The following is a 57671-nucleotide window of genomic DNA, read 5'->3' as shown; positions in this document are numbered from 1 at the left end:
TCTGCCTGCATTACCAGTAGTTCCATTACGTGCAGCACTCGCACCATCAGAACCAACTATTACCCATGAACAAGTATATGCGCCAACTGCGATCGCAGATACTCCTGCTAATACCTTAGAAGGGTTGCTAGAGTTAGGCAACAAATCTGCTGCTTTGTTTAAAATTGATGGCGTGACTCGCCGCATCAACATGGGTGAAAGTATCGGCTCAAGCGGTTGGACACTAGTAGATGTTAGTAATGGTGAAGCTGTCATCCGGCGTAACGGCGAAGTGCGATCAATTTACGCAGGGCAGAAATTGTAAAAGTTCTTCTCTTTGCAACTCTTCTACGCACCAAAATATTGTAATGATAAACGGCTTTGTTGCACATTGCGTCATATCCTGCCTAATTAATACCGTTTAACGCAATAGCTGATACAGATAGATAGGTAGAAGTGTACACCTGTCATTGGTGTCAACTTAAGGTAAAAGCCATTCTATAACTAGCTTTTAAAGATTGTTTCGTCAAGAGTCTGTAACTGGGAATGTATAATGGGGGGTTGCCGCCTCAAGACTTGCGACACCGCTTTTGATTTGCATTTCCAGCTAGAGGCTGGAAACGAGGTTTTAAAAGGGTTTGGGCTTAAGTTGACACCAAGTACACCTGTACTGCAAAGATTTGTGAAAATTTATCTGGGTAACTTTTGCGGTTTCAATACCAACTTGGGTAAAGATTATTGCTAAATCTTTATGAAGATAATAGTCTAGTAATAACATATTTTTTTCCAATAAGTCTTTGAATACTAATTTAAACGAACTAGTAATACGAAAATGGACAGGCTCAGATTCCCAACTCCAATACTTTTCGGGTTTTGGGGGAAAGGGGAATGGGATTGCAGTTTGAATTCACCTTTCCCCCTTGCCCTTTAACATGCACCCAGACCAAAAGGGAGTAGTTTACGCTTATCCGAAAATTATTGTTCCCGACTCCTCTAAAAAATCGAAAATCTTTTTGTTTACAAATGATTTAAATAGAAGTGGAGAATCAATGAGCGATCGGACTTCATGAGGTAAGGTCTACTTACAGGAGGTTTCAAGTTGCCAAAAAGTTCTCAATATGATGATAAATATTGAAAATCATAGTTAAATAAGAAAAATTATTCTTTTAGCTCACCCCAATGGGTAATTGCTTCGTGACAAGGAAAAACCAAATTGATGCTGAAAAATTGGAAGGCAGTCATGAATTTCCCTATCTAAAGAGGGTTCACAAAAATAAATTTCAATGTTAAAAGTAGGATTTACATTGATTCTAGTTGCACGACGGTCACTATCTGGAAACCTACATCTTGCACCTATCTTGACTTTAGCTAAAAAAGCTAGTACAGCGCGGCGGAAATAAACAACCCATTCCAAATCAACGAAACGCTTACGCTGTATTCATTTTGACTTTTGACTTTTGACTTTTGATTTCCGCCTTGCGGTACTAGTTTGCTAATTTATGTAATCGCCAAACCTTACCAATATGAAACTACCTAACTATTTTCAAAATAATTCCAAAAACTCTTTAATAGAAAAATATCACCTTTACAAAGGCGAAAAATTGAACTGGCTTCAAGTAACTCTTCGGCTTGAAAGGTCAATTATTTCTATTATTCTTCCTTGGGTACTTTTTTGTACTGCATATGGTATTTTAATATCATTTCTCTATTATTTAAAATTACCAATAGCATTTTCAAATTCAAACAGTATTCTTACTAATGCTGTTTTAAGTTTTAATATTGGTTTTACATTACTATTAGTTTTTCGGACGAATACAGCCCATGAGAGATTTTGGGAAGGTCGTCAATTATGGGGAGGTTTAGTTAATACATCTCGTAACTTAACTCGGGGAATTTGGATAATAGTTAAACATAAGACACCGCAAGACAGAGTAGAAAAAAAGGCAATACTTCGGTTAGTAACTGCTTTTGCAGTTGCAATGAAGTTACATCTAAGATCAGTACCTTTAGACACTCAGTTAGCATCCTTAATATCTGAAAAACAATATTTACAACTCCAAGATACTAATCATCCTCCACTACAAATTGCTTACTGGATAGGAGATTACTTGCAGTATCAGCATGACCGGAATTGTCTAAATGTCTATCAACTGACTACTCTACATAACTGCGTAGATGATTTAGTAGATATTTTAGGTGGTTGCGAACGCATTTTAAAAACGCCACTGCCTTTGATATATACTATTAAACTCAGACAACTGTTATTTATTTTTTGTCTAATATTACCTTTAGAAATTGTTAGCTTTTTATATTGGTGGACTGGTATAGTAATGGCTTTTGTAAGTTTTACATTATTAAGTATTGAACAAATTGGATCAGAAATCGAAGAACCTTTCGGATTTGATCCCAATGACTTACCTTTAAATACGATTTGCAATACAATCTCAAACAATGTTGAGGAATTAATTAGGCTTGCTTCTAAGAGTGTTCGCTCTTTCTAAATCTATAAACAACTTTCAGCAGATAAATTCCTGATGAGATGTGATAAATTTTTTCTTTCTTAATATATAGATAATACTTGGGTTAAAAATCCCCAAGAAGTAGCCCGTCCTTAGACATTGCTTAATAAATCTTTCGCCAAGATTTCACCGTCTCTTTGCCAATCTCGCTATCAATAGTTTGACTTCCTTCTAATAGTAGTCTGATGTCTAAGTTCTCATCTGGAGCATTTTTCAAAGCAGTCGCTAATTCTTGACTGACAGCAAACGTGCCGATTGAACTGTCTAATCGAAAAACTTTTCCCCTAACCTTAAGCAAAAGTTTATCGACTTTCTTGGTAGTAACAAACCTCTGATAGTCATATCTGGGATACACACGACCTGCGGTGTAGAAAGAAGAACTTGCTTGATCCGAATTTACTGTTACCAGAACTCGAATGCTCGAAGGAGTCCACAAACTAATAACTTGGTTTGAACCCTCACGGTACAAATAGCTACCTAAAGAGTTGCGATCAAAAACCCCAACTAATTCCCCTTCAAAAGGATCAACGATTTTCACAGGTTTTGACCAAGGCACATCCATATCGGGGGACAGTCCTGCTGATTTGACCACTGGCAAATCGCTTGATGCTTTAGCAAGGCTAGCTATCTCTTGAACAGTGAAAGCAGTACAAAATTGAGGGGAAAGCACAGCCAAGCATGTCCCTAAAAGAAGAACTGGAATTGTCTGCGGTAAGTTAATCATAAGTGAGGGAAACAATCTTCAAAAACAATAATCGGACAACCTTTATTAGTCATCCCCTGCAAGACTTTTGTTTAAGAGAAGCTTTGGCAATTGGGCAAATCCCAGTGTCTTGAGACAATGTCTGTTGACTCGCCGCATTCTCTACGAGACGCTTTGCGTAGCTTTTCAATAATACGTTAGTACTAATATGTCCGGTTACTCAAGTAATATTATTTAATATAGCTAAAGAGTTTGAGGTTTTTGTGCAAAAATTCATGAATGCGATTTTATTTTTGGTATACAGATAAAAGCAGACATTCCCAAACCAGCCGAGGTTGAGCGTAAGCAAGTAAGTATTTACGAGCTTGTTCTAGCTGGTGAATGATGGTGGGTTGATGCCACTGCTGCCAGTAGAATTGCTGAAGATAATCAACTAACCACAGTTGTGCTTCTGTATCTAAATCTTTATCAATTTTTTTGGCTAACTCCAAGGCTTTGCGGTAGGAAGCAGGGGCTTTTTTCAGGTCTTCGAGTAACTCATCGGGAATAGCTTGTAATTGCTCGTAAGATGCGATCGCACTTCCGGCACTGCCAGCTGCTATACTCAATACTTCCTGATTTGGCAAAATTTCCTGATGACCTGTTTGTGTGAGTACAACAGCCAAAGACTGGGCATCTAAGCGATAAAAAGGAATGCGTTGACAGCGTGACACCAAAGTTGGCAACACAGACTCAGGTGTAGGTGCAATTAAAATTAACGTCGCCTGTCCCGGTTCTTCCAAGGTTTTAAGTAAAGCATTGGCTGCGGCTTCTGCCATTGTTTGGGCTTCTTCCAATATCACCACATTCCTCGGCGCTTCCAAAGGCGGACGACTCAGAAACTCGGTAATTTCCCGAATTTGCTCTAGCCGAATTACAGGTGGTGCCTTACGCTTAAGTCCTTTCTCAGCCGCTTCTGCTGGTGTTAATCGTTGTCCCTGGTATTGGTAGGTTGGTTGCACCCACAATAAAGCTGGATGGTTGCCTTGACGCAAACGGTTTTGTAAAGCCGCAGTGACTCCCATCTCACTAAAAAATAGCAATTCCACAAAGCACTTTGCTGCTAAACTTCTTCCTACACCATCTGGCCCCACAAATAGATAGGCTGGAGCAACCCGGTTTTGTCTGACAGCCTGAGTGAGTAATTCTATAGCTTGCTGTTGTCCTACAAGTGGTGCAAATGCGTTAATAGTTCAGTACCTTCGCCAAAACAAGAATATGAAAATAGAGGGCTGATGCAGTAGACTTATGTCTTCCAGAAGGACAACTTAGAAGCTACAAAATGCCCATGTTCGATATACTAGCACTGTAGCCTCTGGCAATGTGATGAAGGAGAGACGCGCAATGGACAAGTCGGGAAACCGCAAGGGCGCACTGCTCCTTTTATGCTAGGAAACCCGTTTACCGCAGTGGCTCCCCATGAGCGACTGCCGTCGCAGAGTGTTTTTGCAGAGAATTTGTTACAACAAATTTCTGAAATGTTGTACTTAGGAAGTCTCAGATGTCGCACAAACAATTTATTTATTGCTGGCAAAAATGGTTCCCTCCCATCTTGGTACGTGCTGCTGTGCAAGTAGTGGTAATGATTTGTCTAACTGTAGGGGTGTTGGGCATCTTGGCAAGTGCTGCTCCGATGAGTCACGCTCAAGCTGTTTTTCCTAGTTCTGTTGCAGGCGCACTAAATGCCACTGTATATCACAGTCCCGATTGTAACTGTTGTGGCGGATGGATTGATCACTTAAAGGCACAGGGTTTTAAAATCACAAACTTTCCCACGCCTGACATCGAAACAGTTAAACAAAAGTACAACGTGCCGCATAACTTGTCATCTTGCCACACAGCAATTGTTAATGGATATGTGATCGAAGGACACGTCCCAGCAGATGACATCAAACGTCTGCTTCAAGAAAAGCCAAATATTGTTGGTTTATCTGTTCCCCAAATGCCTATAGGTACTCCTGGGATGGAGATGGGGAATCGAAAAGACCCGTTTTCTGTATTATCTTTTGATCACAAGGACTCAGTTGCAGTATTCCATAAGTATCCATCATTTTGATGTAATCTAACTGCATTCAGAAGATGTTTTAAAAGTGGATTTTCATCTATTTGGCAATGATAAATCACCAAAAGCTTTTAAAACATCCTCACATTACCTGAATCAGTGGTGGGAGATAATTACTAGTTAGAATCAGCTTTGAGCAACTGCGAAAAATGACTTAACCATCTCCCAAAATCGAAGTGAGATACTACGATTGCAACATTTTGAGAAAGAAGCTCAATCGCATGGTTACAATCTTGCAGACTTGCATCAAGTCCCATTGCGTGATAAATTTCGCGGGCATTACAAAAGGCATCCATCGCTTCTGATTCTCGATTGATTTTTTCTAACACCAAACCCAAATTAAACCAGGCGTTTGCTTCCCCATTTCGGTCATCAAGATCCCTTGTGATCTCTAACGAATAGTGATGAAACTCAACCGCTCTTTGGTACTTTCCCACAGCCTTATAAGCATTACCTAACCCACTCAAGGCAATTGCTTCCCCATTGCGATCGCAGATGAATCTTGCCATATCTAACCATTGGTGGTAAAACTCAATTGCCAGTCGGTAATCCCCCAATGATTCATAACTATTGCCCAAACTTCCCAAGCAAATGCATTCCCCAGTCCAATCGCCTATTTTCTTCGTTATACTCAACCACTGCTGATAGAATTCAATCGCTTGCTCATACTTGCCCAGGTATTCATAAGTATTGCCCAAACTTCCTAAACAAATGCCTTCCCCAGTGCGATCGCCTATTATCCTGGTGATACTCAACCACTGCTGATAAAATTCAATCGCTCGCTGATATTTGCCCAGTGATTGGTAAGCGTTACCCAACCCAGATAAAGACTTGGCTTCTGCGAAGCGATCGCCTATTTCTCTAGCTATATCCAACCACTGCTGATAAAATTCAATTGCCAGGTGGTACTCTCCAATTGACTGGTAAGCATTCCCCAAACTTCCTAAACAAATGACTTCGGCGTTGCGATCGCCTGTTTCTCTGGCTTTGTGCAAGCACTGTTCCTCAAACTCAATGGACTCAATGTTATTTAGGCTCCCGGATCTAATTACTTCTGTCATTCTCTATAGAAAACGAAATTTTTGGTTGATGGCTGTTGATTATACAATTTTCTGTGGCCTCAACACACTAGTACCGCAAGGCGGAAGTCAAAAGTCACTTGTACTGAGTTTAGCCTGAGTTTAGCCTGAGCGTAGCCGAAGGGCGGCGTCGTTGGCGCAGCCTCTCGTAGAGAAGGGCGTAGCCGAAGTAAAAGTCAAAACTCAAAAGTATTATGGAATAAGCTCTTTAGGGATTTTAAATGGTTGCTCTATTTACGCAGTGGCGTACTAGAAGTACAACTTATAGGCACAACTTCTTTCAAAATCTAAAAATTGTTCTTTAATATCAATCTTTATTTTATACATAGTGATTGCTGTGTATAAAAGGCTTTTATTTATATTAGTAACAAGCGCACGAATATAGTATAATATTGAGAAATTTAGCTTTCTAAAAAGAGACAAGAAAAACCAAATCAATCAGCAGCGGCATAATCAGGCAATGCTTTGAGTTGTAAATTAACAGCACTTAGATAATTTTGGTCGTTTAAAACTTGTGATGGTAATTTATTTGCATTAACAGCAGCCTTAACCAAATCTTTTGCAATAATATTTCTGTTCTGAGTTTTTAATACTAGGGCTTCTCCACTAGGAATCCCGTGTTGCTTCAGACCTCCCTGATAAGCAAAATTAACTAGATTAAAAGGCTGGAGGTAACTAACAGAAGTAGAGTTCCTGGATAAATTGTTAGAGTTAATAGCTATTTCGCTGCTACCGATAGTAGCTGTTTGAGCGCTAGCGATTCCAGGTACAAGAGTAATAGAAGCAAAAATCAGTGCAGAATTTATCAAGGTAACAAGTTTCATCAGGTTATTCTTGGGTAAAATGCGATCGGTGTTCTTTAGTAATAGAATCCTCTTTATTATTAATCTCAACTTCCTTCAGTCAGGTCACCTGATCGGTTGATATATGACTCACCCAAAAGGGTGAGCTAATTGAGGGGCATAAAGAGCAATGGATACTCCCGAAAGTCCACACACAGAAGATATGGGTTGAAATTTTCAAGTACTTAACTGAGGGAGTTGAACATTTATGCAATTTTTAATTCGCCTCTTGAGTTTCCCTAATCAGCAACAAAAACAAGATTGGAAATCTAGTTACAAAGCAGAAATTGCTGCGATCGCACAAATTTCTGCATTAGGCGATCGCAGCAATTATCGAGTCTCCCAAGATTAGCTAAATTACGATTCCTCAAACAGGCGATCGCCTTTATGCAACCGATCAGCAATTTGATAGGTTTGCCCTTGCGATCGCATCGTGGGCGCGTGTGCTGCTAAATAACGAGCAGCAGCAACTAGTACATGAATACCAGCAGTTTCACCCAGCAGCGAGTATTGTCTAAAGGCTGCTTCCATTTCCTGAATCACATGAAACTCCCGATTTTCGCGCAGCATCAACTTACCCAACATTGCCATCAGTCGCTCAACAGAGCCGCCATTGTACAAATAATCAGCAACCAATTTACCTGTTTGATTTACTTGTTGTTGGCGATTTAATAAATCTGGTAGTTCCTTGAGCAATTCTTCAGGATTTTGAGCAGAGTCTTTTGGTTCTGGAAGTCTTGCTGGTGGCACATTCAAAAAACGATTTAGATATACACTCATGGCAGCATCAAACACACCTCGTAGTAATTTCAGCGAAGGCACTCGTCGTAATCCTTGATGCACTGCATTGGCAAAAGTAAACGGATGGTGCGCTGAATTCCAGTCGCCAAAGTCGTTGTTAGTGTGAAAGCGGGCTACCCGAAGTGCTGCTGTGTAAGTAACTACACTTGCCAATTGTTCTTCAATACAACCAGCTTCCAGGGCAGTCAGAAGAGAGTTAACAATTTTCTGTGGGTCTTCCCCTAACAAAATCGGCACCAATTCCTCCTCACCTGACCAAGTTCCTTGTCGAGGCCGTCCTGTTGCCAAAGCCGTAGGTAACTGCTCAAAGGCAGATTCTAGAATTTCTACCAAATCCACAGGGTAGCGCCAAGAATTGGATTCTTCCATGCGGGAAGCAGTTGCTAAACCAGAAACTAGACTCGCCAAAACTGACTCTGCCCCTTGCCAAGCAATAGCATCCAGGGCTTCTAGTGCCTTGTTAATGAAGTCGAGTGCATGACCGCTATCGATATAACGGTGGTCTGTGGCAGATGTGAACAGTATATCTGCAAGTTGCTCAGAATTAGCTCCCGCCAGAATTGCAGATACCAAACATCTCTCTGCTGCTTCACTATCCCGCACCTCAACAAACTGGCAAAACCAGCTTTTGAGGGTATCTAGGTCAACAGTAGAATTGGGCAATGGATGAACTACAAAGTGAGGTGGCGCACCTGCACTATCATTAGCTACTGCTGAAAGTCCTTGGAAAAGAGCGCGGGGTTTGTCTTCTGCATCTAGATAAGGCAGCAAATTCATCATGCAGGTGTGGATAGTTAAGCCTGTACCCCAGCCTGCTTTGTTGTAACGGGTGCCAAATTCCAGTCCCACTTGAAATGGTTCGGTAAAATCTGCCCCCATGTCCAGTAAAGCGATCGCTGATTTGGCAATAACTAACGAAATACTCTGTTCTAAGCCATCCTGAAGACGTTGGCTGTGGTGGGTATGAAGGTCAACTAGGGGATCTAGATTTACCCAAACTTCTCCATCGCGGATTTCTACACTAAAGGAGGGAACATCATCTGCCCAAGAGTCAAATGTTCCGCCACTGGCGAGGTCGAAGCGGGCATAGTGCCAAGGGCAAGTTACAATGCCATCTTTGCAAGTGCTTCCGTGGAGGGGAAAGCCCATATGCGGACACCGGTTATCAATTGCATAGACTTTATTGTCTGAGTAAAACAGAGCAATAGTGTGTTTTTCGCTGCGAACCAACAAACTACCTGCTGCTTGAACATCTGCAAATTTAGCAACACGGATGTATTTATCTCTTTGGGTTGGGGCTGCAAATTTTTGAATCATTTCAGTTTTCCACAAAAGTGATGTAAAAACTCCTACTACCACTCTGGCGAACTTTCAACGATTTGAGCAACGATGCAATTCTAATTTTTGTTAATTGTAGGCATTTGCCAAGAAAAGTCAGCCACCACCTTATCGTTTGATTGATGACGAGGTTACAAGGCACAACGCCACTGCATTACACCAATTTTCAAAGTAGTTTTCATATATTTGAACCACATCTGTCGTAGGGGCACAGCAATGCTGTGCCCGCAGAGCGTGGTCTATTTGACTAGAAACAGCTTTTAAAGATTGTCTCGTTGTCTCGTTCCCAGTCTCTGACTGGGAATGCCTAATGGGAGGCTCCGCCTCAAAACTTGCGGCTCTGCCGCAATTGAAGAGCATTTCCAGCCAGAGGCTGGAAACGAGGTTTTAAAGGGGTTTGCGCTTAAGTTGACACCTATGAGTATTGCTGTGCCCGTAGAGCGTGGTTTATTTACCTGAAAATAGCTGTAAGTAGATAAAAAGACCTAACCCCTGCCCCCTTCCCTACGAGGGAAGGGGGAAATTCAAAGCTTCTCTCCTTGAAAGCTACCGTAGTGTACACAAGTCTTTTAGAGTTGCTGCGTAGCGTTAATTTTTACAGGTCGATGCATTGCCATTGTAGGTCGATGCATTGTCATTGTAGGTCGATGCATTGTCATTGTAGGTCGATGCATTGCCATTGTAGGTTGATGCATTGCCATTGTAGGTTGATGCATTGCCATTGTAGGTTGATACATTGCCATTGCAGATCGATGCATTGTCATTGTAAGTCGATGCATTGGCATTGCAGAGCAAGATTTGGGGCAGCTTTAAAACAATACAGTTCAGTAAGTATTTCCTCCTTTTCTTTGCGTCCTTTGCGTCCTTGGCGGTTCGTTAAAAAAATTGACTTTGGTCTATTCATTTGAAAACTGCATTAAGACAATTGGCAAAATCCACACCTGAAAGTATCCGGTTTTGCTCACCACCTCTGAAGTTAGCTTGTTAGCTTAGAGAAGTACTCAATTGCAAGCTCAATCTTTACTCACAACAATAATCATCAACAACAGTTGTAAAAACTGTAGCCTTTAGGCTTTGCAGAAAAGTTTAATGCCAAAAAAAAAGTGGTTTTTAACAACGGGACTTGCTCTCCTAATTTTTATCATGGTTGTAGCGGCAAAATTTATGGATAAAACTCATCCCATTACAGAACTCTACGTCTTTGGAGACAGTCTTTCAGATACAGGGATGGTATTCCGGGCGACAGGAGGAATGTATCCACCTAATCCAACTTACTATCAGGGGCGTTACTCGAATGGTCGCGTTTGGATTGAGTATCTTGCCGAATCTCTCCATCTTTCCTCCAAGCAAACTAACAATTTTGCTTACGCAGGAGCAACTACTGGCAGCGTTGGCAACAGCTATGTACCTAGCTTGCTAAATCAAGTGCAGTCGTTTACTCAGACACATCAAAAGACGAATTCAGATGCTTTGTATGTGCTGTGGGCTGGGGCAAATGATTATTTGCAAGGGGTAAGCAGTGCAACTGTTCCTGTTAAAAATCTGACGATCGCCATCAGCTCTCTAACTGATGTGGGTGCTAAAAAGATTTTGGTAGGAAATTTACCAGATTTAGGACAGTTACCTGCCACTAGAACCAGTACGAATTCTGTGAATCTTAGTGCATTAACACAAGCACATAATCAAGGCTTGAGGCGATCGCTCAAAATCCTAAGTCAACAGCATTCCGATTTGGAGATTGTGGTATTAGATGCCAACACCTTGTATCGAAATGCAATTGCAAATCCGGCAGCCTTTAACTTTACCAATGTCACCAGTCCATGTCTGTCTGGCTCTAGCATCTGTAGTAACCCAGACCAGTTTTTGTTCTGGGATGGCATTCACCCAACGGCTGCGGCTCATCGCATCATCGGGGAAACTGCTTTTTCAACAATTCAAGAGGCAGGGATGATTAATCCGCGTTTAATAATGGTTCCATGAAAGGGGAAGGGGAAGGAATTAAAGCTTTTTCCTTTCGCCTTCTTCGGTAATATTGATTTTTGCAGGGTAATAGATTTTTTGTGTCAAAAATATTTTAGATTAAAATACGGTAAGTCTAACAAATTACCGTTGATTAATCTCACAGAACGCTCAATTATTATATTCTTTGCTTATATAATAATTGGAAACTAAAATAACTGCTTATGTCTGAACAATATCGTTTTGAAACCCTGCAAGTTCATGCTGGACAAGAGCCGGCTCCGGGAACTAATGCTCGTGCTGTCCCAATTTACCAAACGACTTCCTACGTTTTTGACGACGCCGATCACGGAGCGCGGTTGTTTGCTCTCCAAGAATTTGGTAACATTTACACTCGGATCATGAACCCGACGACGGATGTATTTGAAAAGCGGATTGCTGCCTTAGAAGGGGGTGTAGCAGCATTAGCAACCGCTAGTGGTCAGGCGGCGCAATTCTTGGCAATCAGTACCATTGCTCAGGCTGGAGATAATATTGTTTCCACTAGTTTTCTGTATGGGGGAACATATAATCAGTTTAAAGTAGCCCTACCACGACTAGGTATTAACGTCAAGTTTGTGGAAGGAGATGATCCAGAAAGTTTCCGTCAGGCGATCGACGATCGCACCAAAGCGTTATACGTTGAAACCATTGGCAATCCTCAATTCAATATTCCTGACTTTGCCGCTTTAGCTCACATTGCTCACGAAAACGGCATTCCTTTAATTGTGGATAATACCTTCGGTGCTGGTGGGTATTTAGCTCGACCCTGGCTCTCCTACGAAAATAAAGTCAGAAATCATTAGTTATTTCTCTCCCCCTGCTCCCCCATCTTCACTGCCTCTTGAACACAATCCTAGATATGATTTACTCAGACTTCATCTCACTGCAAACCCAGTTTTATCAGCTGACGGTGCCATTTCAACTGGAAGGAGGCGAAACATTAACTGGGGTTCAGGTTGCTTATCGGACTTGGGGACAGTTAAATACTCAAGGCGATAATGGGGTACTAATTTGTCATGCCTTAACTGGTTCGGCTGACGCTGATGATTGGTGGGAACTTTTGTTTGGTTCAGGGAAAGCTTTCAATCCAGAACGCGATTTTATTGTGTGCAGCAACATCTTGGGAAGTTGTTACGGTACAACTGGGCCAACTACTATCAACCCCATAATGGGAAAGCCTTATGGCGTATCCTTCCCTAAGATAACAATCCGAGATATGGTTCACCTGCAAGCTGCACTACTAGAATACCTGGGTGTTCAATCTCTGCGGTTAGTAATTGGCGGTTCACTCGGTGGGATGCAAGTATTGGAGTGGGCGTTATTATATCCAGAATTGGTGAAAGCGATCGCACCCATCGCTGTTTCTGGAAGACATTCTGCTTGGTGTATTGGATTAAGTGAAGCCCAAAGACAGGCAATTTATGCTGATCCAAACTGGCAAGGAGGGAACTACACTCTGGATGCGCCCCCAAATCAAGGATTAGCAGTGGCGCGGATGATGGCGATGTCTACTTACCGTTCTTGGGATAGTTTTACAACCCGCTTTGGGCGGCAATATGATGCATCTGAGCAGTTTGCTATAGCCAGTTACTTACAGCATCAAGGTCAAAAGCTGACAGAACGATTTGATGCCAACACTTACATCACCCTCACCCACGCAATGGATCGCCACGATGTTGCACGCGATCGCACAGCTCCTAATTTATCAGATTATGAATCTGTTCTACAAAGCATCCAGCAACCGACTTTAGTTGTCGCCATTGATTCTGACATCCTCTATCCTCCTGTAGAACAACAAGAATTAGCAAATTTAATCCCTAATGCTCAACTGGCGTGGCTAAAGTCAACCCACGGACATGATGCATTTTTAATTGACATGGCTGCAATAAATGAAATAGTGATCTCTTTTCGGCAAAGTTTAGATTTCCCAGCCTCCTAGCTAGCTCGGCGTTTCGAGTTCTGAGCACGAACTTCCGAGCTAAAAGATCGGCCTTTCGAGTTCTGAGCTTGAACTTCCGATATCCGCTATGAAGGTGCGGAACCAGATTCAGAATTGGTGTATATCGAGACAATTTCTGGAGTGGCGACAGTCGCGGGAGTTGAGATTTTGCGACAGCGCCAACTGAAAGATAGTGTAGCAGATTTGCAGTGGATATCTGAGCGAGTTGAGGGACACGTATTTTTGTTAACCCAACTGGCGGCTATTGGTAAGGGTAAGCCTGGGTATCTGTGGAAGCATCCAGAATTAGTGACGAAAAAGGCTGAACCCATTCTCAGAGAACAACTGGCAAGGCAAAGTGAAGCAGCGCGAGATGTACTCCGCCGAATGTGTGTGTTGCGAGTAGGGATAGATATTCGAGGTTTAACTTTCTTGCGGTTATTTACAGATGATCAAGAGCAAGATGACCGCTTTGAAATGGCAGCAAGATTAGAAAGACCTGCTGAATTGACAGAGGAAGAAATTAGTGAAACGCAAACAATTTTAGAGCGATTAGTCGATAGCAGTTTGGTGCAGAGTCGCTATGATGAACAGCAATGTGAGGTATTTTATGACTTGCATCGGGTGATTGTGGAGTTTGTACAAGCGGTATATAAAGACGAACTGCCCAATCTGCTCAAGAGTATCTATAAATTTTACTGCTCTGGTAAAAATGTTGAAAATCCTAAAACTTTAGAAGATTTGCGCCCAGTGCTGGAGGCTGAATATTTTGCTTTTCAGTTGGGCAATTACAGCGAAGCATATCATTTAGTACTGGTAACTCTGAGAGAATATCTGAGATGGTGGGGACACTGGAGTTTATTAAAAGACTTATGTGAACAAATTTTGCCGCACATTGACGAAGAGGAACGCTGCATCTGCTTGCAATCGATTGGAATAATTCATCGTGATTTAGGCAATTGGGATGAAGCAGCAAGATGTTTTCAGAATGCTTTAGCTATTGCACAAAAGCAAGAAAGTAAAAGTAATATTGCATATTGCAATGGAATGTTGGGAGATATAGAGAAAAAACGCGGCAACTGGGATGCAGCCGAAACCCTCTATCAGCAATGTTTAGAAGTGATGACAGAATTAGGCGATCGCTCTGGTATGGCTTCTATTTGGGGAGTGTTGGGAGATATAGAGCGCAATCGCGGCAACTGGGATGCAGCCGAAACCCTCTATCAGCAATCTTTAGAAGTTGAGACAGAATTAGGCGATCGCTTTGGCGTGGCTACTAGTTGGGGAGTGTTGGGAGATATAGAGCGCAATCGCGGCAACTGGGATGCAGCCGAAACCCTCTATCAGCAATCTTTGACACTGAGAACAGAATTAGGCGATCGCTCTGGTATGGCTACTAGTTGGGGACAGTGGGGAGATATAGAGCGCAATCGCGGCAACTGGGATGCAGCCGAAACCCTCTATCAGCAATCTTTAACACTGAGAACAGAATTAGGCGATCGCTCTGGTATGGCTTCTATTTGGGGACAGTGGGGAGATATAGAGCGCAATCGCGGCAACTGGGATGCAGCCGAAACCCTCTATCAGCAATCTTTAGAAGTTGAGACAGAATTAGGCGATCGCTTTGGCGTGGCTACTAGTTGGGGAGTGTTGGGAGATATAGAACGCAATCGCGGCAGGTGGGATGCAGCCGAAACCCTATATCGGCAAGCTTTGGAAGTGAGAACAGAATTAGGCGATCGCTCTGGTATGGCGAATAATTGGCGACAGTTAGGATATATTGAGCAATTACGCAGCAAGTGGGATGAAGCCAAAATCCTCTATCAGCAATCTTTAGAAGTGATGACAGAATTAGGCGATCGCTCTGGTATAGCGAATAGTTGGGGATTGTTGGGAGATATAGAGCGCAATCACGGCAGGTGGGATGCAGCTGAAATCCTGTATCGGCAATCTTTAACAGTGAGAACAGAATTAGGCGATCGCTCTGGTATGGCTTCTTCTTATAGTTGTTTAGGAGAAAATGAATGCGATCGCGGTAATCTGAGAGAAGCAGAACAGTTTTCTAAACAAGCTTTGTTAATAGCAGAAGAGTTGGGGATGACTCACCTAGTAGCAGAGGTTAACTACGATTTAGCACAGCTTGAGCGTAAGCGCAGCAATACAGAACTTGCCCAACATCATTACAACACAGCGCATCAAATCTTTCAGCAATTGGGTGCAGCGAAGGATTTGGAGAGAATCGAGCGAGAGTGGGAGCAAGATTAATCCCAATGATGCCAAGTTCATTACTTCCGGGTAAGGGTGCTGTTGGTTCTTATGGTGAATTACTCCGTATTTTTGTTAATCCAACTAGCGGCTATTGGTAAGAGTAAGCCTGGATATCTGAGGAAGCATTCAGAATTGGTAACGAAAAAAGCTGAACCCATTCTCAGATAGATAACAACTGGCAAAGCAAAGTGAAGCAGCGAAATCGTGGTGGTGGGATGCTGGCGAAACCCTAATTTTCAGGTAGGGGCAATTCATGAATTGCCTCTACGTGTGTAGTTTTGCGTAAATCCTAAATGTTTAAAATTACCGATGATAAAATACAATATACTACAAGCGTAAACAGCGTGTAGAAAGATGTTTGTAATTGGAGATTTGAATATGACTAAGAAAGTACACAGCATTCTTGCAACTCTGCCCATCGTTGCAACTGTTATTAGTGGATGTCTTTTTTTCAAACCTGTATCGGCGTATGTAAGTATTCCAGGTAACGCAAATAAGAATACCCGTGAAACAACTGCCTTAAAAACAGGAAAAATTACACCAATGCCCCAAGTTATAGCAATGCCTCCTTGTAACCTTCCAGATCCGCCCCCGATCTGTGATCCTGAGCCACGACCACGACCATCACCATCACCATCACCATCACCTGTCATTAATATTACAGGTAAATGGCAAGCTAATGATGGCGGAACTTACTATATACGCCAGATAGGAAATCAGGTGTGGTGGTATGGTGAATATAGTCCTACCAATCCAGCTTTTAGTAATGTCTTTAATGGCACAATTAATAACAACCAAATCAATGGTAATTGGGCTGATGTACCGAAGGGCAGCACTCTAAGCAATGGAAGTCTGCAACTCAAAATCGATTCATACAATAGAATAGAAGCCGTAAGCCAAACTGGTGGTTTCGGTGGTAGTGTGTGGTTTCGTTAGATTTTTCAAAGCCTCTAAGAAGTCATTTATGAAGTGGCTAGTACCGCAAGGCGGAAGTCAAAAGTCAAAAGTCAAAAGTCAAAAGTATTGTGGAATGGGCTTTTTAGGGATTTTAAATGGTTGCTCTATTTACGCCGTGGCGTACTAGGTTAAAATAGTGCATTAGGTGTAGGTTGGGTTTCCCGTTGCTCAACCCAATGTTTATCAATCAAAATTTGGGGTTTTCTTAAGTCAACCTAACCTACAACTTTTTTGCAACAATACTCCTTTCTTATTTAATTTCGTTCTTGCTGCGCCAAGTTTGTACCGTTTGCTGCAAACCCTCTTTGTAAGTTAAATAACGCGGTTTCCAACCAAGCTGTTGACGAATTGAGTCGCTTTTAACTGTGGTTGCCAATTTAAGTAACTCTACCTGCTGAGGTGTAATTACCACCAAAAGTGCTACAGGAGTAAACCACATAGGAATGTGTGCAGGTTGTTTTCTGCCTAATGCGAAGGCAAAGTAATCAATAAAATCTGTAAACGATACCGGAGTTCCATCGACGATGTTAAACACTGCGCCTGCTGTTTGCTGCTCTCCTGCTTGAACTAGAGCTTGAGCAGCATCTTCAAAGTGCAACCAGTTGCCTAAGTTATTTGCAGGTCCTGCATAATAAGGGCGTCTGAGGTTGAATGATTTTATATATAGTTTAAGGTCTTCAGATTGGGGGCCATACAGGTATCCCATCCGTAAAAGGCTAGAGGGAATCTTGCTGTTGCTCACCTGGTTTTCTGTGGCGATCGCGGCGGCAAAAATTGGATCGTCGCCAGGTGCAACTAGAGGCGCAGTTTCTGTGCTATCTCTTGCATTGCCATAGAGAAAGGTATAACTGGTGTGGACAAGAAACGGAGTCCCTGCATCTTCAATCGCTGTCAATAGTGCATCAGTTGTGGCTTTTAAGGTTTTGTCAAATCCTTTCCAGTCCTGACCATCGCTTAATAATGTATTGGCAAACTGTGGCGTGAGATTGATAACCACATTAGCATTAGCTGTGGATAAAACATCTTTAAGTTCAGTTGCACTTGTCAGACTGACATCAGCAGCTAGGGCACCTTTTGAACGTATGACCTCAGCTCCATCTTTATTCAGTGGTATTCCAGTCACCTGATGTCCACGAGCAACTAGTTGCTGGGTGGTTTCTTGTCCCAGTTCCGTATCAGCGCTTGTAATGACAAAGTTTATAGTCATATCTTTTAAAGTAGTTTTTCCTGCAAACAGCTAATGTTAATCATCTGACAGGAGATTAGCTATCTTTAAAGTTTTTTACAACAATTGCAATGCACAGGAATACCCCCTTAAGGTTGACATTTAGAGCGCCTTTTTCAAAGAAGCGATCGCATAACATCATTTTTCCGTTGATGTAGACTATGGGCTGATTTCTCTCTAAACCTCTGTGTCTTGGCTCCTGCGGACGCTCGCTAATGCTGCGCGATCGCTAACACTTGGCGATCGCTTCCGGTACTCAGACTTGTTTGTGCTACTACGCATCCTCTGGAAATATACTTTTTCAGCAACTTACCCACAATCGAGATCCCTTGCTCAATCTCCTCTGGCGGGAGACAGAAAGTCAGGCGCATCGCTGGATAACCCTGCTTATCGGGGAAAAATGCCGAACCGCACGCTAGGTAGACATTTTGTGCAAAGGCTTCCTTACGAATTGTCTTAATCGGAAAATCATCTGGTAACTGTACCCAGAGAAATAATCCACCCGTGGGAACTGTCCACCGGATTTCTTCGGGAAAATAACGCTCCAAAGCTTGCAGCATGTTATTACGACTTTGGAGATTCTCTGTGCGAAGTCGGCTGAGGTGACGGCGGTAATGTCCTGAGGCGAGATATTCGCTAACTATTGTTTGCGAAATACTCGATGTGTGCAAGTCATGGAGCAACTTCCGCTCAATAATTGCTTGATAATGCTTACCTGTAACTACCATATAGCCCACTCGTAAACCAGGCATTAAAGTTTTAGAAAAGGTGCTTAAGTAAGTTACTAAATTATTTTTATCTAAAGCTTTAATTGGCCCTGGCACAGCCTCGAAATTTATTCCTTCATAAGCATTATCTTCTAAAATGGGACACTCATATTTTTCGGCTAATGCTAATAATTGTTGACGATGAGCTTGTGTTGTCGTCAATCCGGTTGGATTGTGAAAGGTACTAATTGTATAAATTAATTTCGGGCGGTGGCTGTGTAGATATTGCTCTAATAAATCTAAATTCATTCCCTCCGTAGTCATGGGAATGCCAATAATCTTGGCTCCTAAGTTTTCTAAGATTGAGATTGCACCATAATAGGTGGGAGCTTCCACAATTACCCAATCACCAGGTTGTACATAATAATTCATCGCTAATGACAACCCTTGCTGAGAGCCATTAGTGATAATTAAATCCTCTGGAAAAACCTCTAATCCTTGATGTACTAGCATCTGGGCAATTTGTCTGCACAGAGTTAGCTGTCCTTGAGGCATCTCGTGGGGAAAGAAAATATCAGTATCATCTTGTCTTAGCGCTCGTCTGGCAATGACGTTGATATCTTTTGGTGGACGTGGATAACCGTAGCCAAAATTAATCATTCCTGGCTGCGTTTGTGCTTGCACCAGTGGAGTATACATCTCATAAAAAGAACACTTCCCTGGTTTTGTAATTATCACATTTTGGGCTGGAGCAAATGTAGATTCTAGGTTGGCACTCTTCAGAGAAACGCTGCTGACAAAGTATCCTGAACCCTGACGGGCAGAAACAATCCCATCTGCTTCTAAAACGTTATATGCTTCAATAATCGTGAGTTTGTTAACTTGTAAACTTTCTGCCAGAGAGCGGATAGAGGGGAGGCGATCGCCACTTTTGAGTGCGCCAGATTTAATCAGACGACTGATGCGATCATGAATCTGCAAATAAATCGGTTTACGTGACTGTCGTTCTAATAAAATATTCATTTTGGCGCACTCCTTAATGATTAAATAATCATCAATACTGGCAATATAAACTATTTTTACCAAGTTTACCTAGTACAGTTGAGAGATTTTTTACTATACCAGTTGGGATGGCGCTGAACTGTACTAGATCAAATCTGCCAAAACTGTACCTTCTCAGTTGAAAATTCTTACGTGAAAGTAAAAGTAATAGTTCACTGTTTATCCTGACTTTTCACGGGATATGGAAAACCTCACTTCTATTTCTCTCTCCTAAAAGGAGAGAGACTTTGAACTTTCCCCCTTCCCGCGTCAGGAAGGGAGTTAGGGGGTTAGGTTTTTCGTGGGCTTTTTCAGATGACGTGAAAAGTCAGACTGTTTATCAGGTGCTTTCACTATGAATAAATTTAATGTTTTGTTAAATTTACGAAAATATTGGGAACATTTTGTCATATGGATGACTAGTGGTTCTGACCTCCAAGTGTGGCAGGAATCTAACTGGCATGGTCACATTTCTTGTTGGCACGCCTACGATCCGATCACAGGACGCTCTGCCTGTTTTGGTTCTGAAGAAGAAATACGAATTTGGATTGATAAGTGTTATTACAGATAAAATATTTTGCCAAACTGCAACTAAAACTAACTAGATTTCTTGCTTTTAAATTCAGGAGAAATTCTTGGTACTAGGAGGCTTTACCAAATCCGCCTCCTCCAGGAGTTTCGATCACAAAAACATCACCAGGTTTCATCTCTACTGTTGCTGTGCTGTCTAAATTCTCTTCAATTCCATTCTGGCGTTGTATCCAGTTGCGTCCGACAATTCCGGCTTCCCCACCATTTAATCCAAAGGGAGGGACAACCCGATGACTAGAGAGAATATTAGCTGTCATGGGTTCTAAGAAACGGATGCGGCGGACAACTCCATTACCACCGGAATATTTTCCTTTACCACCGCTATCGGCACGAAGACTAAAGCTTTCTAAAAGTACAGGATAACGGGTTTCTAAAACTTCTGGATCGGTCAAGCGGGAGTTAGTCATGTGAGAATGAACACCATCAGTTCCATCAAAATCAATTCCTGCCCCAGAGCCACCGCAGATAGTTTCATAATATTGATATTGCTCATTACCAAAAGTAAAATTATTCATCGTTCCTTGAGAAGCAGCCATAACACCCAAAGCGCCATATAAAGCATCAACAATGGTTTGAGAAGTTTCTACATTACCCGCTACTACTGCTGCTGGATAAATTGGATTCAGCATACAGCCGATCGGGATAATAATTTCTAGAGGGTTAAGACAACCGGCATTAAGAGGAATATTATCATCAACCAAAGTCCGAAAGACATATAAGACTGCTGCTTGAGTTACAGCTTTCGGAGCATTGAAATTACTATTTAGTTGCCCAGATGTGCCAGTAAAATCAATGCTAGCACTGCGACTTTCTGGATGAATCGTCACTTTTACTTGAATTCTTGCTCCATTATCCATTTGATAAATAAATGAACCATCCTTGAGAAGATTGATAGCCTTTCTCACCGACTCCTCAGCATTAGCTTGCACAAAGTTCATGTAATCTTGAACCGTCTCAAGCCCGTATTGTGAAACCATTTTATAAAGTTCTTGAACTCCCCTTTCATTGGCGGCAATTTGTGCTTTAAAATCAGCTATATTTTGGTCAGGGTTACGAGCAGGATAAGTATGATTTGAGAGATGCTGTCTTACTGCCGATTCTCGAAAATTTCCCTCTTCAACCAAGAGAAAATTATCAAAAATAATTCCTTCCTCTTCAACTGTGGTACTGTGGGGAGGCATTGAACCGGGAGTAATTCCACCGATATCTGCTTGGTGTCCACGAGAAGCAACGTAGAATAGGGGAGTAGAGGATGCAGAATTTTCTCCACTTTCTAGAAAAACAGGGGTAATTGCAGTTACGTCAGGAAGATGTGTACCGCCGTTATAGGGATTATTTGATAAATAGACATTTCCCGGTTTTAGGGTGTCACTTTTATCATGAATTAAACTCCGGACACTTTCACTCATTGAGCCTAAATGTACAGGAATGTGGGGGGCATTAGCAACTAGTAATCCAGAAGAGTCAAAAATAGCGCAGGAGAAATCTAACCTTTCTTTGATATTTACAGATGTTGCTGTGTTTTGGAGAACAATCCCCATTTGTTCGGCAATAAATTGATAGAGGTTTTTGAATATTTCTAAGCGCACGGGATCGGGTTGAGATGTTGTGTACATTTTTAACTCCTAAAAAAATTTGTAGTAATCGCTTAAACACTTCAATATTTACTACTAACTATCGCTGTCTACTTGGGCGAAAGCGAAATGTGCAAAATTTCGCCTATTGTAGAGAATCCGGCGCGGGTGTAAATTTGCACTTCCTTTTGATGTGCCGCCATGAGAAACGCCACCGTAACACCTGCTTTGAAAGCTTCTCGCACCAGCCGGGTTGTTAAGGCTGCTGCTATGCCGCGTCGGCGAAAAGCAACACGCACACCGATACCAGCGATTTCTGGCGTCTGATTTCCCGGCACGGAACACACTCCAGCCCCCGCAGGTTCGCCTGTTGCGGCAACACGAGCAAGTACAGCGATTCCGCCTGCTGCTAGGCTATTGCCAAGACGTTTACCATCTTCGGGGCTTGGTGCAGACTCTCCGTAAGCCTCGTTTTGCACCGTAACTGTAGCAAGCATCTGGGCGTCTGAAACTGGCACGATTAATTCAATATCCGGGGGAACAGGAAGCAATTGCTCTGAACCAGGAGTGCAAATCATGAGTGGCAAGCGTCCCTCAACGGTGAAAGCAGCAGCTACTAATGCCTCCTCAACAGCAGGCGCAAGGGAAGCAACGTACTCCAAACGCGGTTTTCGTCCGCGACTTTCATAGGCAGCAATATAGTGCCTTGACGTCGGTGAGTGACGGTGTGGCTGCGTCGTTGGGGATGGCATAGTTAAGAAAAAGATTGGCGCTATGGCGGTTAAAGCTAGCGAGGAAAAGACCGATTTGCTCCGTATCACGTTGCTGGCTCGCCGCAAAGCGCAAATATGACTGAATGCGAGAGTCCATGAATGGATAACCTTTTTGTTGTAAAACCGTGTTGAGATTAGTCTAGCGAGGGTGAGTATTTTCCAACACAACAGCCAGTTTATAGACATTCTAAAATCAGATGATTACATTCAGTTAATCTGGCTTTCCAGTTAGGTTCAACTACAATTGTGCTAATTTTTTCTACAATAATTGCAGGTCCATTAATCCTATCTTCTGGTTGTAAATCTTCCCGCCGATAAACAGGAGTATCATACCATCTATCAGTACTAAACATTCTTACTGTCTCAACAGATATAGGAGCTTCATCTAGAGAACGAGTCCGAATAATTAAAGGTTCCTCCGGAGTCTCCATTTTCTGAATCACTTCCACTGAGGCGGATTCAACAATTAAGGTTTTCTCTAATTGAATGAAACTATAACGAGATTTATGTTCAACTTCAAATTCTTGTCGCATCGCTGCTACTTCATTAGTAAAATTAACTGTCAATGTAGAGTTAGTCCCCTCATATTTTAAGTTAACTTTGCAGACTGTTTCTGCTTGGATATTATCTTCATTTATTTCACTTTTAGCTTGAGTTTCTAAATATTCCATTAACTGGTGTAATTTAGGAATTAATATTTGAGTTAAAGGCTCTTCTACTCCCCCTTCTCTAATCGCCCGCACATCAGCTAATCCCATTCCATAAGCAGAAAGAACACCAGCATAAGGGTGAAGAAATATTTTTTTCATTCCCAAGGTATCGGCAATTAAACAAGCAACTTGCCCGCCTGCACCACCAAAACAACAAAGCACATATTGGCTGACATCATAACCCCGCTGTAGACTGATTTTTTTAATTGCGTTCGCCATATTTTCCACTGCGATCGCCATAAATCCAGCGGCTACTTGTTCGGGAGTACAATGATTTAATGTAGCGGCTTGAATCTCTTGGGCTAATTGTGTAAATTGCTGAATGACAGTATCTTTATCTAAAGGTAAATTGCCATCAATTCCAAAAACTGAGGGAAAATATTGCGGGTGGATTTTGCCTAACATCACGTTGGCATCAGTAACCGCTAATGGCCCGCCACGTCGGTAACAAGCAGGCCCAGGATTCGATCCAGCAGATTTAGGGCCGACACGATAGCTAGAACCATCAAAAAAGAGAATTGAACCACCGCCAGCCGCAATGGTATTAATTGCTAATACGGGAACTCGCATCCGCGCCCCAGCAATTTCCGAATCTAGTTGTCGTTCATACTCTCCTTTAAAGTGAGCGACATCTGTACTTGTTCCTCCCATATCAAAGGTAATAACTAACTCGAAACCTGCCCTTTTACTAGTTTGGACTGCACCGACAATACCTCCAGCCGGGCCACTAAAAATACTATCTTTGCCTTGAAATTGTTGGTCTGCAACTAAACCTCCGTCAGATTTCATAAACATTAATTTAACTCCAGGTAACTGACTCGCTACTTGGTTGACATAGCGACGCAGAATAGGAGTTAAATAAGCATCTACTACTGTTGTATCTCCTCGGCTAACTAATTTCATTAACGGACTAACTTGATGAGATATAGATATTTGTGTAAAGCCAATTTCTTCGGCAATTTTGGCTATTTGTTGTTCGTGATCAGGATAGCGATCGCTGTGCATAAAAACAATAGCACAACTCTGAACTCCTGTATTGTAAACTGCTTGTAAGTTATTTTTAGCTTGTTGAATATTTACAGGAGTTAATTCATTTCCATGAGCATCATAACGTTCGTCAATCTCAATCACCTGTTCATAAAGCATGGTAGGTAAAACGATATGACGAGCAAAGATGTTAGGACGGTTTTGGTAGCCAATTCGCAGCGCATCTTTAAAACCTTTGGTGATCAGAAGAACTACCCTGTCTCCTTTCCTTTCTAACAGCGCATTTGTTGCTACTGTTGTCCCCATTTTTACTACTTCTATTGCTTCACTAGGAATAGGTTCGTTGCTAAAAATACCCATGATATCCCGTATACCTTGAATAGCTGCATCTTGGTATTGTTCGGGATTTTCTGAAAGCAGTTTGTAGACTATAATCCATTGGCGATTAGGCAGAGTCACAATTAAAAAACGTTCAGGATGTCTTGATAGTTTGTTTATGATGTCCTGATTGTCAGTAACAGCAACAATATCTGTGAATGTACCACCACGGTCAGCAAAAATCTTCAACATTACTCTATTTCCTGTATAATCATGAAAAATTAGCCCAAATTAAACTAATGCTTGCTCTACTTGGTCTTTAATTTCATGACAATTATGCCATGCAAAAAGTTTGCAAAAAACTTGGTTTTCGTATCGAACGCACAGATAATTCAGGTGTAGTCAAAGCCCAAATCGACATCAAAAAAGTTCATCCCCAAAATTAATACTCATCTACAAATTGAGGATGAACCCACAAAAATTCACGGCGTTTGTTTTGCACCCGCACTAGACCACCAAAACTAGGATCTTTTTCTTTCAGAAGGGCGTGTAATTCTCGCAAAATTGAGCCTTGGGCGCGGATTGCATCGCCTTCCAAGAAGGAGGCATCGCTCTTGGACTTCCCAGCCAAAGCCATATCACTTCCCTTCAAGGTAGACTCGATGCTTTTCTGTCCGAGATCGAGTTGTTCTTCAATGGCTTTGTAGGTGGTGTCATCCAGTATGAATTTAGTTGTCGAAGCTGCTACAGGTAAAACTAGGCTCAGGGTTCCGGTCAAAATTCTGAGATAGGGGACTGCCTTGGTGAACCACTCACGCTGCAAGTCTAATTCATAAACTCCCTTTTTCTTGTTATTGGGATTTAAGGCTGGAAGTGGCTGACGTGCATGTTCGCACCAGAGGGTGAGTTGAAATTTGGCACTAATCCATTTGGGGCGATCGAAAAATTTCGGATCAACAGGCTTAAAGCTGAACAGGCGCGGGCCGTCTTTGGCTTCATCGGTGAGCATCTGCATCAGCACTGCAAACTGCTGATCGACCTGGCTTAAAATGGTGCGCTGCTCGTGAGACAATGACTGAAAGCGTGCTTGATCTCGACGATCTAAGATAACCAAATCTTTGCGGATAACGTTTAGCTCGTCTTTTACAATGTATCGGAATTGCTCAATGCCAATTGCTTGGGATGGTGGCGGAGTCGTGGGTGCGTTATTTAGCAGTCGATCTATGTTTTGCCATTCACCACACCCTGAAATGGGACACGGGAACTCATGACGATTTTTCTTTTTGCTTTCAATTAGTTTCTTTACCTCAAACAGTCCGTTTCCAGGCGCATTCATGCTGCAAGGTGCAATGCAAGGAACCATCACATTACAACGCAATCCTTCCCAGAAGTTTTCAACTAGCCATTTAATCTCTTCCGTAAGATAAGACAAGAACCGTTCAGGATAAGCTGCCCGCACTGTGATTTTTACATCGGTGCCAACATACTCCAGCAATGCCCGACCGTTGTAGTCATTGTCAAGCATCAAGCCCCGTTGCCAATGGATGCTGTCTTCGTAATTCGCCCGTCCCAGTGAGTATTTGTGCAACCGGACAATCAACTGGTAAAATAACCCTTCTGCCACTGCAAACTGTCCGCGACTGTCCACAATGCGGCAGATTTGCACCTGTTGTCTATCTCCGCCTTCCGGTTGCTCTCCCCAATTGGGCAATGGCTCCGGGCGTGTATCGGGAACGAGTTGAGCAATCAGGCTGGTATTGCTAGTTTCTGACGGATCGAAGACCACTTTGTAGGACAGATCAAAGCGTTCCATCAGCCGCAGAAAGATTGGATGCAATTTTGAGGGGTAGCCTTCTTCGCCTGCAAATGGCGGATGGCTCCACAACTGGCTGAGATGCTCAAATTCCACTAAACCGTTGCGTTTGCGTGTCATTTGATCATCCAGCACAAAGCTGATCGCCTTTGCCAGCCAGTCGGGTTTGAGGATGACGATATCGCGCAGTGTTGGGTCGTAATGGTAATGGATGAAATGCCCTAGTATATGGGAGATGCGAAGAAACAGTTCTGCTTGCTCCTTATCGATTCCCTGTTCAGCACAGATGGCAATGACATCATCGTAAGATAGATAAGCTTTGTCGCTTGCCTGCAAGATTTCCCGCACCTGCTGCCATTTTGCTGGTACGGATCGCCCCATTTCGGGAAGAGATGCAGCGATACGAGCGATCGCTTCTTTTAATTCTGCAAGCCCGGTGCAATGCGTCGTATCCTCACTGGGTTTGCTGTTTACATGGAAGAAATCTATTACTGTGTCTTTGCCGAATTGATCCAGAATTTCTTGCCTGTCAATATCCGGTTGTCGCTGTCCGGGGCCACCATGCGTTGCAACTACCAGCACCTTTGCCTCCGGTTCCCGATTCTTGATCAACGTAATCCACTCTTTGACAAAGCCCTGCTGGGGCCCTTCCCGTGGCTTCCAGATCACCAGATACACGGCTGGCGCACTGAAAAATAACTGGTGCGTCGGTCGATAAACCCGTTGACCACCAAAATCCCAACCATTCAACGTGATTTCTGTGCCACTGTCAGGATCAGTGACGATTACAGGCTTAATCTCAATTCCGTGAGTTGTGAGGCGGTCATCTTCCCATTCATCCCCTCGCAATGCACCCAACAGACAACTCTTGCCCACCTCACCCTCACCAATTAGAATCAGCTTGGCTTCGTTCAGCACAATCTGCGCTTCTACCTTTGCCCGAATATATGCCATAACAGCGTCGAGTCCCTGCTCGTATGCCGCCGCTAGTTCAGGGTTCAAGGGGTTTTCGTCAAGATTAAGTTCAACTAACTGAGCGAGTTGAGTAAAACTGTGAGGCAGTGATGTCAGATTATTCCCATGACTCACGTCTTCATAAAATGCATTAGAGGAAATTTGTTTTCCTCCTAAGCAAAGTTTTATTAACTGTGTTAAATTACCGAATTCATTAGGAAGCTGCTCAATTTTATTGTCGACCACATAAAGTTCTCTCAATTTTTGCAAGCTCGTAATTACGTTCGGAAACGAGACAAATTCATTTCCAGAAAGTGACAGTACAGTTAGTTTCGTTAGATTTTTGGTTGATTCTGGCAGTTGGGTCAGTTTGTTATACGATAGGTCAAGCTGTTGCAACTGGGTCAGGGATGTGATCGCCTCTGGCAGTTGGGTCAGTTGGTTATCAGAGAGGTCAAGATTTTGCAACTGTATCAGGGATGCGATTGCCTCTGGCAGTTGGGTCAATTGGTTGTATGAGAGGTCAAGATTTTGCAACTGGGTCAGGGATGTGATCGCCTCTGGCACTTGGGTCAGTTTGTTACCAAAGAGGTTAAGGTGTTGCAACTGGGTCAGAGATGCGATCGCCTCTGGCAGTTGGGTCAATTGATTGCCAGAGAGGTCAAGCGTTTGCAACTGTATCAGGGATGCGATCGCCTCTGGCACTTGGGTCAGTTCGTTGTTAGAGAGGTCAAGATTTTGCAACTGTACCAGGGATGCGATCGCCTCTGGCACTTGGGTCAGTTCGTTGTTAGAGAGGTCAAGATTTTGCAACTGTACCAGGGATGCGATCGCCTCTGGCACTTGGGTCAGTTCGTTGTTAGAGAGGTCAAGATTTTGCAACTGAGTCAGGGATGCGATCGCTTCTGGCAGTTCGGTCAGTTGGTTGTTGCCGAGGTCAAGCGTTTGCAACTGAGTCAGGGATGCGATCGCCTCTGGTATCTCAGAGAGTTCCATATCGCTGAGATCAAGTTCTATTGCTCCCTCTCGCCGTGCCTTTTTAATCCGCTGCTCTGCTTCCCGATAAGCCTTATCTTGTGCCATGACCAAATCCTTTTTCTCACTACCAAAATCGGAGTAATAGCCAGACTTTTTCTGGTTAACAGCCTATACAGGTGGTTTAGCCAGAAAATCTCAGCCTAACATTCTAATAAACAGCAAGCAACGCCAAGGGTAAAAATTTTACTTTGTTAAAAATTTAATTACATGAGATGATGTTAATAATTAAATAGCTTGCTGGTTTAGCGGAATTACAATTACAAATTCTGTACCTTCTCCTGGAGCAGAAATACATTGTAATTCTCCCTGATGTTTTTGGGTGATAATCTGGTAGCTAATAGATAAACCTAACCCCGTACCTTTCCCAATAGGTTTAGTGGTAAAGAATGGTTCAAACAATTGTTTTTGGACGTTTTCTGGAATGCCTAAACCATTATCAGCAATGCGAATAACTACTTGCTTTTCGCTGCTGAGTTTAGTATGAATCCGAATTTTTCCTCTGTCTTGTACAGGTGACGGATGACTAATGACTAATGACTCTTCAATTGCATCGATCGCATTTGCCAGAAGATTCATAAAAACCTGATTCAGTTGTCCAGCGTAACATTCTACTAATGGCAGGTCGCCGTACTCTTTGATCACCTCAATTGCTAGAGAATCACATTTAGCCTTGAAGCGATGTTCCAGAATCATCAATGTACTATCGATACCCTCATGGATATTTACAGCTTTCATCTCTGTTTCATCTAAGCGGGAAAAGTTTCGTAGAGATAGGACGATTTCTGTGATTCTTTCAGCACCAACTGTCATAGAAGTTAGCAAGTTTGGCAAGTCTGCCATCACGAAATTTAAGTCGATGGCTTCTGTTTCTTCTTGAATTTCGGTGACTGGATTAGGATAGTTTTGCTGGTATAATTGCAACAAACTAAGTATATCTTGGATATATTGATTGGCAAAAGTGATATTGCCATAAATAAAGTTAACTGGGTTGTTGATTTCGTGCGCTACACCTGCTACCAACTGCCCTAAGCTGGACATTTTTTCACTATGCACCAGTTGAGATGCTAAGTGCTTTGCCTCTTGGCGCAATTGTGCTTCTGAGTGTCGCAATATCTCTTCTGCTTGTTTGCGCGGGGTAATGTCGTGGAGAATGACAACATACTCCTGAAAATCCTGATGGGGTCGGTCTGAGATAGAAACTTCCAGGATTTGGTTTTTCCCATTGCGGAGTAAGGTTTGTTCGCTACGTTTTGTCCACTGGTCTGGATAGTAGACTAATGCAGGTAGCCATTTGTTGAGATGATTTCCCAGCAACTCAGATGGGTTGACAACAAAGAAAGATTCAGTGGCTGGATTAGCCTGTCGGATAATGCCTCGATCATCCACGACTAAAATACCATCCTGGGCGACGGTAAAGAGGTGTTCGGCAGCTTCTCGGGCTTCTGCGATCGCCACCACTTGGGGTAAACTTGTCCAACAAGCGATCGCTACTCCCACAAATGCCACACTCATCAGCAGCACCACAAATAGATTTTCACCCGCCGCATTTGCAACTTTGTTAAGTTTGACACCAAATAACCAGCCAACTCCGACTGCGCTGCACAGTAAAAAAATCAGGATGCTCACCTGAAGAATTACTGAGTCCTTGATGATTACCACAGGGCGTGTGCGATATCGTCGCATCCACCAACTGGGATGGAATGGAGGGAAGGCGACGCGGCTAATCACTGCATCTATTCCCATGACACCAATAGGAAATAATAGCCCAATGAGCAAGTTGAGCCAACCCCAGGCAAATCCACCCACCAACAGCACCACAACTTCTAACAGCAGAATGCCCAGAGATATGCGAGGGAACAAAACTTCCGGGCGATCGCGCCGCAGCCAAAGCCCCAAATGGAATAACATAAAGGAGACAAACCAACCGATGTTACCAACAGCCACGATTCGGGCTACATCTCCCCAAATCAGATAGATCAAGCACAACACCAATGTCAATGTCAATGCTGGGACAAACACACCCCGACGTGATACAACGGAAAATACTGGTGAGAGATGGTTATCTAAGGCCAACTGATACAAAATTCGAGGGCAATTAGAAACGACCGTTGCTGAACCTAGCAGACAAGCAGCCACCAGCAAAAAGGAAACACTTATAGCCGCTGATTTTCCCCAAAAGGGCTGGGAAGCCGCCACAAGATTCAGAAAAGCATTGTCTTTTAGGCTTGGATCTGTTGCTAACCGCATCATTACCCAAGACCCCCCTAAAAAGATAGGTGGCATCATCCAAGCCGCAAAATCTAGAAAGCGTAGCGTCTGGGTGGGTTGGTGGCTATCGGCGACAAAGGAAGAAGCCGTTTCACAGCTGTAGGTTGCATAGGTGACGAAAAAGAACCACTTAGTCCAATCCACGAAGCCTAAAGATGACCAATTGCTAGGAAAAAACCCAGGACTATCACCAGAGAACGCTAACCAGCCAAGACCCTGTACACAGAAGGTGATTAGCAATCCAAAGGCTGGAATTACAAAAAACAAATGTAAAATACTCAGGGCGCGAGTCCCACTAAACGCCACGATAAACGGCAACAGTGTAAAGCCAATATCCAGAAATCTTTCTGGACAGGTAATATCCAGTGCCTCCAAATTCACTTTAATTAAATCTCTGAGGACGATCGTATTAACTGCTAAGTAGGAAACCCAGTTGAGGAGGTATCCAATTGCGGCATAGCAAGCTAGTCCGGGGTAGTTTTGCAGCAGCTTGGTAGCATAGTTAGGTGTTCCTCCAGCCACATTCCTAAAATACATACCCAAGCGTTTTACCTGATAGTTGAGCAGCATTCCGAAAATCACCGCAGGTATCCAGACAAAAATAGCTTGGGAACCGAGAGCAGCATGAATTGCTGGAACTAATGCTGTCCAGGAAATATGAGCTGTCAAACCAAAGCCCCAACTTTCAACAGCACTCAGGCTTCTAGTCAAGCGAGGGTAAGAAGATTGGCCCAAAGTAGCATGAGCAGGATGGGACATGATTGGCAGTGCAGGGTGGGATACTGTAATTAAGGTTATTAGCTAGAGTTCCCATCTGCTAAATGTTCTGAACAGAGACTTTTAGCCCAAAGTTATGGTTAGATGTCACAATTTGGCCTTTGAGGTGCGATCGCTCTTGAACAACTTAAGCCAAAACATGATAGAAATGGTCGAGTCCAAGGGTCGTTTTCTGACTTTTGGCAATGAATGAGCAATTCATCACCGCGATCATCAGGTGATTTTCAGCCAAGGCATAACCCTCTTCTGTCACTCTCCAAAAACTTTTGCCATTTCTGAATTCTAGAGCTTTTGTATACGAAGCGTAGGCGTAGCCCGCCGCAGGCATCGCAGGATTTTTTCCTAATAACAAATACGATAACCAAGATTCTCAATCGCTTAGTTCAAACTTCGCGCTATTCTTGATCAAACGTTAGCGAACATGTTTATTGCAGCGAACTTTAAAAAGCATGGGTGGCAAATTAATTGTATTTGAAGGGGTGGAAGGCTGTGGTAAAACCAGCCAAATGCAGCTTTGTTCTGAGTGGTTGGAAAGTCTGGGTGTTTCTGTGATGCTAACTCGTGAACCAGGAGGAACGGAGTTAGGCTTACATCTTCGCCGCTTGCTACTAGAGAAGGCAGAGGATAAACCCTTCGGCTCCGCTCAGGGCGAGCCAGTTGCAGAAGTGACAGAACTTTTGTTGTATGCTGCTGATCGATCGCAACACGTTGAACAACAACTCAAACCAAATCTCGCAGTAGGGAAATATATTTTATGCGATCGCTACACTGACTCTACCATTGCCTACCAAGGATATGGTCGTGGTCTTAATATGAGTTTAATCAATCAGCTTAACTATATTGCTACTGGTGGCTTAGAAAGTGACCTAACTATTTGGTTAGATGTCGATATTGAAGTGGGACTAGCCCGCAAACTCCTAGATGGAGTAGGATTAGACCGGATTGAACAGGAAACAATCGCTTTTCATCGGCGCGTTCAGCAAGGATACGCACATTTAGCAGCATCCTATCCCTCACGAATTGTGCGGGTAGATGGCAGCTTGAGTAAAGAAGCTGTACAACAGGTGATTCAAGGAATTTTGTGCGTACATCTGCACTTGGCGACGTAGGGCAAAAATAAACCTAAAAGTTTTTAATGATTTTAGAAAAGTTGCTGAACTAAACTCCAACAACTTTTCACTACTTCCCTTTTTTCTCATCCAGTGCTTTCTGAATAGCTTCTCTGCAAAACTCAGGAGGATCGTCTTCTTGCTGCACTTCTTTTTTCATTGTCTTAGTGATGCGTAAATTTAATCTTTCGGTTAATGGTTCTTCTCTGTCTGTAGTGAATGGTTTTAGATTCTCTGGCTTGTTAAGAATCCACCCTAAACTCAAAGCATCTTGGTTATCAAGTGCTAGGCAACGAGTGAATCCCGTATCTAGAAGTGCATTAACTGGTATAACATCTCCATCAGATGTAACTAAACCAATTTCAAAGATTAACTCACTTTGACTATTAAATTCTCAAAAAATCATATTCTGCCACAACTTTCCCTCTCATTGAGGCGCATGATGAGGCGCATTTTGTCAGAATTCAAAACGCCAAAAAATAAAAGCGAGCGCTCCCTTAAGTTAAAGAGCGATCGCTAATTTTTAGATGATAAAATAGAGCTTAAGCTGCAACAGGTTCCAACAATTTGATGTCAGAGAAGACAAATTCTTGAATAGATACTTGTCCTGCTGTCTCGGTGCGAATCTCCCGACGATTTAAGATAAAATACTCACCAACTTTTTCATACTCATCGGTAAATTCGCTTCTACCACCCTTTTGTTCCCCAGTTTTGGGATCATGGTATACAGAATCATAGGTGTGAGACAGGTAACCTTCCCCTGTGTCATGACTACTAAAGGTGTCAATTGTCACGAAAGTACCGTGGATGAGACGGTGAACATGGCATACTTCATTATTGCGGACTTTATATTTATCGCCCTCAGCCTTACCACCCATTAAAAGCTCAACTGCACCAGTTTCGTCAGTTTTACCATAGCTAAACGTATTGGCGCTGTGGGTATCTTGAAAACTACGGCGGATGCGGTGAATTGCTATTTCCCAGGCTTGACCATGAATAGCCTGCTTGGCCGACTCGTCATCTACGTCCAAAACTTCGGCTTTGAGATTGGCGCTGATGATAACTTTGCCTGTAAATACTTTATCATCTTGCTTAAAGGTGATATTTGCGGTATAACCAGGGAAATTTTTGTTCCAAGTGTAGCGGTTCTCATAAGCAGCCCGGAAAAGTTCCTGAGCAGAGAGTTGTGTAACTGTCATGTGCTTCTCCTAGTCGCTACTGTTATTAGCGTTTTAGTTTTCTTGGTATTAGCATAGAAGTAATTGTTGAGGCTTGGATAGTCCCCAACTGGGTACACTTATGGTTAATTCTCTCTACACCGTATTTGATGCGATCGCTAATGTCCAAAATGAGCAAGAATTAAGACTAGCTCTCACGGATAAAATTGGTGAGCATTTTTGCGTGCAAAATTGGGGTATTTATTTCCTAAATGAGCAGCCAACGACTGACATTGATATTCAGGGTATTCCGGCAGTATGCTTAGAAAGCAATCCAGTCGGGCGCTACGTGGTTGAGCGTCATGCTCCCGCCCATGAGCAATTATTATTATCACCAGGAGACTGGAAGCATTTTTGTTCGCGTTCTGATCACGAACACGTGATGACCGGGCCAATAGTTTATGATGGTCGTCTTGTAGGAACGCTTAACTTGGCTCGTGACAAGGGATATCCTGCTTTTAATGGCAACGATTTAGCAGATTTAAGTGCCTTATGCATTCATTTATCAGCAAAAATGGCGACTCTACGGACAAAACCAAAAATATCCAATTCCCTTTTAGTAAGTCCTCTAACAGCGCGTGAGTTAGAAATTGCCGAGTTAGTGGCGCAGGGGTTAACTAACGCGGAAATTGGGGAAAAACTTTGGATTACGCAAAATTCTGTCAAACAAGCTTTGAAGAGGATGTTTCGTAAGTTGAAGGTTTCGGCGCGTGCAGAAATGGTGGCAAAACTGCAAGATATACAAGTTTGATAAAGGATAATTCACAAAAGCCTAAAACGACGTATTTTTGTTAATTCACAGGAGCAGAAATTTTTCCAGTCCGTAAGTCCTAGTTATTTTTTATCTGGTATTAATCTGGATTTTGCAGTGTAGATGCATCCAACAAGGTGCAGGCAATGTCTACGACGGGCGTCAATACACTTGGGTTAAAGCCAAAAACCAAAACCAGGGCAGGGTAGAAACCCAACATTTTTCGTGGTTTGTTGGGTTTCACTACCCTGCCTTAAGCCGCCTCCTTTGTCTACGTTCAACCCAACCTACAAATATTCTTAACCCTAGCTTATTGCGACGGGTGTAGCTTGCAGCAACTTAAAATTAGTAATTCTCTTTTGGATGCAACACGCAATAGGGGCGTACAGCTAGCTGTGCGCCCCTACTAAAGTCCTATATTTTTTGCAACTGATAAATGCTACAATCTTTAATCAACAAAGGTAAGCTCGTTACCCAAGCATTAGAAAAGTTTGTTAGTTAGATACCAGCGTCCCTATTGTTACTCATTTATTGGCGAAAAGTTATTACTACTTGCTGCCAATAGAGGATGGTAACGCATTTAGGGTATAACTTTCTTTGAGATATTTTTGGCTGTATCTGCCGCACTGTCCCCTACATCGCTAGCTGTTTTCTGAGCACCTTCTACGTACCCAGATCCAAATTCTTTAAAGGCTTCTGCTGACTCTTTTGTAATCTTCTGAACTCGTTCACCAGGAGAACCTTCCGTTTCACGAGCTTCTTTATTCCACTGCCCTACTGTTTTCGGTCTTTGAGCATCATTTTGCTCTACCTGTTCGCGAACTCTCTCGCCTAATCCTTTGTCCTTTTGCCCATAACTAACATTCGTCGTCAGCACTAGAAAACCAACTAGGACAACAGCCAAAAAAGATTTTACCTGAAGTCCTTTAAGCAGAGAACTGATGTGACCAATCGTCCTAGAAATAAAATTTATCATGCCAATTAGCTTGTTTTTTGAGTACAAATTAAAGATTAACTATAAAAAGGTAATTATGCTTCTAACAAAAGGCATATCTGAGTTATAAAAAAGAAATATTTTTTAAATCTTGCTTGGGGAAGATGTGATTTGTTAGATGCATGGATATTTGTAATTCGTCTATGGGCACAAGTAACGAGTTATACTGCCTTTAATTAGAGAGTTTGCATAATGAAAGAGCATTATCCGAAAGCAATTGCCGAATACATAAAACTGTTATTATAAATTGGATAAAGAAGAATTAAAAACTCATAAACAAGACCGACTAAAACAACTTAGTGAAAGCCTTAATACTTACATCATGACCCACTTCCAAGCTTCTGGTGATCGCATCACTAAAGCATTAAATGCAGAGTTGCTCTCTAAGTAGGAGGGAAAAGGGAAAAATCAGGAATTCAAACTCCTAACTCCTAAAGATACCGTTGCAATAGACCAATGAGAACTTCTGGTATTTCCAAATGAGGTAATATTCCTGCATCTGCGATCGCATAAAAATCTCGAATTGCACTTATATTTAAATTTGCCAAGCGTCGTCCTAGTTTAATGTTAGTAAATTGTGCCTTTTCTCCCCAAAAAATCCTCGTGGGAATTGTCAGTTGTTGAATATATAAACTCAGGTCAAAATAAAGGTCGCCCCGCAAAAATGACAAAGCGGCAAACTTAGCATTAGGCTGTTGTGCAGAGGTTAAATAAGCCTCCACCATCTCTTGTGATACTCGTTGTGACTTGGCAAACAGAAAACTTTGTAAAAAATTTCGGACTGCAATTTCATTTTCAGCACCAAGGATATAAATAAAATTGTCCAACAGAGGCGTATTGATCACCGAAAGCGGAAGTCTGCGTCCAGCACCCTCCCCAAAATCATCAAATCCAGAGGGACATACCAAAAACAGTGCTTTGAATAAATTGGGTTGAACAATAGCTAGGCGGATAGCAAAAGCGGCTGTTAGAGACGAGGCTACCACTGTTACTGGCTGGCGACAAGTTTGGATGATAAACTCAGCGATCGTGCTGAGATAATCCCTAATTTTATAATCTCGGACTGGATGAGCCGATTCTCCCCAGCCGATTAGATCGGGGGCTAAAATGTGGTACTTAGAGGCAAAAGCTGGGTAAACTTTAGACCATTCATATGCAGACGCTCCACCGCCAAAGTTATGGAGAAACAGTAGTGGGCGTAAATCTTCAGTGTCAGCGATCGCTTTGCTCGCCGCAGGCATCGCCCAAGGTGCATTCGTTTGGGTATAGTAAACCATCGCCCCCAAGGATGTATGGATAAGTTTATGTCCAAAGCCAGGAGGTTGAAACTGAAGCATAAAATTAAAGAGTTTAGTTTAATCGCAGTTTACGCGAAGGCAAAATTACAAGGTATAAAGTAAAGCTTACTCATAGAACTAATTTATAATTCATGATTACCCCACGCATAAATGGGGTAGTCTAAATTGTCGATACTGTATGGGTTTTATGTCTTTATTGATCAATCCTTTAAATTATACCATTAATTACAAATTATTCCGCCACGATGCTTCTTAATAATGAGATTTAATTTTTAAATTTACATTGCTTATTTTTGCTTTTGGTCACTATCTCCTGTGATCTGAACAAGTTGATCGAGATGATCGCCACTGATGTGATAAGCTCCCCCAAAACCAACTACAAAACGACCTTCACTAGGAGTTAGCTGGAAAATCCGAAAGTCAGACAAGCCGCGCAAAACCTCTATAATTTGACCAAACCGCCCTTGAAATTGCTCAACAATTTGATTCCACTTGTCAGTTTCACGCTCTATCAAAGTTGCCGTACAATCAAAACTCAAACGACGACGGGCAAAAATTAGATTACTCTTGGCTTCATCCTCGATAAACAAGACATTAACATGAGGATTGGCATAGAGATTTTTGGTATGAGTTGAAAGACCACTGACGTAAATGTAGATATTCTTGGAATCATCCATTACAAAGGGAGCATAACTAGCATTGGGTATTGCCTGTGCGCTCACGGTGCTAATGATTACACTCTCTAACTCTTCAGGAAACTTTTCATATTCAGCTTGAATGTTTTCAAGTTGGCTCATAAGTAAATTACCGTTTGATTAGGAACACCTAATTAAGTATCCTAACGTGATTCAGCGATGTCTACGATGGTCACTGAGCTTGTCGTACTACTTCGTGGAAGCAAGCTACGCGCAGCGTCTCGTAGAGAAGTGCGGGCTGTTCGGCATCACATGGAATCCCAAAGATTTGGTTTAATTGTAGCTAAGATCCTGTGGCGTCAGTTTGCCTACCTCTAAGACAAGAGGTTTTGCCCCAAGTCTTGTTAATTGAGATATTAGCTGGGTTTACGCGCCCGCTGTACTAGTCTCCTTCATTCCCCTAATGAAAGCAAAGTTATGAGTACCGGAGGATTTGGAGAAACAAACATTGGGCTAAACTTAAGAAAGTTGTGAGGACGCAAATGTGACTGACAAAAATCGTTCTCAATGGGATTTAGGCAGGTTTATCGAAACCCTGACTTACTTTGAGGTAATTCCTTTCCTTAACTGGGTACAGCAGTTAAGGAAAGGCCGTCCTAAGGATAATCAAGATAGACCCAATGGAGGAAGAAACATGGGTGTAATACTAGTAGCAGGTGCAATAGGTGGTGTAGGTAAACGAGTGGTGGAGCGATCGCTCGAACGGGGTTATAAAGTTCGGGCGCTTGTTAGAGACATTGACAAAGCACGGTCAATTCTTGGTAATGATATAGACTTTGTAGTTGCGGATATCACTCAACCTCAAACTTTAACTCCTTTAGTTATGGCTGATATCCAAGCTGTAGTTTGTTGCACAGCAGTGCGTGTGCAACCAGTAGAGGGTGACACAGCAGATAGAGCAAAATATTATCAAGGTGTTAAATTCTACCAGCCAGAAATTGTTGGCGACACCCCAGAAAATGTAGAATATCAAGGTGTCAAAAACTTAGTCCAAGCGGCCGCAAAATATTTACCCCAAGCAAACGAAAAACTAATATTTGATTTCACAAAGCCATCAGCAGAATTAAAGGATAACTGGGGGGCGCTGGATGATGTCGTCATGGGTGGCGTGAGTGCCAGTAATATCCAATTAGTAGAAAATACAGCTTTATTTGCTGGTAATGTCTCCACCGATAACTCTGGCGGATTTGCTTCTATCAGAACTAAGAATTTTGATCCCCCCTTCAACTTATCTGGTTACGAAGGTGTAAAATTGCGCGTCAAAGGTGACGGTCAGCGTTATAAAATATTCCTACGGACAGATACAAAATGGGATGGCATTGGCTACAACTATTCTTTCGATACCGTAGCTAATACCTGGATAGATGTTCAGATTCCCTTTGCAGATTTGATTCCCGTCTTTCGGGCAAAAACTGTCAAAGATGCGCCGCCACTTGAGCAGAATAGAATTTCTTCATTCCAACTGATGTTGAGCAAATTTGAACATGATGGTGCTTTAAATGCCAAATTTTCTCCCGGTGGTTTTGCTTTGCAGTTGGAATCAATTAAAGCTTATGGCGGTACAACTTTACCACAATTTATTCTAGTCAGTTCAGCAGGTGTGACTCGTCCCGGACGCCCTGGCATTAATTTAGATGAAGAACCGCCAGCTGTGAAATTAAATGATCAATTAGGAGGAATTTTAACTTGGAAGTTGAAGGGAGAAGATAGTTTAAGAGAAAGCGGAATTCCTTATACGATTATTAGACCTTGTGCTTTAACTGAGGAACCAGGGGGTAAGGAATTAATATTTGAGCAAGGCGATAATATTAAGGGCAAAATCAGCCGTGAGGATGTGGCAGAACTTTGTGTGCAAGCGCTAAAACTAGCGAAAGCTTGTAATGTCACGTTTGAGGTAAAACAGGGAGATAATCCTCTTAACTCTATCGATTGGCAGAAGCTATTTTCTAACTTAGAACAGGATAAATAAGTCAAGTGAATACAGACTTATCCTCTGTACATATAAACACATCCTGTCTAAATAGACTGTTATGAAAAAAATCCAAGTGCTAATACTTGCTGGGATTTTAGCAACAATTATCTGGGGTGGGTTATTTGGAAACACTGCTTCATCGCAGCAAGTGGAGTCGCGCATCAACAACCTGGAAGCGGACTTTAATCGTGTCGAGTCGCGGTTAAACCAGATAGAGTCTCAACTCGGTCAAAGGCGCCAGTCACCATCCCGAAGAACAACACTTACCCCACGACAGTCAACTGGTTCCAGAGGGAACTTATCGCAGCAAGATCAGATGTTTGATCGGCTGGCAACTTTGGTGGTTGAATTAAAGCAACAAGTCAATAAATTAGAGGAGCGAGTTTCTAAATTAGAAACACGCTAAATATTTAAATTACCCGTCAGGTTGCTCCAGAACAAGGGGATTTTGCCCCAAGTCTGATCAAGCTTGATTTTGTGCAGTTTCTACAAAGAATTGGTGTAAGCTGGCTTCAACTTTCCCAGGAAGTTAAGCATGGTTGAAACCACAGCATCCGGCGACTCAATTAAGAAGCCATGACCCCCACCATTGAGGACTACAAGTTCAGCTTTGGGAATGCCCTGAGCAAGTTGCTGGGAAAACTTTAGCGGGGTGAGAATGTCTTGTTTACCAACTATAACTAGGGTAGGACAATGAATTTGTTGAAGGCGATTTGTTGTGTCAAAGTCAAGCATGGCTCGGCTGTGATCATAGAGTGAATGAGTCGCAGGCGGGAAAGGATATCTGATTGCAAATTCGATCAGACCTTCGATCATCCCAGGAATCGAGTAGAACGTATCTGTAAATATCCAGGGTAATACGACTTTTTCATAAAGTTTTAGGTCTACATTACCGCAGAGGTCGCCCCAAGTTTCAATGATGCTGTTGAATAATTCATCACCCTTTGCCAACGATGAAAGTAGCATCAGACTGTGCACCTTTTCAGGATGTGCTAACACTAACTCTTGAGCTATCTGACCACCCATTGAATGACCTGCTAGATGCACCTTATCGATCGCAATGTGATCGAGCAATCCTGCAACGTCACTAGCCATCTGTTTCAGACTATAGGGGCTTTCAGGAGCAGAACTTCGTCCCATCCCTCGGTTGTCCAAGCGAATAACTTGATACTGCGAAACCAGCGATGGCATAATTAGCGACCAATAGGCATGATCACAAAGGAAGCCAGCTATTAATAGCAAAGGCTCACCCCTTCCCTTAATGTCGTAGAACAAATCAATCCCGTTAATCTGAACCTTGGGCATAGTCAATAATTCTGCTAAACCTTACTTTTAAGCAGCGATGGACAAGGCTACACTCCTAGGGCTTAAATCTCTCGTCCACCGGAATTTGATAGCCGTTGGCGAGGCGATTGGTCATGTTGGCAGTGGCTGCGATCGCCATTACTTCCCCGAACATGGTATCATTCATCCCCTTGGCACGCGCCGCTGCTGTGTGCGAGGCGATGCAGTACTCACAGCCATTCGTCGCACTCACGGCGATATAAATTAGCTCACGCATCAGTGGATCAATCTCACCAGGGCTAATCATCACTTCCTTCACCGCTTGCCAAGTTCGTTGCAAGGTAGGGGGATGGTTAGCTATAGCTTTCCAAAAGTTATTGATATAGTCATTTTGGCGGGTGGCGCGGATGTCGTCATATACTGCCCGGACTTCCTTGCTGGCTTCTTCGTATTCAATCAGCTTAGTCATGTTTATAATGTTTTTACCTGCGAACATTAGCGGTGATGAAATTCCACCTCTTTCTCTAGAATCTTAATATCATAGTTGCCAAAAAAATCGTGGCCCAGTAAGCCGATGCTTGCTTTGGGTGCGATCGCTACCTGAAGATTATTGGCTGTAATTCCACCTACTGCAATAGATTTTACCTTACTGGTTGGGAATTCTACTTGGCTACCATCGGCAATTTGAGCTTGCATTGTACCTGTAGCCTGGAGTTGAAGTGTATTCGCCATACTTAGAGTGATAATGGTTTCACTGGCACCTGTATCTACAATCATTTCAAAGGTTTTTTTGTCATTGAAGGTGACATCAATCACAGGAGTTCCACCAAAGCGGCGTTTGACTGGGACTCGAAAAACTCTGTTGTCTGAAGGTGCGACTATATTACCACAGAGGCTTCCCAATCCAACGGTTTTACCAGAGGAGGTTACCATGTAACATACTCCTGGATCGTCAGCTATTGCCCGATAAAAGAATGTTAAAAATATTAGCGTCGGCATCAGTCCGATCGCAGTTAAAGTCATGATTTTTATCTGATTATTCATGTTATCTTATTTTTCAATCTTTTAGACATTTATTAATATTTAAAGTACTTATAATAGGTTCAAAGTTTATTACTAATATTCTCGATGATGTGGATATTTTCAGGACAATTATGAATAATTTATAATTATTTGTGGAGATATTCTACTTTTTCCATTTATTTTTATCAGATCAAATTATAATTTGCTCAATATATATTAGCTATAATTACTAATTAATAAATTAAAGATTAGGTAAAGACTCCATAAAACTACTGAGAGTTTATAGTGGTTCTCACTTCGGTGCAATACAGTCACAACCTCACCCCACATTTAGGCACGCAAACACTCCTCTCTCCTTGCTAAGGAGAGGGGTTGGGAGTAAGGTTGAAAAATCTACTTCATGCAAACGAGAACCGCTATATTTATGAAGTAAATATTAATTAGCTTACTCAAAGGTTGCTGCTGCATGTACAGCAGTTGCGATCGCATTTTTAACAGCAATATCCTTTCGTTCTAAGATGATATTTTCACTAACAGTACGCCCAGCTACTACACCAGAAATAGCTGCTGCTGCAAAATTATACACTCCTGCCATTTTAAATAGTGTGCCGCATTCCATCTCATAATTTAAGATATTCAAGCGCCGATATTCTTCTGTGATGCCATGCAGCGATCGCATTAAATTTGGATTCGCTGAATCAATACGTTCTTGTCCTTCGTAAAAAGTATCAACTGATGCCGTAATTCCTACGTGATATTCAACCTCTAATTCTCGCGCGGCTTTAACTAAGGCGACTGTGAGAAACGGATCAGCTACGGCTGGATACTCCACAGGTGCAATGTCATTTGCTGCACCCTGGCGACACAATGCTGCACTACTAATAACAACGCTACCAACGGTTACATCGGGTTGAATGGAACCACAAGTTCCAATGCGAATAATTTGCCGGATTCCTACTTGTATTAACTCATTGACTACAATACTCAATGAAGGCGCACCCATACCACTAGTAGCAGATAAGATGGGGCGACCATTTGGTAAGTATCCCACATAGCTATTGAGTCCGCGATTCTCCGATAATAAGCGCAAATCCTGCAAATAAGTTTCAGCAATTAGACGCGATCGTTCCGGATCGCCAGATAATAGAGCAATGTTGGGAGGCAATGAACCCAAATCATCTTGCCCAAAGCCAATGTGATAAAAGCGTTTACCAGTCATAGAATTGAGAGTAGCGATCGCCTTAACACAATACTATGCTAAGGCGATTTCTATTTTCCTAGAGTGAATTTCCTCCTTCCCATATCTGAAGTTGTCTTTCTGCCGCAACTATGCAATTGAGATGCTTGGGTGGATATAGAAAATGATCGTAGGCTAATGCCATCTGTCTAGCAGCTTCGGTATATGGCACTCGTCCGATTCATGTACCCAATCCAGGACAGGCAATAGTGTTAATTATTTGCTTGGCGCGTTGATTATGGTGTCGAACTGCCAGCAGCATAGCCCACATCGCTACATAAGGAATATCTGTCCCAGCAATTATCATGGGAACTCGCATAGTAGGTGTATGAGCCAAAAAAGGATGCTTGTGATCACCTGTTTCCACAATCATTGATGTTCCCACAGGTTGTTCACCCAAATAATCCTCAAGAATATGCTGCTGCACTCTTGCCATTAAGGAAGTACCGAAAAAACGGATAATTGCCGCATCTATACCACCATCCATCATTCCAAAAGAGTTAGCAGGGCTGACCATACAATCAAAATCTGGCAACCACTCGAAATAGTCATTTACTATTTCTACATTGGGTAAGTAATTAAAATGCTGTTGAAAGGCTGCACACAACAAAGAGTCGGGAGCTACCAATATCAGTTTCAAGCTTTTATTTCCTCCGCTTGAATACTATTTTAGCTCTCAGCTAAGGCAAACATCAACTCTCAACCCCTTCAGGGAATCCGGGGTGGGCAAGATGCCCAGCCAATACATAAGTCGATAGCACTACGAAAAAATATGACATTTGCGTAATTCGGATGCAAATTCAACTAGTCTATTTTGCGAGGATCTAAATCATCTTTCCCATTTAGCGAATCACTACTATCTAGTTGATTTGTTAATAGATTGGAAGCCACTACACTATTTCTTAAACCACTAATAGCTAGTTGGTTTGGCAACATATTTAAACTATCTATATCAGTTGATAATTCATTAGTAACTGGTTTAGATCCAGGATTATCTCGGTTACCACCTGCTATTTCTTCTGCTTTACCTATAAAATCCTTTGCAAGTCTTTCACTAAATCCAACGACAAAAGCTATTACAAAAATCATAGACCTTTGTTGGTCTTGAGATGATTGTTGTGGGGAAGCTTGATTGAGTTTCAATACATTTGGATTAATAATCATTAATAATACTCCAGAGTTAATCAAGGCTAAAAACAAAACAGCAAATGCTCCTCCGATCATTGGTTTAAAAGCACCAACAAGAAATGGAGTTAGTGGATCAGAATATTTCTTCTTCTGAAATTCTTCAATTCTAATTAAAATACTGATAATGCTACCTAATGTTCCTGCCGAAATAGCTAAACTTAGTTGGAGAAGAAATTCGTTATACTTCTCATTTACAGATTGCCTTTTGCTATATTGTGCATTCAATTCAGCAAGGTTACTATTTAGTATTGTTAGCTCTGTACTCTTAAACTCTGTATTCTTCTGTGAGATTATACCTAATTCTTTAATTTCATCTTTGCTTTGTTTCAATTTATTAACATCATTTTCAGAAGGAGAATTTAGGTTTTTTGATTGATTTTGTTGTTCAGCTTTATTTTGAATTTGCTCTACGCGTTTATCTGTATATCTTTGAATATCTTTTATTTCATTTTGTAATGCTTTCTTACTTATATTATAATTATTGTTGTTGTAGTAATTAATAATTTCTGAAAAAATCCAAAGTCCTGTGATAGAAGAAGAAGTAATTCCTCCATATATAAAAACGGCACTTATCAGTCCAAAAATTACTTTAGTCGTTGTTGATGGTGAACGGTGGACTGATAAAAACGGGTTGATGATAAATCCTGTTAGAGGATGCTCATATTTGCAAACAATTTGTTCAACGTCAACTCTAATAGCTTGAGCAATATTGAGATTCGATGACGATTCCCGCAGAGCTTCTATTGCAAATATTAAAGCTTTAGAGAGTTCGGTTAGTTCTCTTTGAATTTTATCCCGATTATCAGGTAGAACTAATCTCGGTATTTTGTCCCACCAAATATTTTGTGGTGTATTTCTATTGAGGAGTTTTTGAAGTCTATTAAACAAGATAATTATTTGAGAGATTTCTTTTCCTGCTGCGATTAATCCTTCTTGTTTAATTGGATCTGCAAAACTATTTAAATTATTTTTATAAAAATCTTTTATAAGTGCCTGAATAAGTGTCCTACTTTCATCTAAATTCCAATCATTCTCAGTTATATTTTGATTAGAAACCATTTTGCCTCCAATTATTTTCTAAAGTTTATAGACGTTGAATAGGGCTAGTGAATATCTGTGAGTTGGTTTGAGGAAATTTCCCAAGAGACTCAAATACTTTATTTGTGCTTAGTTGCTGCTTGTATCCATTATTCCCTCTTTAGCATGGAATATAAGATTGAACGTGAATAGTACTCTCAAGGGTACTTTTTGTGTAGACGCAAAGCTGTTTGTCACCAGATATCGCTGCGGTTATTCTAGGTATATCAATTTCACAGGTGGCATTCCTATTATTCCCAGAATCGCTTATTCGGTAAACTGAGTTAGACACTCAGGAGCTTTTTGTGCCTACTTTGACAACCCTGCAACCTGGAGATGAAGTATCGTTGGAAGCATTTCTCTTGCAACACACTGATACATGCAGAGGAGTTGGAATTACTCACCGAATGGTGTGCTGCTTATAATGTGGAAACTTTAGGACAAACAGATACTTCCAGTTTACGTCCAGCTTGCCGTCTCGTAATTGAAGCACGTCAAACTACGGCTATGCATTGGGTTTTAATAGCAAAAGATACTACCGTATCTTACTCAGCCTTTAATGCCAGCCCACCTGATATTGTGCAAATTGGTGGAGTGTGGACACCGCCAGCCCTGCGCGGTAAAGGCTATGCCAAAAGTGTAGTAGCAGGTTCATTGTTATATGCGCGATCGCTCTTAGTAAAACGTGCCATCCTGTTTACAGGTGATAATAACCAAGCAGCCCAAGCAGTTTATCGAGGAATTGGCTTTTTGCCTTTATCAACTGAAATGGAATCAACGCGAGTGCATCTGGTAAAGTCGCAATTCGCTTGTGGTTTGGGATTGCCACGCTCCGCTTGCAATGACAGAATAGCGATCGCACATTCGCACATTTATAACTTCCAAATTTTGACTTAAGGGACTGACAAAAAATAAATTATCCAAAATTATTTGTACATTTGTAGGGGATCTTGGCCAAGATCCCCTACGATGGGATGTTTTTTTAACTGGAAGTCCCTAATTTCCCACAAGTTTGCTCTTTTGTGAATAGTCTGTATAGCCTTGAATATTTTCTGGTTCAAATTGACGCAGTACGCGCGTAGCTTCGCGGGTTAAATCCTCGTTCCCAGTAACTACAATTAGGTATTTGCCAGCATTCAGACGGTTACGATAGGGTAAAGCATCGCCACTGCCAACTGTTGAGCCGACTCCTCCACCGATTAAAGCAGCGCCCAAGGCACCAGCTATAGCTCCTAAGATCCCAGCAAGAAATTCATTGCCAAATCGAGCAACCTGGGGAAATATTTCAATCTTTGTGAGATAGTTGAAGGCATAGCCTGCAAAAAATCCAAAGGGTACAAGCCACCATAAGAGCCGAGTTGATTGTTTGCGGGCTTGCTTGTCGGGATTAATTAGTCCAAATTCATCAGCACTTAGATAACCATCGCCTAAAATATTCACTTGTGAAGTTGGCAAGCCCGCTTTTTCTAGAGCAGAGTTGGCGGCTTCTGCTTGTATTCGATCTGGTAAAACTGCAACAAGATAATTCATAAGACCTCGCGGAAAATATTTAAGATGAAGTAAACAATATGTAGACACCTTACTGGCATCTACATACTAATCCGAGAGCGATGAAAATTTATATTTATAGCAATTGGTTCTCCTACAATTGCTCTATCCCGGTAGTGGTTAGGTAAAATTGAGCGATCGCATTATTTGATCACTTGGCACTTCTAGTAGATTGAGCTGTAAGGGCGCGAGCGTGTTGCAAATGCTCCTCCAGAGTCGGCAAAGTTTTATTTGCCCAAGCCTTCAAGTCCTGATCCTGTCCTTGATCTGCCTCCCGCTGGAATAAGGATACAGTTTTAACATGATCCTTAACCATCTGGTTCATGTATGCTTGGTCAAAGGTCGCGCCAGAAAGCTTTGAGAGATTAGCCTTCACTTTCCTATTCTCACGCCCGATGCTTTTTGGAAGAGTGATACTTTTCTGGGCAGCTAATTCTTTAAGTTCATTGTTTGCCTGAGTATGATCTTGAACCATACCCTGTCCAAACTGTTTCACCTCATTCTTTAGCGCCCGTTGCGAAGCCAACTGCCCAAGCTGTACTTCTGCCATACCGCCCCTAGCAGCTTGGGTAACAAATTGTCTATCTGTAGAACTGACAGCATTCTGAGTTGCTCTAGTTGGAGTTTGATTTGACTGAGCAGTGGTTATATTTTGTCCAGATGCAGCGGTAAATGCGCCAATGGCTACAAGCGCAGCCATAATTATTTTTTGTTTGCTCATAACTGAAATTTATTCCTTGGTAAAGCTGCAATCTGTTTATAAGGCATAAATTCTATTTCCCAGTCTTATGTCTGCATTTGGCTTTGGGGTGGAAAGCCATGTTTGATTCTGCCTTCATCAGCATCAAACTGCTTAGAACTTTTGAAGAGTTCAAAATGCCCATCGGCAGCATATTGGGCGCAACGATCGCGCAATGCCTGCATCGGTTGAAAGCCACGGGCGATTGACCTGCCATTAATTTTTTGTAATTAAAAACACTTAGTTTTTGCCAATTTCGTCCAACAAATACATTTCTATAAATAATTCGTAATTAATAATTTAATTATTAATTACGAATTACAAATTAGTAATTAGTTAAAGGCGTGATAGTGTCAAAAACTAATTGTTTGTGGCTTAAAACTAGATGCAATTTCCCAATAACTCACCTGGTTAATATCCACCTGAAGTAAAGCAATATCGGGTTCATCCAGTCCTTTAGGAAACCAGGTTTGAAGTTCCGGCTTCCATAGTTCTCGCATCTTGTTGCGGTCTTTCACGAGTTGTGATGTACCTGAGATAGAAACGTATCGCTGCTGTTCAGGTGATGAGAAACTAATATTGACCTGCTCATGTTGTTCAATCTCAGTCACCTTATGGGAACCAGAATAGGTAAAAAACCAGAGGATGCTATCAGACTTAATCTCACCGCTCTTTGACATGGGGTAACTATGCAAACTTCCATCATCATCGACTGTGGTAAACATACCATAATCAATATCTTTGATTAGTTCACGCAGCTTTTGAATTTGTTGATCGCGGTCTGTAGAAGTTGCCATTGTTTGTATTTTTTTCTCTATTTACTTTTTTTCGGCTGTAATTTTTGATTACAACCAGGTTTAAGAATCGTAAAGTTATTTTTTAGTATTAACGTTTTTAGTTTAAATTGCGTGAGCCTAGAGATGGAATTGTCCTAAAATTAGCTTTTTTAGTTATATCTATAGAGATATTGTTTGAGAGGGACTGTTGTGAGCATATAGAACTTTTAGACAAGGTGAGTTTTGTGCTTATTTCTTTAGACAGAAATTTTATAAATTTTGCACTAAATTCAAACTGCCTCTGTAACTTTAGGGCGATAAATCTCCTATTTTGGGGCTACCGCTTTCCTGACTCACGGCAGCAGCCCAATCAGGAGCATTTCCAGACTCTGGCTGGAAATGATGTTTTAAAGGGGTTTTAGCTTAAATCTTGTAGTTTGATTTATTCTCGCCGACTTATGTACTGAGAAAGCATTCAAGCATTTTGAGAAAGTCAAATGCCATTTTGCTTGCGGAAAACACCAAAATGAGTAAGTAAACTGGGGCTTGAGAAAGTCAAATGCCATTTTGCTTGCGGAAAACACCAAAATGAGTAAGTAAACTGGGGTTTGAGAAAGTCAAATACCATTTTGCTTGCGGAAAACACCAAAATGAGTAAGTCAAATGGCATTTTGAGAAAGCATTTAAGCCTTTTGAGAAAGCATTTAAGTATTTTGAGAAAGTAAACAGGCATTTTGATAAAGCAATTAGGCTTTTTGATAAAGTAATCAGCAAATATACCTGACGATTAAAAATCATAGCTGCACATAGCAAGATTCCATTCGCCCCTAGCGTCCCATAGGGAAGGGTACAAAGCCGACGCTCAGATAACTCAAAATAATATTTATCATATGGATTTTTGAATAAAAATATAAAATCAAATAAATTCTGCAACTGTGAAATTTTATATGACACCCAGCAGCGATCGCTCTGGATATTGCTAAATTAACAAAGTAAATAAAAATCACGTTTAGCTAGCTGCGATCAATAATGGTATCTATTTGTACTTTGCGGTACGCTTCCTATTCATAGCACGCTATGCATTTTGGCAAAATTTGTACTTATGATAATCCAGACCGGAATTGTTAATTGCTAGCTTGTATAAGATACTCGTGATCATTTAACCATTAACTACATTTAGAGGTTGAGAATGGCGAGTACATCCAACGTCCAGATTACCATCGCCCTCCAAGAGCCTGATTTAGATGACGATGAACTGCAAGCCCAAACGCAGAGACTATTGCAACAGATGCTGGAACTGGATGAAGTAGAAGACGCTAGTCTTTTCCGTGAAGCAGAAGCACCAGCAGGGAGCAAGTCACTAACAGGGCTGGCTGTGGGTTGGCTAACAGCGCAGGTGAATGCCAAGAATATTAAAGCACTGATGGGATTTTTAGGCGATCGCCTTGGTAATAAAACCATTGAACTAGAAATTGAGTCCAATGGCAAGAAACTGAAAGTAAAAGCCAGCAGTCGGCAAGAGTTAGAAGCGGCAATTGAGGCAGCACAGAAATTCGTAGCAGGGCAGAGTATTTCAAATGGCTAAAGTAGCATTGCTAATTGGGGTGAGTGAATATGAGCTTGGGTTAAACCCGCTACCGGCTGCTGTCAAAGATGTTGAAGCATTGCAGCAAGTGCTGTCACACCTAGAAATGGGCGGCTTTGCTAAAACAGATATTATGGTGCTAAAAAATCCCCTCCGTCAAGATATGGAGGAAGCGATTGAAAATCTGTTTGCAAATCGTCAGAAAGATGATTTGCTGCTTTTGTTTTTCTCTGGTCATGGCATTAAGGATGATACTGGCAGACTTTATTTAGCAACGCGCACCACACGCAAAACTACCAGAGGTGATTTAATTCGCTCATCCGCAGTACCAGCTAGTTTTATACACGAAAGTATGAGCCGCAGCCGTTCTAAGCGACAAGTGGTGATTCTCGACAGTTGCTTTAGTGGCGCTTTTGCTGAAGGTTTATCAGCCAAGGATGACGGCACTGTAAATATCCGTGAACAATTAGGAGGTGAGGGGCGGGCTGTTCTCACATCATCCAGTTCAACTGAATATTCTTTTGAGCAGGAAGGGTCAGACCTCTCAATTTACACCCGTTATTTAATAGAGGGAATAACAACAGGTGCAGCAGACCTAGATGATGATGGGTTTGTATCAATTGGTGAGTTGCATGAGTATGCTGGCGGGAAAGTCAGAGAAATACAGGCAACGATGAAGCCGGAGATTCATCCTGGCAAAGAAGGTTATACAATTCGACTGACAAAAGTTCCTCAAGGTGATCCCAAGCAGAAATATCGCAAAGAGGTAGCGCGATACAATAACCGTGGAGAAATTCCTTTTGTAGGCCGCAAGATTTTAGATGCACTGAGAAATCGTTTGGGACTATCCGAAGTAGAAGCAACTACAATTGAAGATGAAATGTTGGCAAGTTCCCGTCAGGAATTTAAAGGAAAATTACAGCGATATGAAAGAGACTTCACTGAGGCACTCCAGCAGAAAATAGCCGTCAGCGCAGATGATCTTAATTCACTAAGACAGAATCTTCAGCAAATATTGGGGCTGAGGAATGAAGATACAATGCAAATTGAGGCGCGGGTGACTGCACGAATTGCAGCCTACAAGCAGCATCTACGAGAGTATGAGCAGGCATTATCTGAGGCAATGCGACAAGAGCATCCTGTCAGTCAAGCTACTCGCCAGCGGTTGCAGCAGATGCAGCAGGAATGGCAACTCACTAATAAAGATATAGCTTTCCTTGAAAGCCTTGTTAGTGCTGAAATAGAGGCATATCGGCAAAAGTTACAACAGTATGAACAAGCATTTACCACAGCAACGCAGCAAGAATATCCTCTGAGGGAAGCAAAGCGAAATGAGCTACGACAACAGCAGCAAATCTTAGGTTTGAAAGATGAAGATATTGCCCCAAGAACAGAGCGAATTACTGCTGAGATTCAAGCGTACCAGCAAAAATTGCAGCAGTATGAGCAAGTGTTAACTCAAGAAATTCAGCATGGATACCCGTTTGGTGAGGAGATTCGTAAAGAATTAAAGCGATATCAGCAGGTTTTGGAACTCAGAGATGAAGAAGTAGCACGAATTGAAGAAAAAGTTATTCGACAAAGAGATGTAAATCAACCCCCGACCCAGGCAAAAGGTGAAGGTTCTCAAGCAATTCCTGTGGGCTTGCCTAACAAATTGCGCCTATTTGTTGGCGGGAGTATTTTTGCTGTGTTTGCTGTAGTTATAATAATCTCTTTCATACCAAAAATACCAGAGTTATTACAAAATACAGAATCTATAGCTGGCAGCTTTGATGTTAAAGCAAAAGACCAAATAAAAAAATAGGTGCATTAATGGTTAAGATAAAATTATTTTGTCAATATGTTGAGCCAAGCCAAATTTTAAAACTAAATCCAAATGAAACAATCTATTTTTATATTAATGATATTAATACTAAGAATTCTTATGAAGACAATGATGGTAATGTTACAGTTAAATGGAAGATGGTAAAATAAAAATTATTATCCCAAGTTGCCAAAGACAGTATTATTTGATTGAATATCAAGATTGCCATCAACTATGCCTCGCCCCGGAATTACAATCCGCAGAAAGATTATGGAAGAGCAATAAGTTTTTCTACCTAAAAAAATTTTTGGACAAACCGGACATCATCGCCCCATTCATAAGGATATGTTTGTAGGGTACAGCAAAGCTATGCCTACGACCTGACTTTTCCCGTTATCTCTTTGACAGAGCGATCGCTTACTGTACTCCTATCCTAAAACCCTATTTTCTTGTCATTTATTGTCATTAAAATTAAATTGTTGAGAATAAAATATAGTATAAAACCCTTACTATTTCGTTGTTTCACGACTTAACGAGAAAAGTTAGATGCCTACGACAGGCTGTGCCTACGCAGGTATTCATGGCTCCACTGTTCAATAGCTTTAGAAGCTGTAGTGCTTATTATGCATAGCTTAGAGCTTTTCTGAGTGTGATTCGACCATAGTTATTATATTTGCGATCGCTAAATTTGTACCCTCAGAGTGAGCCTCTTCATACCTCTAGCAGGAGTGTAATGTTCCATTAAGCACCTACTATGAAGAACTAGGAAATCAAATCGCAGTATATCTGCCTTTTAAATTATGGACTGGAAGTATAGGTGGAAAAATGGATCTCAGCCAAGCCGAGATCAAGCGGTAAAAAACCCTCATTTGTTAGATAAGAGTCAGTTCGAGAACGAGCAAGACCGAAAGCTAGCTGAAGAATCTGCAAGGAAGCATTTGGGCATACCTGCACCAACTTTAGATCAGGAGCAGTCAATATTACCTCGTGCAGCTTCGCCTGATGAAAATTTTTTATAATAACACCATTTTCAAAAATCTTTGCAACAAATAAATTGACTGTCGCGGCATACAAATATATGCCTCTAAGCATCTATCCTTAGCAGGAATTTCGTGAAATAATATAACGCTTGGGCATTTTCTGCCTATGTACGCTCCGCACTATTATAAAATTTGACAAGATGCAGATTTATCACCTTTTCAATCGATTAAACAATAGGAAATTCACTAAGTTACTGACTCAGACTGTAGCTTTAGGCGTAGGTGCTATTGTTCTACTCTTAAGTACTAATGCTAATGCTGCCGAGCAAGTTGTTTTAAAGTATGGTACTTTTCAAGGGCAAATATCTGTTCAAGAATTAAGTGAGTTTACAGAAACTGGCAAGACTACCCCGACGTTAAGAGCTTATTTAGACGCGGCCAAACAAGACCCCGCAGTAGCTCGTAAAGCACTGAAAGCCCCAATAAAAGCCGATCCTGCCTTTTTAAATAGCTTACTATCTGGCTGGGCAGGGCCAATTTTAGTTGACCAAATTGGTGAGGTAGTTCACCCTCCCACAGGACAACTAGATCAGCAAGCGCTGCGAAGTGCTTTGAGTACATCTATTAAACAAAATGGTGAAGTTACACTGCTTGGAGCGATTCAGAATTATCCAAATACTTCTGTTGAACTTGAAGGAGATCGCCTAATCGCTGTTTATGAACGCCTAAGCAATCTTACAAAACTCTTATGAGGGCTACTTAGAGAAAATATATAGGACTCATATTTGATTTTTCAAACAAACGTAGTGGCGTGACATGGTGCAATAGTCGTAGGGTGTGTTATGCCCTTGGCTAACGCACCGTTTTTATGATCCTATTGCGGTGCGTTAGCCTAACGCTATAACGCACCTATGAGACTTAGATTTATTTCGCGGTGTCCAGACCCCCGACTTCTCATAGAAGTCGGGGATCTAACTTTTTACGAATGATTTAGGATTGCTATAGTTAATTGTGATCATATCACTGGTTTGGGGCCTCAATAGTCGTAAAGTTTAGTCATGATCAGGATTAAGTTAATACTGATGAGTCTATCTTAGGGTTCATACCCTGTTACTTAGAAATTCCCTAACCTAAATGTAGAGTTAAGTCTAAGAATAGGGAAAAGATTTGTATGACAACCGATGCTCCTAGAGATATTAACAAGAATTTTAATGGGTCACTGATAACTGGTGTTCTCCTGAGTATTTTCGGAGTTATTGCGATCGCAGTGCCTAGTCTCTCGACCATATTCGCCGAGACTTGGACTGCGCTGATTTTGATTTCCGTAGGATTTACAAAACTAGTTTATGCCACTCAAACCCGCCACAGAGGAGGTTTTATTTGGAAACTTCTATTGAGCGGACTCTATATTGCAACCGGCATAATGCTGTTTGTCTATCCTTATACGGGTGTTCTGACACTGACTCTGTTGCTTGGCACATTTTTGCTGACTGAAGGCACATTCGAGTTAATTCTGGCATTCCGGTTACGTCCGCAAGAGAACTGGACGTGGGTACTAGGTGATGGCATTATTACGCTGGTCTTAGGCGCAATGATTTGGTTCCAGTGGCCCTTCAATGCACCCTGGCTTCTTGGGACACTAGTTGGTGTCAGCATTATTTTCACTGGCATTTCACGCGTGATGCTATCGTTGAATGCTCGTTCTAACTTGAATCCTCCTGACCAAACTGCAAAAGCCACTTAGTACAGCATTTGATTAATTCGTAGCGAATTAAATTTGGCAATCCGTTGCAATGTTAATGCAGCCCGATACAATGCCAATACGTCGGCCGCATTGTTAATGCACCCTAACACGATGCCAATGCGTCCCGATACAATGCCAATGTATCTCGATACAATGTTAATGCGTCGGCTGCATTATTAATGCGTGCCGATACAATGTTAATGCGTTCCCGTGCATTAAAAACGTTACTGTTTTACGCAAAACTGTAGTTAGTAGATGGGGAATGGGGAATAGGGAATAGCAATTACCAGTGCCCCATGCCCAATCTTTAATAGTCAAAGTTTATCAGACATTGCAGCAGCGATCGCTCTGAATATTGCTAGATTAACTAAGGAAATCAAAATCCAGACCAGCTAGCTGCAATCAACAATGGTATCTATTACTACTCCCTTCTCGGATATTCAAAACCATTGGGCACGCTTATTTATTACAGCCTTAGCCCAACGTGGTATTGTCAGTGGGTCGCCTAATGGCACATATCGCCCCGATAACTCACTCACTCGTGCTGAATTTGCCGCCATCATCGCTAAGGCATTTCCCACAGTTACCAAGAAGCGGCAGTATATCCCCTTTGTTGATGTACCTACTAATTATTGGGCAGCAGCCGCCATTCAAGCAGCTTACGAAAAAGCATTTCTTAGCGGGTTTGCTGATAAAAGTTTCCGTTCCGCTAACCGAATTACTAGAGTAGAAGTCTTAGTTTCCTTGGTAGTAGGCTTAGAAATTGCCAGCAAGCTAAAACCTGACCTCCTCTCAGCACTCCCAGAAATTTATCAAGATTCTGTTCAGATTCCTGGGTATGGTAGAAATCACATAGCTATTGCCACCAGCGCTGGATTGGTGGTTAGTTTCCCAAATGTGAAATTACTCAATCCTAATCTCGCAGCCACCCGTGCAGATGTGGCAGTGATTATTTATCAAGCTTTGGTGTATTTAGGTGAGGTAGAAAAAATTCCCTCTAATTATCTTGTGAAGCCGCCAATACCGATACCAATACCAACGCCAACGCCAACGCCAACACCAACGCCAACGCCAATACCAATACCCACACCCACACCTGTCGGTAGCGTTAGGATAAATCATAGTCGAGAATTCCGGGGGGCGTGGGTAGTATCTGTGTGGAATGGTGATTGGCCTTCCAAAGCCGGACTTTCTGTTGCCCAACAAAAAGCTGAACTCAGCGAGATTATTAGTAAATTACAAGCGCTAAACTTCAATGCCCTCATCTTTCAGGTGCGACCAGAGGGAGACGCCTTATATGAATCTAAATTAGAGCCTTGGAGTGCTTGGATTACAGGAACTCAGGGTCAAGCACCAGAACCATTTTATGATCCTTTAGCGTTTGCGATCGCAGAATGTCATAAACGCAATATTGAACTTCATGCTTGGTTTAACCCCTACCGCGCTAGCACTTCCACCGACCCAGCCAAAACAGTTCGTCCTCACATAGCAGTTACCAATCCAGAAAGCGTTTATTTGTGGAAAACTCAACGCTGGATGGACCCAGGACTGAAAGTAGTTCAGGACAGAGCTTACAACGTAATTATCGACGTAGTGAAGCGCTACGATGTTGATGGCATTCACTTAGATGATTATTTCTATCCATATCCCATTGAGGGACAGTCTTTCCCTGATAACAAAACCTACGCTGCATATAAAGCAGCAGGTGGTACATTCAGCCTTGGCGACTGGCGACGGGACAACGTTAACAAAATGGTACAACGCCTCTGGCAGGGAATTAAAGCAACCAAACCCGATGTTAAATTTGGTATTAGTCCCTTTGGGATTTATCGCCCCGGACAACCCGCTGGGATTACTGGGTTGGATGCTTACAACGTGCTGTATGCTGACTCGAAGAAATGGTTAGAAGAAGGCTGGATTGATTATATTGCGCCTCAACTTTATTGGCGCACAGACCAACCACAACAAAGTTATTCAGCGTTGCTAAAGTGGTGGACACAGGTAAATACAAAGCAAAGACACGTTTACGCTGGTAATAATTTGACAGAACCAAGCAACAAGAGTCGGGAGAGTGATGAGATTGAAAAGCAGGTGAAAATTAGCCGTAGCCAAGCTGGACAGTTGTCACTGGGGAATATCTTCTTTAATCTCGCTGTTTTGACGGAAAATAGTCAGGGCATTGCTGATAAATTCCAAAGTCTGCTTTATAACAAACCTGCGCTACCTCCAACTTTGTCTTGGCAGAATACAACACCACCCCCTCCACCGATTGGATTACAAGTTACTAACCGCAAACTGAGTTGGCAGCCTGGTGATAATCAACCAGTTCGTTCCTGGACACTTTATCGGCAAACTGGCGATACTTGGACAATTGGGCGAATTTTGTCTGCTGGCACAACCTTTGCTACTGTCCAACTAGCGGGAACCTATGCCGTGTGTGCGGTGGATAGATTGGCGAATGAGAGTGTGGGAATAGTTATTACAGTGAGTTGAACAAAAGTGCTGTCTATGAGTGCGATGCCTGCGGTGGGCAACGCGATCGCTATTATGCTGTTGTGTGGTATGTCTGCGTTGGCGTAACCCGTCGTACCCTTCTCTACGAGAGGCTGCGCCAACGGGAAACGAGCTACGCGTAGCATCTGGCAGAGAAGACATAGCATCTTTAAATATTAGTGCAAAGTAATCAACCTGAGCCAGTTAAGGTCGATTGGATAGTCAGCCTTTTAGCGCTCTTCTATAACTCTCACGAGATAAAAATCAGAAACCTTTGTTGTCATTAGTTTTTATAAATCTAAGAGTAGGTTGGGTTGAGGAACGAAACCCAACACCAAGAATCCTTGATTTTGTTGGATAACACGAAGTTCAACCCAACCTACAATATCAGGCGATGGCGTAGCCCAGAGCAGGCATCGCACTTTTGATCTCAATGTCTGAGCCGTCCCCCCTTACCAAAGCTATCGTGTATACACAAGTCGAATTACCCCCCTTAATCCCCCCTTATAAAGGGGGGAAATAAGAAATCTTGTAATCCTCCCTTATAAAGGCGGAAAATAAGAAATCTTGTAATCCCCCCTTATAGAAACCATTTGGGATCTATTTTTCCGTCTGCAAGTCTTGTGCAAAGCCGGATTTCATACTTTTGCAGCAATTGCTCTATGATTTCCCACCCCCTGGTTACTAGGTTGTTTAAAACAGCCTAGTAACCCTTATATGTTTAGAAAAGATCCCAAATGGGTTCTATAAGCAACAGATATAGCAACCGCCAGCGTGGTTAGGACGCTAAGTGCAAGACATACTCCATCGCATCACGTAGACAATCAAACTGGTCAAGTTGCTTGCGAATC

The 57671-nt window shown here is 42.0% G+C and carries 53 protein-coding genes (1 of these 53 running past the window's edge); 23 read left to right on the top strand and 30 right to left on the bottom strand.

Annotation, left to right across the window (positions count from 1 at the left end; translation table 11 throughout):
- Both V7K49_RS20850 and V7K49_RS20845 read left to right on the top strand, forming a co-directional pair.
- Positions 1-304 carry the end of a hypothetical protein gene (locus V7K49_RS20850; protein WP_335207227.1) on the top strand. Its footprint begins 1055 nt before the window's first position, so only the last 304 of its 1359 coding nucleotides appear in the window; the start codon falls outside the window, past its left edge; it ends in the stop codon at positions 302-304.
- A gap of 1198 nt (positions 305-1502) precedes the next feature.
- Positions 1503-2480, top strand: coding sequence for a bestrophin family protein (locus tag V7K49_RS20845; RefSeq protein WP_335207226.1), 978 nt, complete (start codon positions 1503-1505; stop codon positions 2478-2480).
- A gap of 121 nt (positions 2481-2601) precedes the next feature.
- Here the strand turns inward: V7K49_RS20845 and V7K49_RS20840 are convergent, their stop codons facing one another.
- Positions 2602-3222: a hypothetical protein gene (locus V7K49_RS20840; protein WP_335207225.1), complete on the bottom strand. Its 621-nt coding sequence runs from the start codon at positions 3220-3222 to the stop codon at positions 2602-2604.
- A 266-nt stretch (positions 3223-3488) separates the two neighbouring features.
- Positions 3489-4430, bottom strand: coding sequence for a DNA polymerase III subunit delta' (locus tag V7K49_RS20835; protein ID WP_335207304.1), 942 nt, complete (start codon positions 4428-4430; stop codon positions 3489-3491).
- Positions 4431-4741: 311 nt separating this feature from the next.
- On the opposite strand from V7K49_RS20835, the gene V7K49_RS20830 reads away from it, so the two are divergent.
- The gene (locus tag V7K49_RS20830; RefSeq protein WP_335207223.1) at positions 4742-5296 is read left to right on the top strand and encodes a DUF411 domain-containing protein; all 555 of its coding nucleotides are present in this window, start codon (positions 4742-4744) and stop codon (positions 5294-5296) included.
- A gap of 122 nt (positions 5297-5418) precedes the next feature.
- Here V7K49_RS20830 and V7K49_RS20825 read toward each other — a convergent pair whose 3' ends face one another.
- Together V7K49_RS20825 and V7K49_RS20820 are read right to left on the bottom strand one after the other, a co-directional pair.
- Positions 5419-6363, bottom strand: a complete 945-nt coding sequence (locus V7K49_RS20825) for a tetratricopeptide repeat protein (protein ID WP_335207222.1) — start codon at positions 6361-6363, stop codon at positions 5419-5421.
- A gap of 452 nt (positions 6364-6815) precedes the next feature.
- Complete coding sequence (locus V7K49_RS20820) at positions 6816-7205, bottom strand: hypothetical protein (protein WP_335207221.1); 390 nt, start codon at positions 7203-7205, stop codon at positions 6816-6818.
- Between the two features lie 226 nt (positions 7206-7431).
- On the opposite strand from V7K49_RS20820, the gene V7K49_RS20815 reads away from it, so the two are divergent.
- Positions 7432-7575, top strand: coding sequence for a hypothetical protein (locus tag V7K49_RS20815; protein ID WP_335207220.1), 144 nt, complete (start codon positions 7432-7434; stop codon positions 7573-7575).
- Between the two features lie 5 nt (positions 7576-7580).
- On the opposite strand, the gene V7K49_RS20810 is transcribed toward V7K49_RS20815, so the two are convergent.
- Positions 7581-9341: a Rieske (2Fe-2S) protein gene (locus V7K49_RS20810; protein ID WP_335207218.1), complete on the bottom strand. Its 1761-nt coding sequence runs from the start codon at positions 9339-9341 to the stop codon at positions 7581-7583.
- Positions 9342-9931: 590 nt separating this feature from the next.
- Positions 9932-10126: a hypothetical protein gene (locus V7K49_RS20805; RefSeq protein WP_335207217.1), complete on the bottom strand. Its 195-nt coding sequence runs from the start codon at positions 10124-10126 to the stop codon at positions 9932-9934.
- A gap of 325 nt (positions 10127-10451) precedes the next feature.
- On the opposite strand from V7K49_RS20805, the gene V7K49_RS20800 reads away from it, so the two are divergent.
- From V7K49_RS20800 to V7K49_RS20780, 5 genes are all read left to right on the top strand, one after another.
- Positions 10452-11342, top strand: a complete 891-nt coding sequence (locus V7K49_RS20800) for an SGNH/GDSL hydrolase family protein (RefSeq protein WP_335207216.1) — start codon at positions 10452-10454, stop codon at positions 11340-11342.
- A gap of 203 nt (positions 11343-11545) precedes the next feature.
- On the top strand, positions 11546-12166 hold the full coding sequence (locus V7K49_RS20795; protein WP_335207215.1) for an aminotransferase class I/II-fold pyridoxal phosphate-dependent enzyme: 621 nt from the start codon (positions 11546-11548) through the stop codon (positions 12164-12166).
- 56 nt (positions 12167-12222) lie between these two features.
- Positions 12223-13302, top strand: a complete 1080-nt coding sequence (gene metX / locus V7K49_RS20790) for a homoserine O-acetyltransferase MetX (protein WP_335207214.1) — start codon at positions 12223-12225, stop codon at positions 13300-13302.
- Between the two features lie 117 nt (positions 13303-13419).
- Positions 13420-15567, top strand: a complete 2148-nt coding sequence (locus V7K49_RS20785; RefSeq protein WP_335207303.1) for a tetratricopeptide repeat protein — start codon at positions 13420-13422, stop codon at positions 15565-15567.
- 381 nt (positions 15568-15948) lie between these two features.
- Positions 15949-16506, top strand: coding sequence for a hypothetical protein (locus tag V7K49_RS20780; protein ID WP_335207212.1), 558 nt, complete (start codon positions 15949-15951; stop codon positions 16504-16506).
- A 271-nt stretch (positions 16507-16777) separates the two neighbouring features.
- Here the strand turns inward: V7K49_RS20780 and V7K49_RS20775 are convergent, their stop codons facing one another.
- On the bottom strand, positions 16778-17734 hold the full coding sequence (locus V7K49_RS20775; protein ID WP_335207211.1) for an NAD-dependent epimerase/dehydratase family protein: 957 nt from the start codon (positions 17732-17734) through the stop codon (positions 16778-16780).
- A 230-nt stretch (positions 17735-17964) separates the two neighbouring features.
- Entirely contained in the window at positions 17965-19482 is a 1518-nt protein-coding gene (locus V7K49_RS20770; RefSeq protein WP_335207210.1) for an aminotransferase-like domain-containing protein, read from the bottom strand.
- Positions 19483-19855: 373 nt separating this feature from the next.
- On the opposite strand from V7K49_RS20770, the gene V7K49_RS20765 reads away from it, so the two are divergent.
- A complete protein-coding gene (locus tag V7K49_RS20765) occupies positions 19856-20071 on the top strand; it encodes a hypothetical protein (RefSeq protein WP_335207209.1) in 216 nt (71 codons plus the stop codon).
- Positions 20072-20141: 70 nt separating this feature from the next.
- On the opposite strand, the gene V7K49_RS20760 is transcribed toward V7K49_RS20765, so the two are convergent.
- From V7K49_RS20760 to V7K49_RS20735, 6 genes are all read right to left on the bottom strand, one after another.
- A complete protein-coding gene (locus V7K49_RS20760) occupies positions 20142-21707 on the bottom strand; it encodes a hydantoinase B/oxoprolinase family protein (protein WP_335207208.1) in 1566 nt (521 codons plus the stop codon).
- Positions 21708-21775: 68 nt separating this feature from the next.
- On the bottom strand, positions 21776-22417 hold the full coding sequence (locus V7K49_RS20755) for a GNAT family N-acetyltransferase (RefSeq protein WP_335207207.1): 642 nt from the start codon (positions 22415-22417) through the stop codon (positions 21776-21778).
- 197 nt (positions 22418-22614) lie between these two features.
- Positions 22615-24705: a hydantoinase/oxoprolinase family protein gene (locus tag V7K49_RS20750; RefSeq protein WP_335207205.1), complete on the bottom strand. Its 2091-nt coding sequence runs from the start codon at positions 24703-24705 to the stop codon at positions 22615-22617.
- Between the two features lie 190 nt (positions 24706-24895).
- Positions 24896-28303 carry a leucine-rich repeat domain-containing protein gene (locus V7K49_RS20745; protein WP_335207204.1) on the bottom strand — a complete coding sequence of 1136 codons (3408 nt, stop codon included), beginning with the start codon at positions 28301-28303 and terminating at the stop codon, positions 24896-24898.
- Between the two features lie 180 nt (positions 28304-28483).
- Positions 28484-31285, bottom strand: a complete 2802-nt coding sequence (locus V7K49_RS20740) for an ATP-binding protein (RefSeq protein WP_335207203.1) — start codon at positions 31283-31285, stop codon at positions 28484-28486.
- 145 nt (positions 31286-31430) lie between these two features.
- Entirely contained in the window at positions 31431-31631 is a 201-nt protein-coding gene (locus tag V7K49_RS20735; RefSeq protein ID WP_335207202.1) for a hypothetical protein, read from the bottom strand.
- Positions 31632-31752: 121 nt separating this feature from the next.
- Between V7K49_RS20735 and tmk the strand changes: the two genes are divergently transcribed.
- Positions 31753-32412 (top strand): dTMP kinase, encoded by a 660-nt coding sequence (tmk, locus tag V7K49_RS20730; protein ID WP_335207201.1) that lies wholly within the window; start codon positions 31753-31755, stop codon positions 32410-32412.
- Between the two features lie 70 nt (positions 32413-32482).
- On the opposite strand, the gene V7K49_RS20725 is transcribed toward tmk, so the two are convergent.
- Both V7K49_RS20725 and V7K49_RS20720 read right to left on the bottom strand, forming a co-directional pair.
- Complete coding sequence (locus V7K49_RS20725; RefSeq protein ID WP_335207200.1) at positions 32483-32677, bottom strand: hypothetical protein; 195 nt, start codon at positions 32675-32677, stop codon at positions 32483-32485.
- Between the two features lie 277 nt (positions 32678-32954).
- The gene (locus tag V7K49_RS20720) at positions 32955-33611 is read right to left on the bottom strand and encodes a DUF3386 domain-containing protein (RefSeq protein ID WP_335207199.1); all 657 of its coding nucleotides are present in this window, start codon (positions 33609-33611) and stop codon (positions 32955-32957) included.
- 100 nt (positions 33612-33711) lie between these two features.
- Here V7K49_RS20720 and V7K49_RS20715 point away from each other — a divergent pair, with 100 nt between their 5' ends.
- The gene (locus tag V7K49_RS20715) at positions 33712-34380 is read left to right on the top strand and encodes a LuxR C-terminal-related transcriptional regulator (RefSeq protein WP_334869707.1); all 669 of its coding nucleotides are present in this window, start codon (positions 33712-33714) and stop codon (positions 34378-34380) included.
- Between the two features lie 580 nt (positions 34381-34960).
- Here the strand turns inward: V7K49_RS20715 and V7K49_RS20710 are convergent.
- The 3 genes from V7K49_RS20710 to V7K49_RS20700 all read right to left on the bottom strand — a co-directional run bounded on the left by V7K49_RS20710 (position 34961) and on the right by V7K49_RS20700 (position 37469).
- Positions 34961-35356, bottom strand: a complete 396-nt coding sequence (locus V7K49_RS20710) for a hypothetical protein (RefSeq protein WP_335207198.1) — start codon at positions 35354-35356, stop codon at positions 34961-34963.
- A 449-nt stretch (positions 35357-35805) separates the two neighbouring features.
- Positions 35806-36711 (bottom strand): alpha/beta fold hydrolase, encoded by a 906-nt coding sequence (locus V7K49_RS20705; protein ID WP_335207197.1) that lies wholly within the window; start codon positions 36709-36711, stop codon positions 35806-35808.
- Between the two features lie 248 nt (positions 36712-36959).
- Positions 36960-37469, bottom strand: a complete 510-nt coding sequence (locus V7K49_RS20700) for a HugZ family pyridoxamine 5'-phosphate oxidase (RefSeq protein ID WP_335207196.1) — start codon at positions 37467-37469, stop codon at positions 36960-36962.
- 57 nt (positions 37470-37526) lie between these two features.
- Between V7K49_RS20700 and V7K49_RS20695 the strand changes: the two genes are divergently transcribed.
- The 3 genes from V7K49_RS20695 to V7K49_RS20685 all read left to right on the top strand — a co-directional run bounded on the left by V7K49_RS20695 (position 37527) and on the right by V7K49_RS20685 (position 39745).
- Positions 37527-37685, top strand: coding sequence for a hypothetical protein (locus tag V7K49_RS20695; RefSeq protein WP_335207195.1), 159 nt, complete (start codon positions 37527-37529; stop codon positions 37683-37685).
- A gap of 166 nt (positions 37686-37851) precedes the next feature.
- Positions 37852-39336 carry a CIA30 family protein gene (locus V7K49_RS20690; RefSeq protein ID WP_335207194.1) on the top strand — a complete coding sequence of 495 codons (1485 nt, stop codon included), beginning with the start codon at positions 37852-37854 and terminating at the stop codon, positions 39334-39336.
- A 61-nt stretch (positions 39337-39397) separates the two neighbouring features.
- Positions 39398-39745, top strand: a complete 348-nt coding sequence (locus V7K49_RS20685; RefSeq protein ID WP_273762736.1) for a hypothetical protein — start codon at positions 39398-39400, stop codon at positions 39743-39745.
- Between the two features lie 80 nt (positions 39746-39825).
- On the opposite strand, the gene V7K49_RS20680 is transcribed toward V7K49_RS20685, so the two are convergent.
- The 6 genes from V7K49_RS20680 to V7K49_RS20655 all read right to left on the bottom strand — a co-directional run bounded on the left by V7K49_RS20680 (position 39826) and on the right by V7K49_RS20655 (position 45130).
- The gene (locus V7K49_RS20680; protein ID WP_335207193.1) at positions 39826-40644 is read right to left on the bottom strand and encodes an alpha/beta fold hydrolase; all 819 of its coding nucleotides are present in this window, start codon (positions 40642-40644) and stop codon (positions 39826-39828) included.
- A 55-nt stretch (positions 40645-40699) separates the two neighbouring features.
- Positions 40700-41092, bottom strand: coding sequence for a carboxymuconolactone decarboxylase family protein (locus V7K49_RS20675; protein WP_335207191.1), 393 nt, complete (start codon positions 41090-41092; stop codon positions 40700-40702).
- A 26-nt stretch (positions 41093-41118) separates the two neighbouring features.
- Complete coding sequence (locus tag V7K49_RS20670; protein WP_335207189.1) at positions 41119-41667, bottom strand: retropepsin-like aspartic protease family protein; 549 nt, start codon at positions 41665-41667, stop codon at positions 41119-41121.
- 424 nt (positions 41668-42091) lie between these two features.
- Entirely contained in the window at positions 42092-42865 is a 774-nt protein-coding gene (locus V7K49_RS20665; protein WP_335207187.1) for a nucleoside phosphorylase, read from the bottom strand.
- A gap of 199 nt (positions 42866-43064) precedes the next feature.
- On the bottom strand, positions 43065-43523 hold the full coding sequence (locus V7K49_RS20660; protein ID WP_335207185.1) for a macro domain-containing protein: 459 nt from the start codon (positions 43521-43523) through the stop codon (positions 43065-43067).
- Positions 43524-43687: 164 nt separating this feature from the next.
- Positions 43688-45130, bottom strand: coding sequence for a hypothetical protein (locus V7K49_RS20655; protein WP_335207184.1), 1443 nt, complete (start codon positions 45128-45130; stop codon positions 43688-43690).
- A gap of 354 nt (positions 45131-45484) precedes the next feature.
- Between V7K49_RS20655 and V7K49_RS20650 the strand changes: the two genes are divergently transcribed.
- Positions 45485-46045, top strand: a complete 561-nt coding sequence (locus V7K49_RS20650; protein ID WP_335207183.1) for a GNAT family N-acetyltransferase — start codon at positions 45485-45487, stop codon at positions 46043-46045.
- Positions 46046-46144: 99 nt separating this feature from the next.
- Here the strand turns inward: V7K49_RS20650 and V7K49_RS20645 are convergent, their stop codons facing one another.
- The 5 genes from V7K49_RS20645 to V7K49_RS20625 all read right to left on the bottom strand — a co-directional run bounded on the left by V7K49_RS20645 (position 46145) and on the right by V7K49_RS20625 (position 49144).
- Positions 46145-46678 carry a hypothetical protein gene (locus V7K49_RS20645; protein WP_334869674.1) on the bottom strand — a complete coding sequence of 178 codons (534 nt, stop codon included), beginning with the start codon at positions 46676-46678 and terminating at the stop codon, positions 46145-46147.
- Between the two features lie 169 nt (positions 46679-46847).
- Positions 46848-47417 carry a DUF4142 domain-containing protein gene (locus V7K49_RS20640; RefSeq protein ID WP_335207182.1) on the bottom strand — a complete coding sequence of 190 codons (570 nt, stop codon included), beginning with the start codon at positions 47415-47417 and terminating at the stop codon, positions 46848-46850.
- Between the two features lie 65 nt (positions 47418-47482).
- Entirely contained in the window at positions 47483-47620 is a 138-nt protein-coding gene (locus V7K49_RS20635; protein ID WP_335207181.1) for a hypothetical protein, read from the bottom strand.
- Between the two features lie 168 nt (positions 47621-47788).
- Positions 47789-48232 (bottom strand): pyridoxamine 5'-phosphate oxidase family protein, encoded by a 444-nt coding sequence (locus tag V7K49_RS20630; protein WP_335207180.1) that lies wholly within the window; start codon positions 48230-48232, stop codon positions 47789-47791.
- Positions 48233-48766: 534 nt separating this feature from the next.
- Positions 48767-49144 carry a hypothetical protein gene (locus tag V7K49_RS20625; protein WP_335207179.1) on the bottom strand — a complete coding sequence of 126 codons (378 nt, stop codon included), beginning with the start codon at positions 49142-49144 and terminating at the stop codon, positions 48767-48769.
- Positions 49145-49400: 256 nt separating this feature from the next.
- Here V7K49_RS20625 and V7K49_RS20620 point away from each other — a divergent pair, with 256 nt between their 5' ends.
- The 7 genes from V7K49_RS20620 (at position 49401) to V7K49_RS20590 (ending at position 56963) form a co-directional block, all read left to right on the top strand.
- Positions 49401-49796 carry a hypothetical protein gene (locus V7K49_RS20620; protein WP_334869662.1) on the top strand — a complete coding sequence of 132 codons (396 nt, stop codon included), beginning with the start codon at positions 49401-49403 and terminating at the stop codon, positions 49794-49796.
- Positions 49789-51603, top strand: coding sequence for a caspase, EACC1-associated type (locus V7K49_RS20615; RefSeq protein ID WP_335207177.1), 1815 nt, complete (start codon positions 49789-49791; stop codon positions 51601-51603). Before V7K49_RS20620 ends, V7K49_RS20615 begins: the two co-directional genes overlap by 8 nt.
- 800 nt (positions 51604-52403) lie before the next feature.
- Positions 52404-52622 (top strand): bromodomain-containing protein, encoded by a 219-nt coding sequence (locus V7K49_RS20610; protein WP_335207176.1) that lies wholly within the window; start codon positions 52404-52406, stop codon positions 52620-52622.
- Between the two features lie 161 nt (positions 52623-52783).
- The gene (locus tag V7K49_RS20605) at positions 52784-53335 is read left to right on the top strand and encodes an alpha/beta hydrolase (RefSeq protein ID WP_335207175.1); all 552 of its coding nucleotides are present in this window, start codon (positions 52784-52786) and stop codon (positions 53333-53335) included.
- 419 nt (positions 53336-53754) lie between these two features.
- On the top strand, positions 53755-54327 hold the full coding sequence (locus V7K49_RS20600; protein ID WP_335207174.1) for an HdeD family acid-resistance protein: 573 nt from the start codon (positions 53755-53757) through the stop codon (positions 54325-54327).
- Between the two features lie 408 nt (positions 54328-54735).
- Complete coding sequence (locus tag V7K49_RS20595) at positions 54736-56820, top strand: glycoside hydrolase family 10 protein (protein WP_335207173.1); 2085 nt, start codon at positions 54736-54738, stop codon at positions 56818-56820.
- A complete protein-coding gene (locus V7K49_RS20590; protein WP_335207172.1) occupies positions 56817-56963 on the top strand; it encodes a hypothetical protein in 147 nt (48 codons plus the stop codon). Before V7K49_RS20595 ends, V7K49_RS20590 begins: the two co-directional genes overlap by 4 nt.
- The last annotated feature ends 708 nt before the right edge of the window (positions 56964-57671 follow it).

Origin of the sequence: Nostoc sp. (assembly GCF_036919675.1) — a bacterium.
Taxonomy (GTDB): Bacteria; Cyanobacteriota; Cyanobacteriia; order Cyanobacteriales; family Nostocaceae; genus Nostoc.
Note: the sequence above shows the minus strand (reverse complement) of the source record. Positions and strands in the feature narration are given on the sequence as shown.

Excerpts from the sequence above, each read along its gene's own strand:
- V7K49_RS20845 (WP_335207226.1), top strand. The coding sequence starts at position 1,503 with ATGAAACTACCTAACTATTTTCAAAATAATTCCAAAAACTCTTTAATA.
- V7K49_RS20840 (WP_335207225.1), bottom strand. The coding sequence starts at position 3,222 with ATGATTAACTTACCGCAGACAATTCCAGTTCTTCTTTTAGGGACATGC.
- V7K49_RS20830 (WP_335207223.1), top strand. The coding sequence starts at position 4,742 with ATGTCGCACAAACAATTTATTTATTGCTGGCAAAAATGGTTCCCTCCC.
- V7K49_RS20825 (WP_335207222.1), bottom strand. The coding sequence starts at position 6,363 with ATGACAGAAGTAATTAGATCCGGGAGCCTAAATAACATTGAGTCCATT.
- V7K49_RS20820 (WP_335207221.1), bottom strand. The coding sequence starts at position 7,205 with ATGAAACTTGTTACCTTGATAAATTCTGCACTGATTTTTGCTTCTATT.
- V7K49_RS20815 (WP_335207220.1), top strand. The coding sequence starts at position 7,432 with ATGCAATTTTTAATTCGCCTCTTGAGTTTCCCTAATCAGCAACAAAAA.
- V7K49_RS20810 (WP_335207218.1), bottom strand. The coding sequence starts at position 9,341 with ATGATTCAAAAATTTGCAGCCCCAACCCAAAGAGATAAATACATCCGT.
- V7K49_RS20805 (WP_335207217.1), bottom strand. The coding sequence starts at position 10,126 with ATGACAATGCATCGATCTGCAATGGCAATGTATCAACCTACAATGGCA.
- V7K49_RS20800 (WP_335207216.1), top strand. The coding sequence starts at position 10,452 with ATGCCAAAAAAAAAGTGGTTTTTAACAACGGGACTTGCTCTCCTAATT.
- V7K49_RS20795 (WP_335207215.1), top strand. The coding sequence starts at position 11,546 with ATGTCTGAACAATATCGTTTTGAAACCCTGCAAGTTCATGCTGGACAA.
- metX (WP_335207214.1), top strand. The coding sequence starts at position 12,223 with ATGATTTACTCAGACTTCATCTCACTGCAAACCCAGTTTTATCAGCTG.
- V7K49_RS20780 (WP_335207212.1), top strand. The coding sequence starts at position 15,949 with ATGACTAAGAAAGTACACAGCATTCTTGCAACTCTGCCCATCGTTGCA.
- V7K49_RS20775 (WP_335207211.1), bottom strand. The coding sequence starts at position 17,734 with ATGACTATAAACTTTGTCATTACAAGCGCTGATACGGAACTGGGACAA.
- V7K49_RS20770 (WP_335207210.1), bottom strand. The coding sequence starts at position 19,482 with ATGAATATTTTATTAGAACGACAGTCACGTAAACCGATTTATTTGCAG.
- V7K49_RS20765 (WP_335207209.1), top strand. The coding sequence starts at position 19,856 with ATGAATAAATTTAATGTTTTGTTAAATTTACGAAAATATTGGGAACAT.
- V7K49_RS20760 (WP_335207208.1), bottom strand. The coding sequence starts at position 21,707 with ATGTACACAACATCTCAACCCGATCCCGTGCGCTTAGAAATATTCAAA.
- V7K49_RS20755 (WP_335207207.1), bottom strand. The coding sequence starts at position 22,417 with ATGCCATCCCCAACGACGCAGCCACACCGTCACTCACCGACGTCAAGG.
- V7K49_RS20750 (WP_335207205.1), bottom strand. The coding sequence starts at position 24,705 with ATGTTGAAGATTTTTGCTGACCGTGGTGGTACATTCACAGATATTGTT.
- V7K49_RS20745 (WP_335207204.1), bottom strand. The coding sequence starts at position 28,303 with ATGGCACAAGATAAGGCTTATCGGGAAGCAGAGCAGCGGATTAAAAAG.
- V7K49_RS20740 (WP_335207203.1), bottom strand. The coding sequence starts at position 31,285 with ATGTCCCATCCTGCTCATGCTACTTTGGGCCAATCTTCTTACCCTCGC.
- V7K49_RS20735 (WP_335207202.1), bottom strand. The coding sequence starts at position 31,631 with ATGCCTGCGGCGGGCTACGCCTACGCTTCGTATACAAAAGCTCTAGAA.
- tmk (WP_335207201.1), top strand. The coding sequence starts at position 31,753 with ATGGGTGGCAAATTAATTGTATTTGAAGGGGTGGAAGGCTGTGGTAAA.
- V7K49_RS20720 (WP_335207199.1), bottom strand. The coding sequence starts at position 33,611 with ATGACAGTTACACAACTCTCTGCTCAGGAACTTTTCCGGGCTGCTTAT.
- V7K49_RS20715 (WP_334869707.1), top strand. The coding sequence starts at position 33,712 with ATGGTTAATTCTCTCTACACCGTATTTGATGCGATCGCTAATGTCCAA.
- V7K49_RS20710 (WP_335207198.1), bottom strand. The coding sequence starts at position 35,356 with ATGATAAATTTTATTTCTAGGACGATTGGTCACATCAGTTCTCTGCTT.
- V7K49_RS20705 (WP_335207197.1), bottom strand. The coding sequence starts at position 36,711 with ATGCTTCAGTTTCAACCTCCTGGCTTTGGACATAAACTTATCCATACA.
- V7K49_RS20700 (WP_335207196.1), bottom strand. The coding sequence starts at position 37,469 with ATGAGCCAACTTGAAAACATTCAAGCTGAATATGAAAAGTTTCCTGAA.
- V7K49_RS20695 (WP_335207195.1), top strand. The coding sequence starts at position 37,527 with ATGTCTACGATGGTCACTGAGCTTGTCGTACTACTTCGTGGAAGCAAG.
- V7K49_RS20685 (WP_273762736.1), top strand. The coding sequence starts at position 39,398 with ATGAAAAAAATCCAAGTGCTAATACTTGCTGGGATTTTAGCAACAATT.
- V7K49_RS20680 (WP_335207193.1), bottom strand. The coding sequence starts at position 40,644 with ATGCCCAAGGTTCAGATTAACGGGATTGATTTGTTCTACGACATTAAG.
- V7K49_RS20675 (WP_335207191.1), bottom strand. The coding sequence starts at position 41,092 with ATGACTAAGCTGATTGAATACGAAGAAGCCAGCAAGGAAGTCCGGGCA.
- V7K49_RS20670 (WP_335207189.1), bottom strand. The coding sequence starts at position 41,667 with ATGAATAATCAGATAAAAATCATGACTTTAACTGCGATCGGACTGATG.
- V7K49_RS20665 (WP_335207187.1), bottom strand. The coding sequence starts at position 42,865 with ATGACTGGTAAACGCTTTTATCACATTGGCTTTGGGCAAGATGATTTG.
- V7K49_RS20655 (WP_335207184.1), bottom strand. The coding sequence starts at position 45,130 with ATGGTTTCTAATCAAAATATAACTGAGAATGATTGGAATTTAGATGAA.
- V7K49_RS20650 (WP_335207183.1), top strand. The coding sequence starts at position 45,485 with ATGAAGTATCGTTGGAAGCATTTCTCTTGCAACACACTGATACATGCA.
- V7K49_RS20645 (WP_334869674.1), bottom strand. The coding sequence starts at position 46,678 with ATGAATTATCTTGTTGCAGTTTTACCAGATCGAATACAAGCAGAAGCC.
- V7K49_RS20640 (WP_335207182.1), bottom strand. The coding sequence starts at position 47,417 with ATGAGCAAACAAAAAATAATTATGGCTGCGCTTGTAGCCATTGGCGCA.
- V7K49_RS20635 (WP_335207181.1), bottom strand. The coding sequence starts at position 47,620 with ATGCAGGCATTGCGCGATCGTTGCGCCCAATATGCTGCCGATGGGCAT.
- V7K49_RS20630 (WP_335207180.1), bottom strand. The coding sequence starts at position 48,232 with ATGGCAACTTCTACAGACCGCGATCAACAAATTCAAAAGCTGCGTGAA.
- V7K49_RS20620 (WP_334869662.1), top strand. The coding sequence starts at position 49,401 with ATGGCGAGTACATCCAACGTCCAGATTACCATCGCCCTCCAAGAGCCT.
- V7K49_RS20615 (WP_335207177.1), top strand. The coding sequence starts at position 49,789 with ATGGCTAAAGTAGCATTGCTAATTGGGGTGAGTGAATATGAGCTTGGG.
- V7K49_RS20610 (WP_335207176.1), top strand. The coding sequence starts at position 52,404 with ATGGACTGGAAGTATAGGTGGAAAAATGGATCTCAGCCAAGCCGAGAT.
- V7K49_RS20605 (WP_335207175.1), top strand. The coding sequence starts at position 52,784 with ATGCAGATTTATCACCTTTTCAATCGATTAAACAATAGGAAATTCACT.
- V7K49_RS20600 (WP_335207174.1), top strand. The coding sequence starts at position 53,755 with ATGACAACCGATGCTCCTAGAGATATTAACAAGAATTTTAATGGGTCA.
- V7K49_RS20595 (WP_335207173.1), top strand. The coding sequence starts at position 54,736 with ATGGTATCTATTACTACTCCCTTCTCGGATATTCAAAACCATTGGGCA.